52 protein-coding genes (1 of these 52 cut by a window edge) are annotated in these 56470 nt (G+C 70.7%); 25 read left to right on the top strand and 27 right to left on the bottom strand.

The genetic code is table 11. The features are described from left to right. The 7 genes in view from AB0J87_RS07205 to AB0J87_RS07175 are tightly spaced (at most 51 nt apart) and all read left to right on the top strand, a layout consistent with a single transcriptional unit that may run on beyond the window. A protein-coding gene (locus tag AB0J87_RS07205) for a DMT family transporter (RefSeq protein WP_363963032.1) crosses the window boundary here: on the top strand, positions 1-18 show its end. The gene continues 810 nt to the left of window position 1, outside the view; the window shows 18 of its 828 coding nt (coding positions 811-828); its start codon lies beyond the left edge, outside the window; the stop codon is at positions 16-18. A 16-nt stretch (positions 19-34) separates the two neighbouring features. Continuing rightward, positions 35-1252 (top strand): glycosyltransferase, encoded by a 1218-nt coding sequence (locus tag AB0J87_RS07200; RefSeq protein WP_363963031.1) that lies wholly within the window; start codon positions 35-37, stop codon positions 1250-1252. Beyond that, positions 1249-1920 carry a DUF998 domain-containing protein gene (locus AB0J87_RS07195; protein WP_363963029.1) on the top strand — a complete coding sequence of 224 codons (672 nt, stop codon included), beginning with the start codon at positions 1249-1251 and terminating at the stop codon, positions 1918-1920. The genes AB0J87_RS07200 and AB0J87_RS07195 overlap by 4 nt, the downstream gene beginning before the upstream one ends. Positions 1921-1971: 51 nt before the next feature. Beyond that, a complete protein-coding gene (locus AB0J87_RS07190; RefSeq protein WP_363963027.1) occupies positions 1972-2727 on the top strand; it encodes a cytochrome P450 in 756 nt (251 codons plus the stop codon). Continuing rightward, a complete protein-coding gene (locus AB0J87_RS07185; protein ID WP_363963025.1) occupies positions 2724-3470 on the top strand; it encodes an isocitrate lyase/phosphoenolpyruvate mutase family protein in 747 nt (248 codons plus the stop codon). The genes AB0J87_RS07190 and AB0J87_RS07185 overlap by 4 nt, the downstream gene beginning before the upstream one ends. Positions 3471-3477: 7 nt before the next feature. Next, the gene (locus tag AB0J87_RS07180) at positions 3478-6360 is read left to right on the top strand and encodes a BTAD domain-containing putative transcriptional regulator (protein ID WP_363963023.1); all 2883 of its coding nucleotides are present in this window, start codon (positions 3478-3480) and stop codon (positions 6358-6360) included. A gap of 35 nt (positions 6361-6395) precedes the next feature. Then, the gene (locus AB0J87_RS07175) at positions 6396-7904 is read left to right on the top strand and encodes a DHA2 family efflux MFS transporter permease subunit (RefSeq protein ID WP_363963021.1); all 1509 of its coding nucleotides are present in this window, start codon (positions 6396-6398) and stop codon (positions 7902-7904) included. 356 nt (positions 7905-8260) lie between these two features. On the opposite strand, the gene AB0J87_RS07170 is transcribed toward AB0J87_RS07175, so the two are convergent. Then, positions 8261-8671 (bottom strand): VOC family protein, encoded by a 411-nt coding sequence (locus tag AB0J87_RS07170; protein WP_363963019.1) that lies wholly within the window; start codon positions 8669-8671, stop codon positions 8261-8263. 448 nt (positions 8672-9119) lie between these two features. On the opposite strand from AB0J87_RS07170, the gene AB0J87_RS07165 reads away from it, so the two are divergent. Continuing rightward, positions 9120-9662: a flavoprotein gene (locus AB0J87_RS07165; protein ID WP_363963017.1), complete on the top strand. Its 543-nt coding sequence runs from the start codon at positions 9120-9122 to the stop codon at positions 9660-9662. Between the two features lie 435 nt (positions 9663-10097). Here AB0J87_RS07165 and AB0J87_RS07160 read toward each other — a convergent pair whose 3' ends face one another. The 8 genes from AB0J87_RS07160 to AB0J87_RS07125 all read right to left on the bottom strand — a co-directional run bounded on the left by AB0J87_RS07160 (position 10098) and on the right by AB0J87_RS07125 (position 18853). After that, positions 10098-11021: a serine hydrolase gene (locus tag AB0J87_RS07160; protein WP_363963015.1), complete on the bottom strand. Its 924-nt coding sequence runs from the start codon at positions 11019-11021 to the stop codon at positions 10098-10100. A gap of 151 nt (positions 11022-11172) precedes the next feature. Continuing rightward, positions 11173-12069, bottom strand: coding sequence for an alpha/beta hydrolase (locus tag AB0J87_RS07155; protein WP_363963013.1), 897 nt, complete (start codon positions 12067-12069; stop codon positions 11173-11175). Continuing rightward, positions 12066-13460: an FAD-dependent oxidoreductase gene (locus AB0J87_RS07150; RefSeq protein WP_363963011.1), complete on the bottom strand. Its 1395-nt coding sequence runs from the start codon at positions 13458-13460 to the stop codon at positions 12066-12068. Before AB0J87_RS07150 ends, AB0J87_RS07155 begins: the two co-directional genes overlap by 4 nt. Positions 13461-13495: 35 nt before the next feature. Then, positions 13496-14281 carry an ABC transporter permease gene (locus AB0J87_RS07145; RefSeq protein WP_350738949.1) on the bottom strand — a complete coding sequence of 262 codons (786 nt, stop codon included), beginning with the start codon at positions 14279-14281 and terminating at the stop codon, positions 13496-13498. Further along, the gene (locus AB0J87_RS07140; protein ID WP_363963009.1) at positions 14278-15129 is read right to left on the bottom strand and encodes an ABC transporter permease; all 852 of its coding nucleotides are present in this window, start codon (positions 15127-15129) and stop codon (positions 14278-14280) included. The genes AB0J87_RS07145 and AB0J87_RS07140 overlap by 4 nt, the downstream gene beginning before the upstream one ends. Positions 15130-15132: 3 nt before the next feature. Beyond that, a complete protein-coding gene (locus AB0J87_RS07135; protein WP_363963007.1) occupies positions 15133-16320 on the bottom strand; it encodes a spermidine/putrescine ABC transporter substrate-binding protein in 1188 nt (395 codons plus the stop codon). Between the two features lie 18 nt (positions 16321-16338). Next, the gene (locus AB0J87_RS07130) at positions 16339-17409 is read right to left on the bottom strand and encodes an ABC transporter ATP-binding protein (protein WP_363963005.1); all 1071 of its coding nucleotides are present in this window, start codon (positions 17407-17409) and stop codon (positions 16339-16341) included. Between the two features lie 13 nt (positions 17410-17422). Then, positions 17423-18853, bottom strand: a complete 1431-nt coding sequence (locus AB0J87_RS07125; protein WP_363963003.1) for a gamma-aminobutyraldehyde dehydrogenase — start codon at positions 18851-18853, stop codon at positions 17423-17425. 196 nt (positions 18854-19049) lie between these two features. On the opposite strand from AB0J87_RS07125, the gene AB0J87_RS07120 reads away from it, so the two are divergent. After that, entirely contained in the window at positions 19050-19541 is a 492-nt protein-coding gene (locus AB0J87_RS07120; protein ID WP_350738965.1) for an Lrp/AsnC family transcriptional regulator, read from the top strand. On the opposite strand, the gene AB0J87_RS07115 is transcribed toward AB0J87_RS07120, so the two are convergent. Together AB0J87_RS07115 and speB are read right to left on the bottom strand one after the other, a co-directional pair. Continuing rightward, entirely contained in the window at positions 19538-21034 is a 1497-nt protein-coding gene (locus tag AB0J87_RS07115) for a cytosine permease (protein WP_363963001.1), read from the bottom strand. The genes AB0J87_RS07120 and AB0J87_RS07115 overlap by 4 nt on opposite strands. Further along, positions 21031-21963 (bottom strand): agmatinase, encoded by a 933-nt coding sequence (gene speB / locus AB0J87_RS07110; protein WP_363963000.1) that lies wholly within the window; start codon positions 21961-21963, stop codon positions 21031-21033. Before speB ends, AB0J87_RS07115 begins: the two co-directional genes overlap by 4 nt. Positions 21964-22211: 248 nt before the next feature. Between speB and AB0J87_RS07105 the strand changes: the two genes are divergently transcribed. Both AB0J87_RS07105 and AB0J87_RS07100 read left to right on the top strand, forming a co-directional pair. Next, positions 22212-22349, top strand: a complete 138-nt coding sequence (locus AB0J87_RS07105; protein ID WP_350738974.1) for a hypothetical protein — start codon at positions 22212-22214, stop codon at positions 22347-22349. Then, positions 22337-23554: an HEXXH motif-containing putative peptide modification protein gene (locus tag AB0J87_RS07100; protein WP_363962998.1), complete on the top strand. Its 1218-nt coding sequence runs from the start codon at positions 22337-22339 to the stop codon at positions 23552-23554. The genes AB0J87_RS07105 and AB0J87_RS07100 overlap by 13 nt, the downstream gene beginning before the upstream one ends. A 4-nt stretch (positions 23555-23558) precedes the next feature. Here the strand turns inward: AB0J87_RS07100 and fxsT are convergent, their stop codons facing one another. Beyond that, entirely contained in the window at positions 23559-26120 is a 2562-nt protein-coding gene (fxsT, locus tag AB0J87_RS07095; protein ID WP_363962996.1) for an FxSxx-COOH system tetratricopeptide repeat protein, read from the bottom strand. Positions 26121-26424: 304 nt separating this feature from the next. Between fxsT and AB0J87_RS07090 the strand changes: the two genes are divergently transcribed. Beyond that, entirely contained in the window at positions 26425-27366 is a 942-nt protein-coding gene (locus tag AB0J87_RS07090; RefSeq protein ID WP_350738981.1) for an SIR2 family protein, read from the top strand. Continuing rightward, positions 27363-29168 (top strand): tetratricopeptide repeat protein, encoded by a 1806-nt coding sequence (locus AB0J87_RS07085; RefSeq protein ID WP_363962994.1) that lies wholly within the window; start codon positions 27363-27365, stop codon positions 29166-29168. The genes AB0J87_RS07090 and AB0J87_RS07085 overlap by 4 nt, the downstream gene beginning before the upstream one ends. A gap of 26 nt (positions 29169-29194) precedes the next feature. Here the strand turns inward: AB0J87_RS07085 and AB0J87_RS07080 are convergent, their stop codons facing one another. From AB0J87_RS07080 to AB0J87_RS07045, 8 genes are read right to left on the bottom strand one after another with little or no spacing between them, the layout of a single operon-like run. Next, on the bottom strand, positions 29195-31885 hold the full coding sequence (locus AB0J87_RS07080) for a glycoside hydrolase family 38 C-terminal domain-containing protein (RefSeq protein WP_363962992.1): 2691 nt from the start codon (positions 31883-31885) through the stop codon (positions 29195-29197). Continuing rightward, positions 31882-32961: a Gfo/Idh/MocA family oxidoreductase gene (locus AB0J87_RS07075; RefSeq protein ID WP_363962990.1), complete on the bottom strand. Its 1080-nt coding sequence runs from the start codon at positions 32959-32961 to the stop codon at positions 31882-31884. The genes AB0J87_RS07080 and AB0J87_RS07075 overlap by 4 nt, the downstream gene beginning before the upstream one ends. Continuing rightward, entirely contained in the window at positions 32958-33854 is an 897-nt protein-coding gene (locus tag AB0J87_RS07070; protein WP_363962988.1) for a TIM barrel protein, read from the bottom strand. The genes AB0J87_RS07075 and AB0J87_RS07070 overlap by 4 nt, the downstream gene beginning before the upstream one ends. Then, positions 33845-35023: a CehA/McbA family metallohydrolase gene (locus AB0J87_RS07065; RefSeq protein WP_363962986.1), complete on the bottom strand. Its 1179-nt coding sequence runs from the start codon at positions 35021-35023 to the stop codon at positions 33845-33847. Before AB0J87_RS07065 ends, AB0J87_RS07070 begins: the two co-directional genes overlap by 10 nt. Beyond that, on the bottom strand, positions 35020-36084 hold the full coding sequence (locus AB0J87_RS07060) for an ABC transporter ATP-binding protein (protein WP_350738999.1): 1065 nt from the start codon (positions 36082-36084) through the stop codon (positions 35020-35022). Before AB0J87_RS07060 ends, AB0J87_RS07065 begins: the two co-directional genes overlap by 4 nt. Beyond that, positions 36084-36902, bottom strand: a complete 819-nt coding sequence (locus tag AB0J87_RS07055; protein WP_355209965.1) for a carbohydrate ABC transporter permease — start codon at positions 36900-36902, stop codon at positions 36084-36086. The genes AB0J87_RS07060 and AB0J87_RS07055 overlap by 1 nt, the downstream gene beginning before the upstream one ends. Beyond that, a complete protein-coding gene (locus AB0J87_RS07050) occupies positions 36899-37825 on the bottom strand; it encodes a sugar ABC transporter permease (protein WP_363962983.1) in 927 nt (308 codons plus the stop codon). The genes AB0J87_RS07055 and AB0J87_RS07050 overlap by 4 nt, the downstream gene beginning before the upstream one ends. Further along, positions 37800-39194: an extracellular solute-binding protein gene (locus AB0J87_RS07045; protein WP_363962981.1), complete on the bottom strand. Its 1395-nt coding sequence runs from the start codon at positions 39192-39194 to the stop codon at positions 37800-37802. Before AB0J87_RS07045 ends, AB0J87_RS07050 begins: the two co-directional genes overlap by 26 nt. A gap of 265 nt (positions 39195-39459) precedes the next feature. Here AB0J87_RS07045 and iolC point away from each other — a divergent pair, with 265 nt between their 5' ends. From iolC to AB0J87_RS07020, 5 genes are all read left to right on the top strand, one after another. Further along, positions 39460-40398, top strand: a complete 939-nt coding sequence (iolC, locus tag AB0J87_RS07040; RefSeq protein WP_350739009.1) for a 5-dehydro-2-deoxygluconokinase — start codon at positions 39460-39462, stop codon at positions 40396-40398. After that, complete coding sequence (locus tag AB0J87_RS07035) at positions 40395-41300, top strand: deoxyribose-phosphate aldolase (RefSeq protein WP_363962979.1); 906 nt, start codon at positions 40395-40397, stop codon at positions 41298-41300. The genes iolC and AB0J87_RS07035 overlap by 4 nt, the downstream gene beginning before the upstream one ends. Beyond that, a complete protein-coding gene (gene iolB / locus AB0J87_RS07030; protein ID WP_363962977.1) occupies positions 41297-42136 on the top strand; it encodes a 5-deoxy-glucuronate isomerase in 840 nt (279 codons plus the stop codon). The genes AB0J87_RS07035 and iolB overlap by 4 nt, the downstream gene beginning before the upstream one ends. Before the next feature lie 5 nt (positions 42137-42141). Next, on the top strand, positions 42142-43977 hold the full coding sequence (iolD, locus tag AB0J87_RS07025) for a 3D-(3,5/4)-trihydroxycyclohexane-1,2-dione acylhydrolase (decyclizing) (RefSeq protein ID WP_363963115.1): 1836 nt from the start codon (positions 42142-42144) through the stop codon (positions 43975-43977). Between the two features lie 63 nt (positions 43978-44040). Further along, the gene (locus AB0J87_RS07020) at positions 44041-45081 is read left to right on the top strand and encodes an AI-2E family transporter (RefSeq protein WP_363962975.1); all 1041 of its coding nucleotides are present in this window, start codon (positions 44041-44043) and stop codon (positions 45079-45081) included. Here the strand turns inward: AB0J87_RS07020 and AB0J87_RS07015 are convergent. Further along, positions 45032-45628: a PadR family transcriptional regulator gene (locus AB0J87_RS07015; protein ID WP_363962974.1), complete on the bottom strand. Its 597-nt coding sequence runs from the start codon at positions 45626-45628 to the stop codon at positions 45032-45034. The genes AB0J87_RS07020 and AB0J87_RS07015 overlap by 50 nt on opposite strands. A gap of 65 nt (positions 45629-45693) precedes the next feature. On the opposite strand from AB0J87_RS07015, the gene AB0J87_RS07010 reads away from it, so the two are divergent. Then, on the top strand, positions 45694-46152 hold the full coding sequence (locus AB0J87_RS07010; RefSeq protein ID WP_363962972.1) for a hypothetical protein: 459 nt from the start codon (positions 45694-45696) through the stop codon (positions 46150-46152). Further along, complete coding sequence (locus AB0J87_RS07005) at positions 46149-47687, top strand: FAD-dependent monooxygenase (RefSeq protein ID WP_363962970.1); 1539 nt, start codon at positions 46149-46151, stop codon at positions 47685-47687. The genes AB0J87_RS07010 and AB0J87_RS07005 overlap by 4 nt, the downstream gene beginning before the upstream one ends. A gap of 40 nt (positions 47688-47727) precedes the next feature. Here AB0J87_RS07005 and AB0J87_RS07000 read toward each other — a convergent pair whose 3' ends face one another. Continuing rightward, positions 47728-48210: a GNAT family N-acetyltransferase gene (locus tag AB0J87_RS07000; RefSeq protein WP_363962968.1), complete on the bottom strand. Its 483-nt coding sequence runs from the start codon at positions 48208-48210 to the stop codon at positions 47728-47730. Positions 48211-48229: 19 nt separating this feature from the next. Between AB0J87_RS07000 and AB0J87_RS06995 the strand changes: the two genes are divergently transcribed. Beyond that, entirely contained in the window at positions 48230-48877 is a 648-nt protein-coding gene (locus tag AB0J87_RS06995) for an HAD family hydrolase (protein ID WP_363962966.1), read from the top strand. On the opposite strand, the gene AB0J87_RS06990 is transcribed toward AB0J87_RS06995, so the two are convergent. After that, positions 48874-49428 (bottom strand): DivIVA domain-containing protein, encoded by a 555-nt coding sequence (locus tag AB0J87_RS06990; RefSeq protein WP_350739033.1) that lies wholly within the window; start codon positions 49426-49428, stop codon positions 48874-48876. The two genes, AB0J87_RS06995 and AB0J87_RS06990, sit on opposite strands and share 4 nt — an antisense overlap. An 84-nt stretch (positions 49429-49512) precedes the next feature. On the opposite strand from AB0J87_RS06990, the gene AB0J87_RS06985 reads away from it, so the two are divergent. From AB0J87_RS06985 to AB0J87_RS06975, 3 genes are read left to right on the top strand one after another with little or no spacing between them, the layout of a single operon-like run. Next, complete coding sequence (locus tag AB0J87_RS06985; protein WP_363962964.1) at positions 49513-50244, top strand: ATP-binding cassette domain-containing protein; 732 nt, start codon at positions 49513-49515, stop codon at positions 50242-50244. Beyond that, positions 50241-50912, top strand: a complete 672-nt coding sequence (locus AB0J87_RS06980) for a hypothetical protein (protein ID WP_363962962.1) — start codon at positions 50241-50243, stop codon at positions 50910-50912. Before AB0J87_RS06985 ends, AB0J87_RS06980 begins: the two co-directional genes overlap by 4 nt. A 31-nt stretch (positions 50913-50943) precedes the next feature. Then, positions 50944-51657, top strand: a complete 714-nt coding sequence (locus tag AB0J87_RS06975; protein ID WP_363962960.1) for an SGNH/GDSL hydrolase family protein — start codon at positions 50944-50946, stop codon at positions 51655-51657. A 35-nt stretch (positions 51658-51692) separates the two neighbouring features. Here the strand turns inward: AB0J87_RS06975 and rlmN are convergent, their stop codons facing one another. Next, a complete protein-coding gene (rlmN, locus tag AB0J87_RS06970) occupies positions 51693-52793 on the bottom strand; it encodes a 23S rRNA (adenine(2503)-C(2))-methyltransferase RlmN (protein ID WP_363962958.1) in 1101 nt (366 codons plus the stop codon). A gap of 120 nt (positions 52794-52913) precedes the next feature. Here rlmN and AB0J87_RS06965 point away from each other — a divergent pair, with 120 nt between their 5' ends. Further along, complete coding sequence (locus AB0J87_RS06965) at positions 52914-53936, top strand: suppressor of fused domain protein (protein WP_363962956.1); 1023 nt, start codon at positions 52914-52916, stop codon at positions 53934-53936. Here AB0J87_RS06965 and AB0J87_RS06960 read toward each other — a convergent pair whose 3' ends face one another. From AB0J87_RS06960 to pyrH, 3 genes are all read right to left on the bottom strand, one after another. Then, a complete protein-coding gene (locus tag AB0J87_RS06960; RefSeq protein WP_363962954.1) occupies positions 53937-54776 on the bottom strand; it encodes a phosphatidate cytidylyltransferase in 840 nt (279 codons plus the stop codon). Positions 54777-55133: 357 nt separating this feature from the next. Beyond that, positions 55134-55691 carry a ribosome recycling factor gene (gene frr, locus AB0J87_RS06955; protein WP_192790776.1) on the bottom strand — a complete coding sequence of 186 codons (558 nt, stop codon included), beginning with the start codon at positions 55689-55691 and terminating at the stop codon, positions 55134-55136. Between the two features lie 43 nt (positions 55692-55734). After that, a complete protein-coding gene (pyrH, locus tag AB0J87_RS06950) occupies positions 55735-56433 on the bottom strand; it encodes a UMP kinase (protein WP_219912434.1) in 699 nt (232 codons plus the stop codon). Positions 56434-56470: the final 37 nt, after the last annotated feature.

The following is a 56470-nucleotide window of genomic DNA, read 5'->3' as shown; positions in this document are numbered from 1 at the left end:
ACTCATTCCCCTTTGTGAAACCGGAGTCACTTCCATGGCCATGCCCCTGCGTTCTCTCCCCCAGATCGCCGAGACCGCCCCCACCCCGGCCCCCGAGCGGCCGCGCCGGATCCTGATCTCGACCGACACCTACCCGCCGGACGTCAACGGCGCCGCCTACTTCACCCACCGCCTGGCCACCGGCCTGGCCGCGCGCGGCAACGAGGTGCACGTGGTCTGCCAGTCGGACGTGGGCCCGCCCACCGCCGACGTCGTGGATAACGTGATCGTGCACCGCCTGCGCTCCGCGCCGATACCGGTCCACCCCACGATGCGGTTCACGGTGCCGGCCCGGCTCGACCGGCTGATCGCCGGCATCCGTCCCGACGTGCTGCACGCCCAGGGCCACTTCGTGGTCGGCAGGGCCGCCATCGCCGCCGCCCGGCGCGCGGACGTCCCCATCGTGGCCACCAACCACTTCATGCCCGACAACCTCTTCCAGTTCTGCCACATCCCCGAGCGGCTGCGGATCAAGGCCGGCCGGCTCGCCTGGCGCGACTTCAGCCGGATCTTCAACCGCGCCGACCGCATCACCACGCCGACCCCGCTGGCCGCCAAGCTGCTGGCCGACCAGGGCTTCGGCCGCGAGGTGGAGGCGGTCTCCTGCGGGATCGACCTGACCAGGTTCCACCCGCGCGCCGAACCCAAGGCGTGGGCGCGCAAGCTGTTCGACCTGCCCGACAGGCCGACCATCCTGTTCGTCGGCCGCCTGGACGAGGAGAAGCGCCTGGACGAGATCGTCCGCGCGCTGCCGCTCGTGCTGAACCGGACCGACGCCCAGGCGGTGTTCGTCGGCCGCGGCAACCAGCGCGCGGAGCTGGAGCGGCTGGCCGCCCGCATCGGCGTCGGCGAGCGGGTCTCCTTCCTGGGCTTCGTGCCCGACGAGCTCATGCCCCAGACGTTCGCCGCCGCCGACGTGTTCGCCATGCCGGGCATCGCCGAGCTGCAGAGCATCGCCACGCTGGAGGCCATGGCCATGGGGCTGCCCGTGGTCGCCGCCGACGCGATGGCGCTGCCGCACCTGGTGGACGAGAACGGATACCTGTTCCAGCCGGGCGACGTGATCTCGCTGGCCAGGCACCTGACGAACATTCTCACCGACGACGACCTTCGGGCCCGGCTCGGCAAGACCAGCAGGGAGCTGGCGCTCACCCACGATGACCGGTCGTCGCTGGCCCGGTTCGAGCAGATCTACGATGAGGTGGCCCGATGACCCCAGTCCAAAGCGCCTGGGGCGCTGTCTCCGGCACGGTGGTGTCCGTGTGCGCTCTGGCGTACGCGCAGGTCGCCCTGCCGACGCAGCCGCTGCTCAGCGACTACGCGTTAGTCTCCGGCGGGCTCGTGCCCGTCCTCGTGGGGATGCTGGCACTGGCGGGGGCGTGCCTGTGTCTCGCGTACGGGCTGGCGGCGAGCGACCCGGCGCGCACCGCGGCCACCAGGGTGCTGCTGCTGGCGGGGGCGGCGGGGCTGATGATGAGCGCGATCTTCCCCACGGACCCCGGCAACTCGCAGGTCGGTTCGCTGACCGGCGAGATCCACCGGTGGGCGGCGGCCGTCGTGTTCACCTCGCTGCCGGTCGCCGGCTGGACCCTGGCCAGGGGCCGGGAGGCGGCGCCTCTGTGGAACGCGGTCCGGGCCCTGAGCGTGACCTCGGCGGCCATGCTAGCCTTCTACCTGGCGGCCCACCCGGCCTCGATCACCTCGCCGCTGATCGGCGGCGCCGGCTACTACGGCCCGCTGGAGCGGGGCGTGGTGCTGGCCGAGATGGCGCTGCTCATCGCCATGGCGCTGGTGTCGGTCGCGAAGCGGCCCGCCGTGCGCACCCAGGCCGTCCCGGCCGAGCCCGAACGCCCCGAGCGGACAGACCGCCTGGCGGCCTGATGCCCCCACCCTTCGACCCGCGACGAAATGACGCCGTTCTAGCGTGGAACCATGCTCATCACACGCCACTCAGCCGCTGAGGCGGTGCTCGCCGACCCGAGGTACGTGCCGCCTCCCGTACGACAGGACGCCGAGGAGGGCACGCTGGCCTGGCTCCGCGCCCAGGTGTCGAGGTTCAGCACCGGAGAGACGCACGCCGGGCGGCGCCGCCTGCTGGAGGAGCGGCTGGCCGCCCTTGACCCCGCCGAGCTGAGAACGGCGGCCAGGGCCATGACGCTGGAGCGGGGCGGCGACTGGCGGGGCGTCCCCACGGCCGTGCTCGGCGCCGCGCTGGGCGTGAAGGACACGGGCGCCGTGGCCGCCGCCGCGACCGGCTACCTGTCCGGCGAGGAGAGCCCGGAGGCCGACGCCTCCGTCGCCGAGCTGCTCGAACAGGCCACCATCCCCGAGATCACCCTGCTGCTCCAGGGGCACGCCGCCACGGAGGCGCTCATCGAGAACGCCCTCGGGCACGCCGGACCCGGCGCCGACCCCGAGGCGCTGCTGCACGAGACGCTCAGGCAGGACCCGCCGCTCAAGGCCACCCGCAGGCTCGACACGCGGACCGGCGACGAGGTGACCATCGACCTGGTGTCGGCCAACCGCGACCCTGACGTGTTCGCCGATCCCGACCGGTTCGACCTCTCGCGCGGCCGTGCCCCCCATCTGACCTTCGGCCACGGCGTGCGCCCCTGCCCCGGGCCCGCCCACGCGCTCGCGCTGGCCGCGGGCGTGCTCGAAGCCCTTCTCGACGTGAGCCGCTCATGAACTTCCACGACCTGCACCGCCCCGGCGACCCCCTGCTGCTGCCGAACGCCTGGGACTACGGCTCCGCGGCCCTCCTGGCCCGGGAGGGCTTCCCGGCGATCGGCACGACCAGCCTCGGCGTGGCCGCCGCGTACGGCAGACCGGACGCGGCCGGCGCCACCAGGGCGGAGACCATCGAGCTGGCCGAATCGATCAAGGACCTGGGCGTCATGGTCACCGTCGACATCGAGGGCGGCTTCAGCGACGACCCCGGCGAGGTGTCCGACCTGGTCGCGGGCCTCGCCGCGCTCGGAGTCGCGGGGATCAACCTGGAGGACGGCCGACCCGACGGCACGCTGCGCCCGATCGAGCTGCACCGGCGGATCATCGAGGCGGCCAAGGGCCACGGCGTGTTCGTCAACGCCCGTACGGACACGTACTGGCTGAAGACCGGCGACACGCGGGAACGGGTGGCCGCCTACGGCCACGCCGACGGGATCTTCGTGCCCGGCATGAGCGATCTGCGCGAGATCGCCGAGGTGGCCGCGAGCACGCCGCTCCCCCTCAACGTCCTCTACCAGCCGGACGGCCCCACGCTCCCCCAGCTCGCCGAGGCCGGCGTGGCCAGGGTGAGCACCGGGTCGCTGCTGTACCGGGCCGCGCTCCACGGGGCGCTCGCGGCGGTGTCCGCCGCCCAGGGCAGGCAGGCCCCTCCGCTGCCGACCTACGCGGAGATCGCCGCGCTGCTGCCGCAACCGCGATAATCGACGCATGCGCTTCCAGATCCTCGGGCCCACCAGCGCGCTGGACGAGGACGGCGAGCCGGTCGCGCTCGGCGGTCCCCGGGTGCGCGCGCTGCTGACGCTGCTCGCCCTGCACGCCGGCCGCATCGTCGGCGGCGAGCAGCTCGTGGACGGCATGTACGGCCCGAGACCGCCCGAGGGCGTGGCCAACGCGCTGCAGTCGCAGGTCTCCAGGCTGCGCCGGGCGCTGGGCAGGGACCTGGTGGAGTTCCATCCGGCGGGATACCGGCTGGTGGCCGACCCCCAGGACGTGGACGCGCGCAGGTTCGAGCTGCTGACGCAGCAGGGCAGGCAGGCCCTCGCCGGCGGTGATCCCGGCCGGGCGGCCACGCTCCTGCGCGAGGCGCTCGAGCTGTGGCGGGGCGCGCCGCTGTCCGACGCCCCGCACGCCGAGGCCGCCGCGGCGGCGCTGGCCGAGCTGCGGCTGGCCGCCACCGAGGACCGCGTGCAGGCCGACCTCGACCTGGGCCGGCATCGCGAGCTGGTCGCCGAGCTGAGCCAGCTCGCCGCCGCCCACCCGCTGCGCGAGCGGCTGCGCGCCCTGCTCATGCGTGCCCTCTACGGCAGCGGCCGGCAGGCCGAGGCGTTGACCGTCTACGACGAGGCCAGGAAGATCCTGGACGAGGAGCTCGGCGTCGAGCCGGGGGCCGAGCTGGCCGCCGCCCACCTGGCCGTGCTCAGGGCCGACCCGGCGCTCGGCGCCCCCGCTCCCGACACCGCCCCCGCGCCCCGGCGGCAGGGCCTGCGCGCCCAGCTCACCAGCTTCGTCGGCAGGGCCGAGGAGATCGAGCAGGTGGCCGCCAGGCTGCGGACCAACCGGCTCGTCACGCTGATCGGGCCCGGCGGCGCGGGCAAGACGCGGCTGGCGACCGAGGCGGCCGACCAGGAGCCCGGCGACGTGTGCTTCGTGGAGCTCGCGCCGGTCTCCGAGGACGCCGGCGTGCCGGGGGCCGTCCTGTCCGCCCTGGACATCCGCGACGCCCCGCCCACCCCCGACCGGCTCACCGTCGACCCGGCCACCCGGCTCGTCACCGCGCTGGCCGGCCGCAGGCTGCTCCTGGTCCTGGACAACTGCGAACACGTCGTCGCGGCCACCGCCGACCTGGCCGACCTGCTGCTGGCCTCCTGCCCCGAGCTGCGCGTGCTGGTGACCGGGCGCGAGGCGCTCGGCATCACCGGCGAGTCGATCCTGCCCGTGGCGCCGCTGCGGCTCCCGCCCCCCGAGACCGGCAGCCCCCTGGACTATCCGGCGGTCCGGCTGTTCGCCGACCGCGCCGCCGCCGTACGGCCTGGTTTCGCCGTCGACGCGGGCAACGCCGCGGCGGTCGTACGCATCTGCCGGGCGCTCGACGGGCTGCCGCTGGCCATCGAGCTGGCCGCGGCGCGGCTGCGCACCCTGCCGGTGGCCGACGTGGCGGCCCGGCTCGACGACCGGTTCAGGCTGCTGACCAGGGGCAGCCGTACGGCGCTGCCCCGGCACCAGACGCTGCACGCGGTCGTCGCGTGGAGCTGGGACCTGCTGGACGAGAGCGAGCAGCGGCTGGCCAGGCGGCTGAGCGTGTTCGTCGGCGGCGCACGGCCGGAGGCGGCCGAGCAGGTGTGCGGGTTGCCCGAGGACGTGCTCTTCTCGCTGGCGGAGAAGTCGCTGGTGGAGTTCGTGGGCGGCCGTTTCCGGATGCTGGAGACGATCAGGGCGTTCTGCGCGGAACGACTGGTGGAGTCGGGCGAGGCCGAGTCGATCTCCGAGGCGCACGCCCGCTACTGCCTCGACCTGGTCATGACGGCCGACCCGTTGCTGCGCACCGCTGAGCAACTGGAGTGGCTGGTCCGGCTCGACGAGGAGAGCGACGAGCTCGACGCGGCGATCCGCTGGGCGACCGCGTCCGGGCAGCCGGAGCTGGGGTTGCGGCTGCTGGCCAACTGCGGCTGCTACTGGTGGATGCGCGGCAACCGCATCACCAGCGCCCATCTGGCCGCCGACCTCATGGCCGCGCTCGGCTTCCGGCATCCGCCGGGCATGGAGGAGGAGTACGTCATGTGCGTGCTCATCAGGGCCTGGACCGGCGGCATCGACGAGGAGCTGCGCGCGCGGCTCGCGGAGGCGCGGCAGCTGCTGCCGACGTACAACCTGCCGATGCGGGTGGAGTTCCTCTCGATGCTGCTCTCGGCCTACACAGGGCCGCCCGGCGAGTACGACGAGGTCTACACCGCGCTCACCAGCCGCGCCGACGAGCTCCAGCCCTGGCAGGAGGCGCTGTCCTACGGCGGTGTGGCGTTCCTGCTGCAGTCGGTCGGCCGGGCCGCCGAGGCGCTGGTCAACTTCGAACGGAGCCTGGCCGCGTTCAAGGCCATCGGGGAGCGGTGGGGCATGGTGATGACGCTGTCCGGCCTCGGCGCTCTCTACCAGGAGAAGGGCGACTTCACGACCGCGATCGCGCTGGCCGACGAGGCGCTGGCGGTGGCCACCGAGCTGGGCGCCGAGACGGAGATCGCCGAGGCCCTGTGCCGGCGGGGCGACGCCCGGCTCAACCAGGCCGACGCGACGGGCGCGCGGGCCGACTACCTGCGCGCCGCCGAGATGTCGCGCAGGAACGGCTCGACGGAGACGATGGCGTGGGCGCGCCTCGGGCTGGGCCAGGTCGCGCTGTTCCAGGGCGACCTGGATGAGGCCCGCGCGCTGCTCGTCCAGGCTCGTGACGAGGTGCCGAACGACTGGTACACCGCGGAGGAGACCCGCGCCCGCATCACCGCCGCCCTCGACGAGGTGCACGCCCGCTCAACCGGGCCTGCCAGCGGGACGGTCAGCCAGCCGCCGGACGGGCCTGCCAGCGGGGCGGTCAGCGAGCGGTAGGCAGGCCGTCAGCCGCGCTCCCGACAGTAGGCGGCATGAAGAACAAATGGTCCTGCCTGGCCATCGCCTGCCTGGCCACCCTGCTGCTCTCGCTCGACCTCACGGTCCTGCACCTGGCCCTGCCCAGGCTGGTGACCGACCTCGGCGCGAACTCCACCCAGTTGCTCTGGATCGGCGACATGTACGGCTTCGCGCTGGCCGGCCTCCTCGTCACCATGGGCAACCTCGGCGACCGCATCGGCCGCAAGCGCCTGCTGCTGATCGGCGCGGCCGCGTTCGGCGCCGCCTCGGTGGTGACGGCGTACGCGCCCAACCCCGAGCTGCTGATCGCGGCCAGGGCCCTGCTCGGCGTGGCCGGAGCGACGATCATGCCGTCCACCCTGTCGATCGTCCGGAACGTGTTCACCGACCCGGGCGAGCGCACCGCGGCCATCGGCATCTGGAGCGGGATGAGCGCCGCCGGGTTCGCCATCGGCCCGGTCGTGGGCGGTCTCCTGCTCGACCACTTCTGGTGGGGCTCGGTCTTCCTGATCAACGTACCGATCATGTTGCTGGTGCTGGTCGGCGGGATCCTGGTGCTGCCCGAATCGCGCAACCCGCACGCGGGCCGGCCCGACCTGATCAGCGTCGTCCTCTCGTTCGCCGGCGTGGTGACGGCCGTCTACGCGGTCAAGGAGGCGGCGCACAAGGGCCTGGAGCACGCCGACGTGCTGATGGCGGGCGCGGCCGGGGTCCTGCTGCTGGGCCTGTTCGTGTGGCGCCAGACGCGGCTGCCCGAGCCGCTGATCGACGTCCGGCTCTTCAGGCGGCGGGCGTTCAGCGCGTCCATCGTCACGAACCTGCTGGCGATCTTCACGATGTCGGCCATGATGCTGATGTTCGGCTGGTACCTGCAGCTCGTCCTGGGCTGGTCGCCGCTCCAGGCGGGCCTCGCGCAACTGCCGGGCGGCCTGAGCGGCGCGGTGGGCGGCATCATGGCCGCCAAGCTGATCCACCGCATCGGCAGGAACGGCGTGGTCGCCCTGGGCCTGGCCATGAACGCCGGCGCGTTCCTCTACTACAGCACGCTCGGCCCCTCCCTGAACTACTTCGCCCTGCTCCCCGTCATGATCATCGGTGGCCTGGGGGTCGGCTTCACCTTCACCGTCAACAACGACAACGTCCTCGCCACGGCCCCCAGGGAACGCGCGGGAGCGGCCGCCGCCGTCTCGGAAACGGCCTTCGAACTGGGCGGCGCGCTGGGCATCGCCATCCTCGGCACGGTCCTGAACACCGCCTACCAAACCAACCTCCACCTCCCCACGGGCCTCCCCTCCGCCGACGCCGCACGAGAGTCGATCGCAGGCGCGGTAAGCACGGCCACGGCCTTGCCGCCGGAGCAGGCGGGTCAGCTCATGCGAGCAGCACAGACGGCCTTCATCGAGGGTCTGCACGTGACCGCCCTGGTCACTGCTGCCCTCCTGGCCGTTGTGGCCTTGTTGGCCCTGATCGGGCTGCGCGGCGTACCGAAGGTCATCCCGGAAGAAGTCCTGACCCACGCATGACCCCGGAAACCAGCATGGTCCTCACAATGGGGGGCGCTACGCCCGATATTGGCTCGGGCAGCGCCCCCCACCGACCCCCCAACTGCTCGGTCCTCGCGATGGGGCGCGCTACGCGCGATGGAGCGCTCGGGCAGCGCCCTGTGGGGGCAAGCCCCCACACCCCCAGGCGGGGACATGCCGATCCCCGCACCCCTCGGACGCTATCCCGGTTACCGCTCCTTCGTCGTTGACCTGCTGGCGCTCCGGCAGAAACGATCAGCGACGATTTCGGCTCGCTCGGAATCCGGCTGGACGCTGTAGGGCTCGCCAGGCCGACTAGTACCGGAAGGTCCAAAGCCGCGACATGACGTGAGCGGCTATCGAGGGCGGGTTCCCACTTGCTGAGAGACCCGCAGCAGGTAGCCGTCCGGGTCCTGCACCGCGAACTGGCGCACGCCCACGGCGTCGACGCTGCGCTCGTACCAGCGCTCTTCCAACGGCAGCCACATCTCATAGCCGGCAGCAAGCAGCGCGGTGTGAATCCGGTCTACGTCGTCCACGTCAACAGTGAGGTTGATCCCGCGCCCGTAGGGGTGGTCCAGCTCCGCGCGCGGGAAGAGACGGTCCCTGCTCAACGGCTGCTCCAACATCAGGTCCGCCCCGTCACGTTCGAGGTAGGCGAATCGCTCCTGGGGCCGCTCGTAGCGAATCTCGAAGCCCAGCAGACGGTAGAAGGCCAAGCTGGCCTGAATGTCGGAGCAGATCAATTCAGGAACAAGTCGAGACATCCCGTCACTCTGGCAGTTCCCGGCCCCTCCAGCCAAACCTGCGCCTATTCGACCGCCGTTCCTTCGGACTCAGTTAGCCTCGAACAGGCCTCCTGGGCGCCGGCCGAGTGCCGAGACGTGGCGCTGAGCGCCGTCCACATCGCGCCGCACTCCACCGTCCCGCTTCTCGCCGACCCGGCGCGGGCCGGTGCGGAGCACCGTAAGCCAGGCGGACCATTGGTGCCGACCCCGCCTGGCGCGGGCCCCGAAGACCGCAGCGGGCACACGGCCGAACCTCGTCCATGTCCTTGCTGCCCAGGCAACTTCGGTAGGGGCGAGACGGCAACTGCCTCCCGCTCCTGCCTGGGGAAATGGCAACATCATTCCCGCTGGTCGGCTCACATGCCCTGCACGAAGTCACAGGTCGGTCACCGAGAGCGGGCATCGGCCTCTCATTAGGATCGCGAGCATGGAACCCCACGAGGGCACGCGCGGTGTTCTCTATGTGATCGCCTGTGCCGCACCTGCCGCCGCCGATCTCCATCACCTGGTCCCCATGGCTCGGACAGCCGGGTGGCAGGTGCATGTGGTCACCACACCGATGGGCGAACGCTTTGTCGACGTCTCCGAGCTGGAGCGTCTGACCGGTGACCTGGTCGGCAGCACGTACCGCATGCCGGAGGACCCCAAGGGTCTCCCTCCCGCCAACGCCGTGATCGTGGCTCCGGCGACGTTCAACACGATCAATAAGTGGGCGAACGGCATCGCCGACACCTTCGCGGTCGGGCTGCTGTGCGAGGTGATGGGGTTCGGCGTCCCGATCCTTGCCGTGCCGCTGCTGAAGGACGCTCTCGCCCGGCACCTCGCGTTTCAGCGGAGCCTGGACACGCTTCGGGAGATGGGCGTGCGGGTCCTGTTCGATCCCGCCCCTCCGCAGTCCCGCATGCCATCCTGGGAACGAATCATGCAGGAGCTGCACGCCGTGGTCGGGGAGCGACAGACGCAGGGGTGATGGCGCCCACAGGGAGATCGGCCGGCGGATCGCTCGCACAGCCGCTCTTCCACCGCACCCGAAAGTTGCCCCATTGCGCGTCCCGACCACGGTGTCAACGGGGCCCGATCCAGCAGGCCCACCTGGTGATCGGGCGCAAGTTCGGCGTTGTCCCGTCGGGCAACGACAGCCCCGCGGCACGCCGGTCCGGGGTGGGCATCAGTCGGCCCACCGCGTAGCCGGTCAACGGGTGGGGGCGTCTGGCGAGCGGGGGGTTCGGGGTGGGCTCCAGCAGGCCGGACCGGTAACCGGGTCACGGGTGGGCGATGGCGCCGAAGGCGCGGGGGGTTGCGCCGCCAGGCGCCCGAACAAGAAACGCCTGAGCCCCTCGGCGCGAAGCGCCTCCCCGAGAAGACCTTTTGCCCGGTGAGGGTGACGGCGGTAGGGCGCGGATGATCAGGCGATGGGGTTGCCGATGCAGGGGCGGGTGATGGTCGGGGCGAGGGAGTCGAGGCGGTTGCGGATGAGGCGGGCCACGCCCTCGATGGTCTGGGTGCCCGCGTCCGGGCCCGGCTGGTGGTCGGTCTGGACCGACAGCAGCAGGTCGCGGCCCGGGCCCGAGATGCGGCCGTAGCTCGTCATGGCCCACGTGCCGGAGATGAACGGGCGTGGCGTCCAGCCGTTCTTCAGGGCCACCCGGTCTCCCGGGCGGGCGGCGGCGCTGACGCCCCATGACTGGTCCTTCTGGACGCGGGACATCAGGCCGAGCACCAGCCGGCGGTCGGCCGCGGTCAGGTCGCCCTCTCGGCCCTTCCTGCCTCTGACCAGGAGTTTCAGGAGGCGGATACGGTCGGCGGGGCTGGTGAGGGTGCCGCCCCAGAAAATGGCGGGTCCCGGTGTAGTCTCCGTCAGGCCCACGCTCTGGTAGAAGGCGCTCATCGCGGAGGAGGCGCCGACGCGGGACCACAGGGCGTCCGCGGCGAGATTGTCGCTCTCCGTGATCATGAGGACGGCGAGGTCGCGTTCCTCCTCGTTCAGGTCGCCGGTGCGCTGGTGCAGGAGTGCGGTCAGGATGTCCACCTTGGCGCCGCTGGCGGTGATGATGTCGTTCTCGTGCTCTCCCTGCCCGAAGTGGATCCCGGTGACCAGGTCCAGGGCGCCGTAGACGATGCGGCCCGGGCGCGTGCCGATATAGGCGGAGATGTCGCGTACGAGCTGGATGCGGGCCGCGACCCCGGCGCGCGGGGCCGCGATCCTCAGCATGCAGCGGGCCACCTTCGGCGGGGGCTTGGCCGCCGCGGGGATGACGGCTGCCTGGTCGGCGCCGCATCCCGCGGTCAGGAGCAGCATCGGCCAGGCAAGCATCCACCTCGTACGCACGCGTCCACCTCCGAAGGATCGTCGGGGGTCGCAAGCGAGGATGCCATGCGGTGCGGATCAGGCCATTGTGCTCGGTGGGTCGCTGGTCAAGTCTTCACATGATCTTGCCGATCCGGGTGGTGGTCGGCGAGGAAGGCGGCGGTGGTGGTGGTCAGAGGTGCTCAGTGAGGAAGGCGGCGGTGGCGTCCACGGCCTCCGTGACGTACGGTTCGCGGTCGTACAGGTCGATGTGCTGCTTGGCGTCCACCCAGACGAGCTGTTTCGGCTGGTCGAGGCGCCGGAACGCCTCCTCGGCCCCCTCCGGAGAGCAGAACCGGTCGACGACCCCGTGCACGATCAGCGCCGGCTTGGGCGACAGGAAGTCGGCTCCCATCATGTTGTCCATCGTGACCAGCTCCCGCACGCTCGCCCTGGTCACCGAGTTGGACCAGTGCGGCGAGGCGCCCCGTGAGGTGCCGTAGTACGCGTACGGCTCGTCGCCCGGCATGGCGGCCTCCCCCTCCTCCGGGGGCGAGGAGGAGACGACCGGCATGTACTCCACGGCGCCGCCCTGGTCCTGGCGTTCGAGGACGTCCGTGAAGCCCGCCAGCGCCGCCTGGTAGTCCATGCCGGAGCGCATGCTGTACGGGTTGTTGTACGCGCCCGCGATACCGACAAATATCCGGACTCGGGGGTCGAAGGCGGCGAACTTGAGCGCGTAGCCACCCCCCAGACACACCCCCACCGCCCCGATCCGATCCCGGTCCACCTCGGCCCGCGACCGCAGGAACGACACCGCCCCCCGCAGGTCCCGCAGCTTGCCCTGCGGATCCTCGTCCAGGCGGGGAAGCCCTTCGGACTCCCCCCAGTTCCGGTGGTCGAAGGACAGCGTCACGTACCCCCGCTCGGCCAGCCGCTCCGCGTACAAGCCTGTGACCTGGGAGCGCACCCCGGTGAACGGCCCCGTGAACACCAGAGCGGGCCGCGGCCCCGCGCCGCCGGGGACCCGCAGGTCCCCGGCGAGTGTGAGGCCGTCGACCACGAACTCGATTCGCGTGGTCAGGATCACGAGTCGAACCCCAGCCCCATCCGGTCGAGCGCGCGCAGCCACAGGTTGCGCTTGCCCTGGTGCTGGTCGGCCTGCGCGATCGACCACCGGGTGAACTGGATGACCCCGGACCGCACCGGCTCCGGCGGGAACGGCATCGGCTTCTCCTTGACCATCCGCAGCTCGGTCCGCTCGGTGGACTCGCCCGACAGCAGGTCGAGCATGACGTTCGCGCCGAAGCGGGTGGCGCCCACGCCCATCCCGGTGTAACCGGTGGCGTAGGCCAGCCGCCCGCCGTGCGCCTGGCCGTAGAAGGCGCTGAACCGGCTGCAGGTGTCGATCACCCCGCCCCACCGGTGGGTGAACCGTACCCCGTCGAGCTGGGGGAACGTGTCGTAGAAGTGCTCGGCGAGCTTGACGAACGTCTCGTCGCGCTGCTCGTACTCGGGTTTGACCAGACCCCCGTTGTAGTAGACGGCGTCGTAGCCGCCCCACAGGATCCGGTTGTCGTCGGTCAGCCGGTAGTAGTGGAACTGGTTGCCCGAATCGCCCACGCCCTGCCGGTTGCGCCAGCCCACCTCGGCGAGCTGGTCGTCCGTCAGGGGCTCGGTCATCAGCGCGTAGTCGTACACGGGGACCACGAAGTGCTTGAGCCGCCGCAGCAGCGGCGGGAACACCCCGGTCCCCAGCGCCACCTGCCGCGCCGCGACCGCACCGTACGGCGTGCGCAGCGTGATCGTCGTGCCGTCGTCGCGCAGCGAGCGGACCGGGGTGCGTTCGTGGACGCGCACCCCCAGCCGTAGGCACGCCTCCCGCAGCCCCCATGCCAGCCGCGCCGGGTCGAGCATGGCGCACCCGCTGCGCTCCCAGAGCCCGCCCAGGTAGGTCGGCGAGTTCACCTCGGCGCGCACCTGATCCTGGTCGAGCGGCACGTAGTCGAGCCCCAGCTCGGAGATCAGCTCCAGGTGCTCCCGCAGCCCGTCGAGCTGCCACGGCTCGGTGGCCACGTGCAGCTCCCCGGTGCGCTCGAAGGAGCAGTCGACGCCGTAGCGCTCCAGGGTCCGCTCGATCTCGTCGAGGTTGGCCACTCCCATGCGCTCCAGGCGCCCGATCTCGTCCGGCCACCGTTCCAGGCCGTTGGCCAGGCCGTGGGTGAGGGTCGCCATGCAGAACCCGCCGTTGCGGCCGGTGGCGGCCCAGCCGATCCTGCGTCCTTCGAGCAGGACCACGTCCAGGGACGGATCGCGTTCCTTGGCCATCAGGGCCGTCCACAGCCCTGAGAAGCCTCCGCCGACGACGACCAGGTCGGCGCTCGTTGTCTGGTCGAGCCGCGGTCGCGGCTCGGGTCTGGCCGGGCTGTCCAGCCAGTACGGCTTGCGCTCCGCGTCAGCAAGCGCCTTCAGCGGATCCACAAATCCCACTTCCCTACGAAGTTCGTGGAGGATATTTAGGTACGGCGCCGTGCCGCCACCGCGTTTCCGATCGCGATCAGCACCCCGATGCCGAAGATCAGCGTACCCATGACGTTGACCTGCGGTGGGATCCCGGTCTTGACCGCACCGACGATCCACAGGGGGAAGGTGACGGTCGAGCCGTTGACGAAGCTGGTGACCACGTAGTCGTCGATGGACAGAGCGAACGACAACATCGCGCCCGCCATCACGCCCGGCATGATCGACGGCAGCGTGACCTGCCTGAACGTCCCCCAGGCCGTCGCCCCCAGATCCCTGGCCGCTTCCTCCAGCGACGGGTCCAGCGTGACGATCCGCGCGCGTACCGTCACCACCACGAAGGACAGCGAGAACAGCACGTGGGAGACGATGATCGTGTTCGCGTCGCGCGGCACGTTCCCCGAGACGAACAGCGACAGCAGCGACGCGCCCATGACCAGCTCGGGTGTGGAGATGGCGGCGAAGACCAGGAAGTTCGTGACCCCCTTGCCGCGGAAGCGGTGCCGTCCGATCGCCAGCCCCAGCATGGTGCCGATCACGACCGTGATGATCGTGCTGACCGCGGCGATCACCAGCGAGTTGCGCAGCGCCACGGTCAGGTCGGAGATGTCGAACAGCTCGGCGTACCAGCGGAGCGTGAAGCCCTGCCAGGAGGTGTTCGACTTGCTCTTCTTGTCGTTGAAGCCGAAGAGGATCATCACGGCGATCGGCGAGGACAGCCAGAGGATGATGATCCAGGTGTAGATGTGGAGAAGCCGGTCGCCGAGCCTGATCCCTCTCATCGGGCCGCCGCCTCGAGCACGTTCTCCGTCCCGAGCGCCCTGGCGTAGATGAAGATGCCTACCAGCAGCACCGCCATCAGCGTGAACGACAGGGCCGAGGCGGTCGGGTAGTTGAGGTTCGTCAGGTACTCGGTCTGGATGATGTTGCCGATCATCGTGTTGGCCGTGCCGCCGAGGATCTGCGCGTTGATCGGGTCGGCCGTGGCGGGCACGAAGGTCATCAGCACCCCCGCGAACACCCCCGGCAGCGACAGCGGCAGCACCACCCGCCGGAAGGCCGCGGTCCGCGTGGCGTACAGGTCCTGGGCCGCCTCGATCACCCGCGGGTCCACCCGCTCCAGCGACACGTAGATCGGCAGGATCATGAACGGCAGGAAGTTGTACGTCAGCCCGCCCACCACCGCGACCGTCGTGGCCAGCACGTGGAAGTCCTCGGGCAGCAGCCCCCAGCCCTTCAGCGTGCCGAACAGGATGCCGTTGTCCGACAGCAGGAAGTTCCACGAGATCGTCCGCAGCACGAACGACACGAAGAACGGCAGCAGCAGCAGGAACAGGTACACGGACTTGCGCGTGCCGCCCTTGAACGCGATCCAGTACGCCACCGGGTACCCGATCACCAGCATGGCCACGCTGGCCAGGCCGCCGTAGAGCAGCGAGCGCACCAGCTGGGTGCTGTACCGGCCGAGCGCGTCGCTGTAGTTGGAGAAGCTGAACGTCATGGCGAAGCCGTCGATGGCGTTGCCGGTCTGCAGGGAGACCGAGGCCATCGCGGCCATGGGGACGACCAGGAAGATCGCCAGCCACATCCAGCTCGGCAGCGCCAGCAGGTAGGGGGTGAGCCGCCTCATGCGCTACGCCTGGGTGATGGACTGGAAGATCGGGTTGAAGACCTGCTCCTGCTGGGTGGTCAGCGGGGTGTAGTTGTGCAGCTTGGCGTAGTCGGCCTCGGTGGGGAACATGAGCGGGCTGCCGATCATCTCTTCGAGGGACTTCTTGTCCTTGCCCTTGGCCGCCTTGGCCTTCTCCCTCAGCAGGTCCTGCACGGCCGGGACCGGCGTGACGTACTGGATGAACTCGTCCAGCTCGGCGGCCACGGCCGGCTGGTAGAGGTAGTCCATGAGCATGAGCGCGTCCACCGGGTTGGCCGCGTTCTTGGGGATGAGCATGTTGTCGGTCCAGATCGTGCCGCCCTCCTCGGGCACCACGAACTTGACGGGCTCGCCGGCGAGCTGGCGCTGGAAGACGTCGCCCGACCAGGCCATGCTGAGCCAGACGTCGCCCTTGGACACAGCGTCAATGTAGCTTTGATCGTAATATTTCCGGACAATTCCGGCGTCGCGCTGCGCCTTGAGCTTCTCCCCGGCCTTCTTCCAGTCGGCCTCGGTCGACTTCTCCGGCGCGATGCCCAGCGCGAACATGCCGAAGTTCGCGATCTCCTGGGCGTCGGCCATCATGCCGACCCGGCCCTTGTACTTGGGGTCGAACAGCGACTCGATGCTGGTGATGTCCTCGTTCACGTACTTGGTGTTGTACGCGATCCCGGTCACCCCCGACGTGTACGGCACCGTGTACTTGTTGCCGGGGTCGTAGGCCCGCTCCTTGTACTTCTGGCCGGCGTTGGCCTCGAAGTTCGGGAGCTGGGAGTGGTCGAGCGGCGTCACGTAGCCCAGCTCGATCATGTGCTGGAGCTGGACGCCGTTGGTCATGACGACGATGTCGTAGCCGAGCGACTGCCCCGCGCGCAGCACGGGGTCGGCCTTGCCGAAGAACTCGGCGTTCTCCTGGATGACCTCTTTGTACTCGTACGAGATGCCGGTGGCCTGCTTGAACTTCTCCAGCGGGGCCTTGTCCTCGGGCATGTACTCGGGCCAGTTGGCGAAGACGACCTTGCCGTGCTTGGTCTGCTTGGCCCAGAAATCCTTGACCGCGTCGGCCTTCGGCGGAGCGGCCTTCTGTCCTTGAACGCCGCACGCGGCCAGCGCGAGCCCTGCGGCGGAGAACCCGGCGACCCGGAAGAAATCGCGACGGGAACGGAGCATGGGGTGGTTCATGAGCTGCTATCGACTTCCAATCACATATGAGTGCTGCGCCTGCCACGACAGCCACACGGAGTCCCCCCGCTCCGCGGTGGCCGAAGCGTCAAGCGCGTTCTGCTGGAACACCGTGACCTCGGCCCCGTCGGCGAGAGTCACCGTGTAGCTGTTGTAGGTCCCCAGGTAGACCACCTCGGCGACGGTGCCGCGCACGGCGCTCAGGCCCTGGCCGGGCTCCACCGTGTCGATGGTGATCTTCTCGGGCCGCACGGTCACCGTCACGTCGCCGTCGTGCCCGGGCACCAGCACCCGGCCGCCGCCGATCTTCAGCTCGCCGCCGCTCGCGGTGCCCGTGAGCAGGTTGGAGGTGCCGATGAAGCCGGCCACGAACGCGGTCGCGGGCCGCTCGTAGATCTCCCGCGGCCCGGCGAGCTGCTCGACCAGGCCGTCGTTCATGACGGCGATCCGGTCGCTCATGGTCAGCGCCTCGTTCTGGTCGTGGGTCACGTACACGAACGTGATGCCGACCTCGCGCTGGATGCGCTTGAGCTCGATCTGCATGGCCTGGCGCAGCTTGAGGTCGAGGGCGCCGAGCGGTTCGTCGAGCAGGAGCGCCCGCGGCCGGTTGACCAGCGCGCGGGCCAGCGCCACGCGCTGCTGCTGGCCGCCGGACATCTCGCGCGGGCGGCGCTTCTCCCTGCCGGTGAGGTCGACGATCTCCAGCATCTCGCCGACCCGCCGCTTGATCTCCTCCTGCGGCGTCTTGCGCTGCTTCAGCCCGAAGGCCACGTTGTCCCAGACGCTCATGTGCGGGAAGAGGGCGTAGGACTGGAAGACCATGTTGATGTCGCGTTTGTTGGGCGGGACGTCCGTGACGTCCTTGCCGTGCAGCCGCACCAGCCCCTTCGAGGGCGGTTCGAACCCCGCGATCATTCTCATGGTCGTGGTCTTGCCGCACCCGGACGGGCCGAGGAGGGAGAAGAACTCCCCCTCGGCGATGCCCAGGGTGATGCCTTTGACCGCCTGGACGACCTCGCCATGCGAGAGGTACTCCTTGACGACGTCCTCAAGCTCTATCGCATTCAGCTCAGTCATCCCAGCCGCTGTCCTATTCGCCGATGTAGTGCATGACGTGCTTGACCCGGGTGTAGTCGTGCAGGCCGAACACCGACAGGTCCTTGCCGTACCCGGAGTGCTTGAAGCCGCCGTGCGGCATCTCCGAGACGAACGGGATGTGGGTGTTGACCCAGACCACGCCGAAGTCGAGCCGGTTGGACATCCGCATGGCCCGGCCGTGGTCGGAGGTCCAGACCGAACCGCTCAGGCCGTACTTCACGTCGTTGGCCTTGGCCAGCGCGTCGGCCTCGTCGGCGAACGTCTGGACGGTGATCACGGGGCCGAAGACCTCGTTCTGCACCATCTCGTCGTCCTGCTTGAGACCGTCGACGATCGTCGGCGCGAAGAAGTAGCCCTTCTCGCCGACCCGGTGGCCGCCGGTGAGGACCTTGGCGTGCGCCGGGACCCGGTCGATGAAACCCTGGACCCTGGAGAGCTGGTTCTCGTTGTTGAGCGGCCCGTAGAGCGCGTCCTCGTTGCCCAGGTCGCCGGTCACGGTGGCGGCGGCGGCCTCGGCGAGCGCGGCCACGAACTCGTCGTGCACGCTCTCGTGCACCAGCACCCGGCAGGCGGCGGTGCAGTCCTGGCCGGCGTTGTAGAGGCCGGCGGTGGCGATGTCGGAGGCGGCCTTGCGCAGGTCCTTGACGTCCTCGAACACCACGACCGGGGCCTTGCCGCCGAGCTCCAGGTGCACGCGCTTGAGGTCTTCGGCGGCGCTCTTGGCCACCGACATGCCCGCGCCGACCGAGCCGGTGATGGCGACCATGGAGGCGGTGGGGTGGCTCACCACGAGGGCGCCGGTCTCGCGGTCGCCGGTGACGACGTTGAAGACGCCCGCGGGCAGCACCGAGCCGAGGATCTCGGCCAGCTTGAGCGTGGAGGCCGGGGTGGTGTCGGACGGCTTGAGCACGACCGTGTTGCCGGCCGCCAGGGCCGGGGCGATCTTCCAGACCGCCATCATCATCGGGTAGTTCCACGGCGTGACCTGGCCGATCACGCCGATCGGCTCGTGCCGGATGACGCTGGTGTGCTCGGCGAGGAACTCGCCGGCCGTGGGACCCTCCAGGGTGCGCGCCGCGCCCGCGAAGAAGCGGAAGTGGTCGGCGGCCACCGGGGTCTCGTCCTCGGCCATCCGGGCCCGCGGCTTGCCGGTGTTGAGGCACTCCGCCTCGTTGATCTCGTCGGCCCGCGCGTCGATCGCGTCGGCGACCTTGAGCAGGAGGTTGGCCCGCTCAGCCGGCGTGCTCCTGCCCCACGACTCGAACGCGGCGGCAGCGGCGTCGAAGGCGGCATCGACGTCCTCCGGGCCGGAGACAGGGGCCTGCAGGTAGGCCTCGCCTGTGCACGGGTCGATGATGTCGGAGAACTTGCCGCTCTTGGCGTCCACGAACTCACCATTGATGAAGTTCTGTAGACGGATCATGCGCCCTCCAAGTGGGTGGCTGAGATGCCGCGACTCTTACAGAGCAGGTGCATCTCGACAAGGGATTTCGTGGTGAAGATACCAAATTGCTACGAATTCGCTTGACAGGCCGCCAGGAACTGACAACATGTCGCACCAGGACGGCAACTCAGCGGGAACGCACCCGTAACGCCGGACCAGTAGGAGGATTCCGTCGATGACGACGCCGCCCCGCGTACGCCGCAACAACGCCAATGCCGGGCCGGTGGTGCTCGACGATCTGTCCAAGCAGATCATCGAGCAGCTCCAGTCCGACGGGCGCATGCCGTACGCGGCGATCGGGAAAGCGGTGGGCCTGTCGGAGGCCGCCGTGCGTCAGCGCGTCCAGCGGCTGCAGGACGCGGGCGTCATGCAGATCGTCGCGGTCACCGACCCGCTGACGCTCGGATTCCCGCGGCAGGCCATGATCGGCATCAACTGCGAGGGCGACCTGGAGGCCGTGGCCGACGAGCTGGCGGCCATCGACGAGATCGACTACGTGGTCCTCACGGCAGGCTCCTTCGACGTGATCGTCGAGGTGGTCTGCGAGGGAGACGGTCACCTGCTGGAGATCCTCAGCAAGATCCGCGCCATCCCCGCCGTGCGGGCCACGGAGTCGTTCGTCTATCTCAAGCTGCGTAAGCAGACCTACTCCTGGGGCACTCGCTAGCCCACCGTCTCCACGATGGGCAGGATCGGCGTGTCGGCCGTGCGCACCAGGCGCGGGCCCTCGGGACCGTACACCTCGCGGGGCTCCGGGAACGCCGTCAGCAGCGCCAGATAGAGCACGCCCGCGACGGCCAGGCCCACCGGCAGCGAGATGTCCACTCCCCCGGCCAGGTTACCCAGCGGGCCGACGAACTGGCCCGGCAGGTTCACGAACAGCAGCGCGAGGCCCGCGGAGACGAGCCAGGCGGACAGCCCGCGCCAGTTCCAGCCGTGCGCGAACCAGTAGCGGCCGCCGCGCTGGCGCCGGTTGAAGACCTGGAGCGCCTCGGGGTCGTACCAGCCTCTGCGGGTCACGTAGCCGAGCATCATGATCACCATCCACGGCGCCGTGCACGTGATGATCAGCGTGGCGAACGTGGAGATGCTCTGGGTGAGGTTCGCGGCGAAGCGGCCGATGAAGATGAACACGATCGACAGCGTGCCGATGAACACCGTCGCCTGCACCCGGGAGAAGCGGGTGAAGACGCTGGAGAAGTCGAGCCCGGTGCCGTAGAGGGAGGTCGTGCCGGTGGACATGCCGCCGATCAGGGCGATCAGGCAGACCGGTACGAAGTACCAGCCGGGCGAGACGGCCAGCAGCCCGCCGACGTAGTTGGGGGCGGCCGGGTCCATGTAGTCGGCGGCCTTGGTCGCGATGATCGAGGCGGTGATCAGGCCGAACAGGAACGGCAGGATGGTGGCGAGCTGCGCCAGGAAGGCCGCGGCCATCACCCGGGACTTCGGCGTCGTGGCCGGGATGTACCTGGACCAGTCGCCCAGGAAGGCGCCGAACGACACGGGGTTCGACAACACGATCAGCGCCGCGCCGATGAACGACGGCCAGAACAGCGGGTCGCCGGCCGGGAGCGTACCGGGATAGGACGGGTCGAAGTCCCCGGCGAAGGCGAACGCCCCCAGGACGAACAGCAGCGACGCCGCCGCGACCGCGATCTTGTTGACGAACAGCATGAAGCGGAAGCCGTACACGCAGACGATCAGCACGAGGACGGCGAAAAGCGCGTACGCGACGCCGTACGACAGGTCGGTGTCGGGCAGCCCGGCCAGCAGGTGCGCGCCGCCGACCAGCGCGTCCCCCGACGACCACACCGAGATCGAGAAGAACGCGATCGCGGTCAGCAGCGACAGGAACGAGCCCACGACCCGGCCGTGCACGCCCAGGTGGGCGGAGGAGGAGACCGCGTTGTTGGTGCCGTTGAGGGGCCCGAACAGCGACAGCGGCGCCAGGATCAGCGCGCCGACCACGAGCCCGAGCACGGTCGCGGCCAGCCCCTGCCAGAACGACAGGCCGAACAGGATGGGGAAGGCGCCGAGCACGCAGGTGGCGAAGGTGTTCGCGCCTCCGAACGCCAGCCGGAACAGGTCGATCGGGCGCGCGTCGCGGTCCGCGTCGGGGATGCGCTCGACCCCGTACGTCTCGATCTCGGTGAGGCTCATGCTTGCTCCTGCAACGCCAGCAGACTGACGAGGTCGTAGGCCACGTGGGAGGCGGCGACCGAGGTGATCTCCGCATGGTCGTACGCCGGGGCCACCTCGACGACGTCGGCCCCGACCAGGTTGTGGCCGGCCAGGCCGCGCAGGATCTCCAGCAGTTCCCGGCTGGTGAGCCCGCCCGCCTCCGGGGTCCCCGTGCCCGGGGCGTGGGCCGGGTCCAGCACGTCGATGTCGACGGACACGTACAGGGGCCGGTCGCCGATGCGCTGCCGCAGCACGTCGATCACCTCGTCGAGGCCGCGCCGCAGCACGTCGGCCGCCGTCAGGATGCCGAACCCGAGCCGCCGGTCGTCCTCGAGGTCCTTCTTGCCGTACAGCGGGCCCCTGATCCCGACGTGGCTGACGGCCTCGGTGTCCAGCAGGCCCTCCTCCACCGCCCGCCGGAACGGGGTGCCGTGCGTGTACTCGGCGCCGAAATAGGTGTCCCAGGTGTCGAGGTGGGCGTCGAAGTGCAGCAGCGCCACCGGGCCGTGCTTCCTGGCCACGGACCGCAGCAGCGGCAGCGCGATCGTGTGGTCGCCGCCGATCGCGACGAGCTTGGCGTCGATCGAGTCCGCCGCGCCCTCGATGCTCTCGATGGCCGCCCCGATGTCGAACGGGTTGGCCGCGATGTCACCGGCGTCGACCACCTGCACCCGCTCGAACGGCGAGACGTCCAGCGCCGGGTGGTACGGCCGCAGCAACCGGGAGGCCTCCCTGACAGCGGCCGGGCCGAACCTGGCGCCGGGCCGGTAGGACACGCCGGTGTCGAACGGCACGCCCACGACCGCCACGTCGGCCCGCTCGACCTGGTCGAGCCTGGGCAGGCGGGCGAAGGTGGCGAGCCCGGCGAAACGCGGGACCTGAGAGGAGTCGACAGGGCCAAGGTTCATGCGGCCCAGTGTTCGTCATGCCTCTGACCTGCGGCAATTGTAGAACCAACGAAGTCACACGGTGTGTGTTGTGGGTGGCCACAAGCAGGTCGTCACCCGGGTTTGGCACCGGCCGAAAACCGAGCCGTATTCACCGGCATTTCATTCGGGCAAAGCGCCGTCGTATGATCTCGGCAGCAGCCTAGGAGGGACTCTCTATGGGGGAACCGGCTCACGCGGTTGGCACCGGGCTTGCGGAGCTGACTGACATGACGCTGCTCCAACTGACCGAACTCGACGACGCCACCCTCGACGGGCTGGTGAGCAAGATCCTCGGGCGAAGGGGGCCGTGGGATCGGCTGTGGCAGGAGGATGCCAACAACGGTGCCGTCCCGTGCGATGGCTGAACGAGTGTTCGGCCGCTGAGACGTACGAGATCTGCCACCGCCTGGTCGACGACGACCTCACCTCCGAGCTGCTGACCCGGCTCCGGGAGATCCAGCTCCACAGGAATCAGCTGCTCGTGGAGGCCGTGCGGCGGCAGGTGCGCGGGACGGACGCCGATGCCGCGTTCCGCGCGCTGGCCGAGCTGCAGGAGAGCGATCCGCGGCTCATGGCGGAGCTGCTGGTGCTCCCCCAGGTGGGCTGCTGGGCGGTCGACTGCCTGCGGCGGCTGCGCGACGGCGAGGATCCGGACCTCGGCTATCTCGTCTCCTTCAGCGCCGGCGCGGCGCTGCGGGCCGGGCGGCGGCCGCCGCTGCGCCCCGGCGCGTTCGTCCCGGGGCTCGGCACGTTCGCGGAGTCCGGTCTCGTCCCGATCCCGTCCCTGCACGCGCAGGCGGACGGGCTGGGGCTGGCGGTCAGGCTCGACGCGGTCGACCCGTACCTGGCGGGCTTCGGCCGGCGAGGCGAGGCGGACCCGGTGTGGTGGCAGCGCGAGCTCGGCCGCGCCTGGCAGGTGCTCTGCGAACGGCATCACCACGCCGCCGGGACGATCGCGGCGGTCTTCACCACGCTGGTGCCGCTGGAGGGCCGGGATCGAGCGCGGCCCGCCAGCGCGACGTCCGGCTGGGCGTACGGGGCGATAGCGCTCTCGCCGCCGCCCGACCCGGTCGCGTTCGCGGAGAGCCTGGTCCACGAGGTGTGGCACCTGGTGCTCGGCGCGGTCGAGGACATGGTCGAGCTGACCGGCCCCGACGACGGACGCCGCTGGTACGCGCCCTGGCGCTCCGACCCGCGACCGCTCGGCGCGCTGCTGCAGGGCTGCTTCGCGAACTTCGCGATCACCGCGTTCTGGCGTGCCGAACGCCACGCGAGCCCGCCCGTCGAACGCCACGCGAGCCCGGCCGACGAACGCCACGCGAGCCCGGCCCTCGAGCGGGCGGAGGCGGAGTTCGCCTACCGCCGGGCCATCACGTTCGAGGCGCTGACCCGCGCGAGCGGCTCGGAGGGCCTGACCGGGCCGGGCGAGGTGCTGGTGAACGGGCTGCTGGGCCGGCTCGGCGAGTGGCTGCACGAGCCGGTGCCCGCCTCGGCCGAGCGGCGGGCGGCCGAGCTCCGGGATGGGCACCGTGCGCGCTGGCTGAGCGCCAATCCCGGGTTTTCGATCTAGACCGTCAGTCGTTCATGGGCTCGATGCCCAGGTTGACCCGGCCGTACTGGGCGGCCAGCCGGGCGTGCGGGTGGTCAGGCATGATCGAGCGCTGGTAGCCGTCGAGCATCTTCTCCCGCAGGCTCTGGGCGCCGTCCTTGTCTCCGTCGGCGTTGCGGTCGAGGGACAGGTTGGCCATGGCGGCCAGGGTGTTGGGGTGGTCGGGGCCCCGCGTCGTGACGTTGCGCTCGAGCACGGTCTCGCCCAGCCTCCGGGCCTGCCCCACCTCGCCCAGCGCGGCCAGGTCGCTGGCCAGGTTGTGCATGGCGATGAGGGTGTTGGGGTGGGTGTCGCCCAGGAGGGCCTTCATCCCCTCGGCCGCCCGCTCGCTCAGCCCGCGGGCGCCGCCCGGATTGTTCCTGACCCGCAGCACGATGGCCAGGTTGTTGTAGGCCGCCAGCGTGTTGGGGTGGTCGGGGCCGGCCACCTTCTCCAGGCTCAGCACCGTCTCCTCGCCCAGCCGCTGGGCGCCGGCCAGGTCTTCGGTGAGCCGGTAGTCGTTGATGAGGTTGGTGGCCGACTGCAGCGTCTGGCGGTGCTCCTGGCCGAGGGTCGACTTGTGCCGCTCCCAGGCCTTCACGCCCTGGACGAAGGCGTCCTCGTAGAGGCCGACCCGGTTGAGTGCCACGCTGAAGTCGATGGCGACCAGGAGCCGGAACTGGTTCCATGGCTGGTTCTTGCGGTCGATGGCGTTGCTGATCCGCCGGATCAGGTCGAGGGACTCCTCGTAGCGCCCCAGCCCGCGCAGGTCGCGGGAACGGCCGAACTGCGAGCTCAGCGTCGCGTGCTCGACCGGGCCGAAGATGCGCTGCCGCTCGGCCAGCGTCTCGTCGTCGTAGCGCAGGGCCTCCTGGAAGCGGCCCAGGCAGCGCAGGCTCACCGCCACATTGCTGCGGATCCGTAGCGTGTCGGGGTGGTCGGGGCGCAGCTGCTGCTCGAAGAGCGGCAGCAGCCTCAGGTCGTTGTCCAGCGCGTCGGCGTAGCGGCCGAGCAGCCGCAGCCCGACGTCGTGCACGCGGGCGCAGCTCAGGTAGACGGCGTCCAGCTCGCCGAAGTTGTCGCGCAGCCGCTGGAGGGTGTCGGCGTGCAGGCGCAGGCTCTCCTCCCACTGGCCGGCGGTGCGCAGCGCGTTGCCGACCTGGACCGCCAGGGCCAGGGTCTGCTTGTCGTCCTGGCCGAACCGCTGCCGCCACAGCTCCAGCGTCGGCAGGCCGATCCGCAGGCTCTCCTGGTGGCCGCCGCGGCGGTAGAGCTGCTCGACCTGGTTGATGATCAGCTTGCGGACCAGGCGGTCGGCGGACTCGACCGCCCGCGAGGGCACCAGGTGCTGCAGGGACCGCTGGTAGATCTGCTCGCTGTCCTCGCGGTCGACCGCCCCGGGATCGGAGGCGGCCAGCAGGAGGTGGGCGGCCTCCTGGAAGCGGGCCGCGGCCTCCGGGTCCTCGCGCACCATGCGGTCCCTGGTCACGGCCTGCACAACGCGGTGCAGCTGCACGACGTTGCGCACGCCGTCGAGCTTGAGCATGGAGTAGCGGCCCAGCTCCCTGGCCGCCCTGCGGAACTCGGTCACGCCGCTCAGCACCCGGTCGAGCGGCGGAGGCAGCTTGGAGGCCACGGCGGGCTGCACGAGCAGCTCCTCGGCGATCGGCTCGGCGGAGAGGCTGGCCAGCAGCTTGAACAGCGCGTCGGCCTCCGGCGAGATCTTGCTGCGCGAGACGCTCCACGTCGTGGCCACGGTCTGCGGGTATTTGATGTCGACCGAGCTGGCCAGCAGCGCGTGCGCGTTGTCGCGGAACAACTCCAGGTATTCGGAGATGCTGGTGCCGGTCTCGTTCAGATACGCGGCGGCGTGCTCGGCGGCCAGCGGGAGGTTTCCGAGCTGATTGGCCAGCTCCTTCGCGTCGGCCTCGGCTTCCACGGAGCCGGACCTACCCGGGTCGGCCAGGGCGGTCACCCGCCTATGAAAGAACTTGACCGTTTCGTCGGGAAGGAACTCCCCTACCTCGATCCCGTCGAGGTCCATCGCCCGCCGCCAGTGGCGGTCGCGCGTGGTGATGATGACGTGGCCGCCGCCGCTGGGCAGGTAGTGCTGCACCGCGTTGGCGCTCTCGACGTTGTCGTAGATCAGCAGCCATCGCTCGTAGAGCTCGCGATTGGCGAGGGCGGACAGGACCAGCCTGGCGGAGTAGTCGCGATCGTCGGGGCGGAAGCCGTCGAGGGACATCTTGCGGCCCAGCCCGATCAGCGAGTTGACGATGGTCTCCTCCTGCTCGGCCCTGATCCACCAGACGAGGTCGTAGTCCTCCGCGTGGCGATGCGCGTATTCGGCGGCGATCTCGGTCTTGCCGATGCCGCCCATGCCGTAGACCGGCTGGGGCGGCTGGCCGACCAGCGCGGTCGAGTGCTGCGCGAGCCGGCTGTGGAGCTCGGCGAGCTCACGCTCACGACCGGTGAAACAGCGGTTGCGGAACGGGATCTCCCGCCCCCAGAGGGTGGGGCGGCGCTCCTGCCGCGCGACGTCCTCCATCACGATCACCGCCACTGGTCGCTATTCGGCTTTCGCCACCGATCCTAATGCGATATCTGCCCGCCGCAGGTCGCGTCCGCACCCAGCGGAAAGAGCATTTCCCCCTGAAGCGGACCGCACTTAATGGCGGTTTACTTCGTCACCTAAAGCGCTCTTTGCCGGGATTACTAACATATATTGAGCTATGTCGGAGATGACGCCGCGCCACCATGCGGCCATTCTCGGCTATTGACTGCGGCGGCCCTTTCATGGACCCTCTGAAGGGTTCCGCACCTCGCCGCCATGACCCGGAAGGCGGTGACGCGTGCACGCCGGTGGCATCGACCGCGACAACGAGGCCGCCTGGGATCTGCTGATCGGGGATCTCAACAATGGTGACTGCATCCCCTTTCTCGGCGCGGGAGCCAGCGCGGAGCGGCTCCCGCTCGGTGGTCAGCTCGCCGCGAAATGGGCCGGCAAGATCAACTACCCGTACGCGGATTCCGACAACCTGGCACGCGTGATGCAATACGCGACCACGATGGTCTATCGTGACGCAACCAGGACGAAACGCGAATTCTTGAGGGCCGAGTTCGCCAACGCGACCCCGCCCGACCGGACGGATCAATTCCCGGTGCACGCCGTGCTGGCCCGCTACCCTCTCCCCCTGTACATCACCACGAACTACGACGACTTCATGTTCCTGGCACTGCAGCAGGCGAGGAAACAGCCCATTTGGGACTTGTGTCCGTGGTATGCGATGTCTTCCGACGACTGGACCGGGAGTCCTTTTCGTGAACCAGCCTTCACCCCGTGCGTGGAGCGGCCACTCGTGTTCCATCTGCACGGCCACCACAAGGAGCCGCACTCGATCGTGCTCATCGAGGACGACTACCTCGACTTCCTGGTCAGGCTGGCCCAGGACGGCAGGCACACCAACGCGTCGTCCGCTGCCCTCCGCGGCGGACACCCGATGACGCTGCTGCCCTTCCCGGTCCGCACCGCGCTGCGGACGAAGGCGCTGCTGTTCATCGGCTACGGCCTGCGCGACTGGACGTTCCACGTCATGTTCCGGACCCTGCTGCACGGCCTGCCCGGCACCATGCGCAGGGAGCACACGAGCATCCAGCTCAACCCGGACGACCATTCCGCCGAGGAGCGCCAATACCTCGCGCGCTACTTCCAGGCCCAGAGCATCCGCATCCTGTGGGAGACCCCGCGCTCGCTCAACGACAAGCTTGCCGCCGGACTCCGGGGGACGCCATGACCAGCAATCCCGAGCCGTACGTCGGCCCGCGCCCCTTCCGCCGCACCGAGTCCGCCCTGTTCCACGGCAGGTCGGAGGAGGCCCGTCACCTGCGGGACGCCTGGCTGTCCGAGCGGGTGGTGGTGCTCCACGGCCCCGCCGCCGTCGGCAAGACGTCCCTGCTGCACGCCGGGGTCCTCCCGCTGCTCGACGACGAGCCGCGCACGCTGACGCTGCCCGTCGGACGGCTGATCCACCAGCCCACCTGGCCCCTCGCGCACGCGTCCGGGCCGGGCGGCTACCGCTTCACCCTGATCAGCAGCTGGACCCCCGCCCGCCAGACCCCCGACCCCGGGCAGACGGTCGGCTCGGCGCTGGAGAGCATCCTCGCCGGCGCCGCACCGCACCGGGTGCTGGCCGCGATCGACCACATGGAAGAGCTGTTCACGGCCTTCCCCGCCCGGCTGCCCGAGCGCGACCGCCTCATCGGCGAGCTGGCCCAGGCCCTGCGGGACCTGCCGCTCAACCTGCTGCTCCTGGTGCGCGACGACCAGCTCGCCACGCTGAGCGGCTACGAAGGGCTGCTGAGCCCCCAGCCGTTCGCCTATGTGCGCCTCGACGGCCTGGGGCAGGCGTCCGCGGTGGCCGCGGTGACGAGACCGGCCTCGCACAGCGGCCACCGCTACGCGCCCGGCGTGGCGGAGCGGCTGGTCGAGCGGCTGCGCAAGACGACCTACACCGACCGGCTGGGCGAGAGCGTCGAGATCGTCAGCGAGCGGGTCTCGCCCTTCGAGCTGCAGATCGCGTGCGCGGCGCTCTGGTCCGGCCTGGGCGACTACGACGACACGATCACCGCGGAGCTGCTCGCCCAGCTCGGCGACCTCGCCGGCATCCTCGCCGCCTACTTCGACCGCGCGGTCCGCGACGTGAGCCTGGAGACCGGCGTGTCCGAGCCGGAGCTGCGCGCCTGGATCGAGACGACCTTCATCACCGAGCGGGGCACGCGCGGCACCGCCTACCGAGGCCTGACGCAGACCGCCGACATGCCCAACGCCGTGGTGGACGCCCTGGTGGCCAGGCACATCCTCACGGAGGAGCAGCGCGCCAGGAGCCTGTGGTACCAGCTCGGCCAGGAACGCCTGGTCGAGGCCATCCGCACCGCCCACCACGTCACGCCTGCCCGCGACCGGCCGCAGGAGCACACGCCCGCCGACTTCCGCGCCGCCGCCGAGGCCGCGCTCGGTGAGGGCAACTTCATCTCGGCCCGCCGCTTCGCCGACGTGGCGGCCAGCCGCTCCTTGGAGCAGGGCGACGAGCGGCAGTTCGCCAACCTGCTGGCGTTCAAGGCGGAGGTGGCCAGGGTCGAGGGCGACCTGGAGGCCGCCAGGGAGACGCTGACCGCGGCGCGCTCGCAGTTCGAGAGCCAGCAGGACGCCCTGGCCACCGTACGGGTCCTGACGGCGCTCGCCGAGGTCTGCCTGTCGATGGGCAGCCCGGACGAGGCGGTGGACCTGGGCCGGCAGGCGGTGGCCAGGATGCCGGGAGACGTCCCGGCCCGCACGCTCCTGGCCCACGCGCTCTGGCGGGCCGGCTCGCCCGCGGACGCGGAAGCCGCCTACAACGACGCTCTCGACCTGGACCGCAACGCCGCCCGGGCACTCCACGGCCGGGGCCAGGTCCGGATCGCGCTCCGCGACTTCCGCGGCGCGCTGGCGGACCTGGACCGGGCGCTGGCGCTCGGCCTGCCCCGGTCCGAGGAGGACCTGGCCAGGGAGGCGCGCGAGCAGGCGCTGAGGCGGCTCGTCGGCTATCCGGAGAGCTGAACCGAGGCGCGGCAGGCGCTGGGCGGCTATCCGGAGAGCTGAACCGTCGCGATCTCCCACGGCTTCAGCGCCAGGCGGAGCACGCCGTCCGCGACCGGGAGCCGGTCGCCGGGGCGGCCGCGCAGGTCGGCGTGGCGGGCCTCGGTGAAGGGGCCCTCGATGACGGCCTCCGTGGCGGCCGGCGTGAGGGCCACGACCCTGAGCTCCTGCCGGTCGTCACGCATCCGCAACGAGGTCATCACCACGCCGTCGCCCGTCACCGACAGCCCGGACGCGGGATCGGGCAGCGCCGAAGCGCGTTCGCCCTGGCCCGGGACCACCAGCAGGTCGTGGCGGAAGGTCTCGGCCTGCGGCACGACCTCCTGCCAGGACTCCGCGTACGGCATCAGCGCCAGGCTCACCGAGCGGATCCCGCCTGACTGGGCGGCCGGGGTCGGCAACTGCGGCCCGGCCGGCTCGGGGCGCAGGGCGTTGCGGTTGCGGGACAGGTAGGCGACCGAACGCAGGAGCGTCAGGGCCAGCTCGCCGTCCGCCACCTCGTACTCCGTCACGTGCTCCAGCAGCGCCGCCACGCCTCCGGCCGCCACCCACGAGGAGGCGGGGAAGGTGGGCAGCGGGGTCTCGCCGCAGCCGCCCTCCGAGGTGAGCCCGCGGGTGACGACCGCGAACTGGCCCTCGGCGTGCGACTCCGTCGCCGGAGCGGGCAGCGGCACGTGCAGCCGAACCCGATGGTCCGCGCACCGGTTGTCGAACTCGACGCGCAGGCGTGCGTACGGCTCGCCGGCCCGCAGCTCGACGCGGGTGGTGACGACGATCTCCTCGGTCCGCGGGGCCCGCGAGGGAGCGGGCAGCTCGGGCGCGCCGTCGATCCCGTCCCCCGATGCCGGCCACCGGTACGTACGCCGTACGTCCACCGCCGCCACCAGCGGACCCGAGCAGATCAGCTCCGTCTCAACGGACGACGGCTCGGACACGAGCAGGTCGTCGGCCGGAGGCGCGTGGTTGTAGGTGTCGCCGACGTCGCCGCCGTCCACGATGCGCCCGGCTCCCGTGACCGTCCTGCCGTCCGCGCTCACCAGCGTCAGCGTGCCGTCGCCGGCGATCGTGACCCGGAGCAGGCCGTTGTCCAGCACCTCCTCGTCGCCGCGCACCGGTGTAGGAGCCGGCCGGCCCTCGCCGGCGGGCGACCCGTGCACCTGCTCGCGGGGCACCGGCCGGATGCTCGTGTGGCCCAGCGGCGGGACCTCCACCAGAGCGGCGACCGTGCGCCTGGGCTCGGCGAGGATGCGCACCCGCCGCACGCCGCCGGTCGCCGCGCGCAGGTCGTCCAGGTCGATCACGGCCGACGTCTCCCGCGCCACCGTGAACGTCAGCGTCTCGCCCTCCACCGACCAGGCCGTGATGTGCTGCCCGTACAGCTCGGTGCCGTGGACGAAGGTCAGCGCCGTGGCGGCGTCCATCTCCTCGTCCAGCAGCAGCGTGGGCGCGTACTCCAGCGGCTGCACCGGCACCGGCGCGCCCGAGGGGTCCACCAGCGGGTCGGTGCCGGCCACGTCCACGACCACGACGCCCCTGCGCGCGGCGGGGGTCGGGTTGACGAGGAGCACCCCGTCGGAGGGCACCGATGCGGCCAGCCGGGCGGTCACCATGTCGCGTACGGCCTGGCCGAGGTGCTCGGCCTCGGCGATGCGCGCGGCCACCTGCTGGGCGGTGTCGTCCACGCCGCAGCCGGTCACCGAGTCGTGGCCGCTGGCGTCGACCAGCCGCCACCACGCCATGTCGAGGAAGCGGCCCGGCCACTCGGCGCCCCAGAGGGTGGCCAGCGGCTCGGCGTAGCGCTCGACCATCCGCTCGGCGCGGCCCATGGCCTGCTTGACGTGGGCCCGGACCGAGATGACGCCGGGCAGGATGTTGGCGCGGGCGTGGGAGCGCAGCTCGCCTTCGACGCGCGGCAGCCCGTCCACCTCACCGGAATATTTCCCGATATATCCGGACAGGGTGTCCATCCGGGCGCCGATCGCCGCCACCATCTCCGGCAGCCCGCGCACCGGCGCCGAGTGGTCCGTGCCGTACATGGCGAGCAGCGCGCCGTCGGGCCCGTGCCACTCCCGCATGGTCGTGACGAACGCGGCCGCCCGCTCGGCCAGCCCGGCCGAGTCCGAGAACAGGTGCGCCCCGTTCCCGTAGCCGCCCGCGGGCAGGTACTGGGTGCGCAGCGCCGTCCCGTCCGGCGCGACCCAGGCGAAGGCGTCCGTGGTCACCGAGGACGGCACCCCGCGGTAGACGCACGCGTGCAGCAGCCCGGCCTTGCGCAGGATCTGCGGCATCTGCGCCGTGTGCCCGAACATGTCGGGCAGGTACCCCACCGGCATCGCCCCGCCGAGCTTGTCCGCCCGGCTCATGCCCAGTTCGAGGTTGCGCACGATGTTCTCGCCCGAGCACAGGAACTCGTCGAGCAGGATCTGCCACGGCCCCACCGCCAGCCGCCCCGACTCGACGAGCGCGGCGATGCGGTCGCGGTTCTCGGGCCGCACCTCCAGATAGTCGTCCACGCAGGCCAGCTGCCCGTCGAGGGTGAAGTGGTAGGCGGGCTCGCGCTCCATGGTGTCGAGCACCTCGTCGAGCAGCGCCACCAGCCGCAGCCGGAAGCGCTGGAACGGCTCGTACCACTCCCGGTCCCAGTGCGTGTGCGGTACGACGACGATCTCAGTACTCACGCGGCCTCCCCTCCGATGGGCAGATCATGCTGTACGGCGTAACGAGCGGCGATCCGCTGGGCGGTCACGATGTCCTCCAGCCCGCCGCCCGCGTCGGTGAGGGGCGGCTTGCCATCGTTCACGAAAGCATGAAAGGCGGCCAGCTGTACTTCGAACGCCTCGGTCACGTCGCGGTATTCGGTGCGGCTCTCGGCGCCGGAGACCACGGTGAGCGTGGTGGGCGCGTTCATCAGGTAGGGCGAGGGGAAGACCAGCTCCAGCGAGCCCTTGTCGTGGTGGATGGCCACGGTCTCGCGGTAGGCCGGGTAGTCCTCCAGGTAGTGCCAGCGGATCGAGAACCGCCCCCGGACGGGCAGGGGCCCGGTGATCTCGATGGACCCCGGCGCGGGCCCCCACGCCTCAACGTACGAAATTTCCGCAGGCGACCCAGTAAAGCGCCTCAAGAGCGACAAATCGTGGCATATCGAGCCCAAGGCCACCCCGTACAGCGCCCGTACCTGCTCCGGCGCCGACTCCCCCAGTGCCCGCGAGACCAGGTCGCGCTCGGCGGCCCGCAACGAGTCGAGCAGCCCCGGATCCACGTCCCGCGCCTGCGTCAGGTTCGCGAACGCCAGCTGCGACTCCCCGCTCGGATGCAGCACGGTCACCTCGACCGACCTGATCGCCTCCGGTCCGCCCAGCTCGGCCAGCAGTTCCTCGGCCCGGCGCACGGCCGGGTCGTACTGCTTCATGTAGCCCACCATCAGCCGCCCCTCGGGGAGGCCGGCCACCTCGGCCCTGGTCAGCGCGAGCGGCTTCTCGCACAGCACGGCGTACCCGCCGGCCAGCGCCCGGCCGACCGTCTCCCCGTGCGAGCCCGAGGCGAGGACGAGCACGGCCTCGAAGCCCCCGGCCGAGAGCAGCTCAGCCACCGACGTGAAACGCCCGGCGGCGCCCAGCCGGTCACCCACCGCGTCGGCGAGCGTCCGCGACAGGTCGCAGACCGCGACCACCTCGAACAGGTCGCGCCGCCTCGACAGCAACGGCACGTAGACCGCCTGCGTGACGGCGCCGCATCCCACCAGCGCGATTCTCACAGTCCCAAGTCCTCCAGCCTGCGGCGGTTGGCCGCCTGGTCGGCGATGTTCTGGGCGACGGTGCGGCGTCCGGGCAGGGTGTCCTGCTCGATGACGACCCAGCCCGCGTAGTCGATCTCGTCCAGGACGCGCACCACGGCGGGCAGGTCCAGCTCGCCCTCACCGAGCGGGGCGAACCCGCCGCGCCCCATGAGCTCGCGCAGGTCCACGCCGTCGGCCAGGGCCTGGGCGAGGATCTTCGTGTCGCCGTCCTTGATGTGCACGTGCCCGACCCGGCCCGACCAGTCGCGCAGCGCGCTCACCGGCTCGCCCCCGGCCAGCAGCAGGTGGCCGGTGTCCAGGCAGAGCTGTACGTCGGTCAGCTCCAGCAGCCGCTCGACGTCGTCGGGGGTCTCGACGTAGGTGCCGAGGTGGTGGTGGAACACGGGCTCCAGCCCGCGCTCGCGGCACCGGTCGACCGCCCTCTGCACCCGGGCCGCGTAGCCCGCCCACTCGGAGGCCGCCAATCCTGGAACGCTCCCACCCGGGCGCGCGAATCGCTCCGGCGACCCCGAGCAGGCCAGCGTGGGCCGCGGCCCGAACCCCTCGGGCGCCGGCGGCGCGGCGGCGAACACGTCGAGCGCGGCCTCCAGCGCGGGCAGCCCGGCCTCGTACGCCGCCGCGTCGTTGTAGGGCAGGTCCACCCAGCCGCCCGCGAGCAGCAGCCCGTTCCCGGCCAGCCGGTCGGCGAGCCCGGATCCGGTGCCCAGGTAGCCGATCGGCCCGGAGTCGATGCCCTCGTACCCGGCCTCGGACAGCGCCCGGACCATCTCGTCGGCGCTCAACGGTGGCGGCTCGGTGGCCAGCTCGAACACGCCGAAGCTCACGGGCGCGTTGGCGACTTTCACTCGCACAGTGCGATCACCTCGTTCTCGTAAGTTTCCAGGCGGTGGCGTCCGTCAAGGGCCCGCAGCAGGACGCGCTCCCCGCGTACGACCTGCCGGGTGCCGTCGGGGCGTACCAGGACCAGGCCGTCGGCGTCCAGGGCGAGCAGTTCGTCGCCCAGCCTGAGCAGCAGCGGCCCGTCGGGGCCGGTGGAGACGGCGGTGCGCCCGGCGCGCACGCCGTCCAGCACCGTGCTCGTGTCCTCGGCCAGCACCCATGTCGTCGGTCCGCCGGGCAGGCCATCGGAGCCGTGGCGGTGGAAGTCGCTGCCGCCGATCGCGATCACGTCGTCGCGCCAGGCGTCCGCCCAGGCCAGCGGCGCGCCCCAGCGGCGGTCCCACCAGCCGGAGCTCCAGACCTCGGCGATCCGCGGCCGCCGGGTGATGGGCAGCAGCCAGGCGCAGTCGCCGCCGAGCGGGTGGTTGATCGAGATCAGCCCGCCCGCGCGCTCGGCGTGCTCCACCCAGGAGTCGGCGGGCTGCCGGAAGTCCACCCAGCCGACCTCCCCGAACACGTTCGCGTGGCCCCGGTCGGTGGTGACCTCCTGACCCGGGATGAGCGTGATCCCACGGTCGGTCTTGCCCAGCCAGGGGTGGTGGCTGACGGTGTTGTGGTCGGTGACGGCCAGGAAGTCGAGGCCGCGCCCGTGGGCCAGCTCGGCCAGTTCGGCGATGGTCAGGCTGCCGTCGCTGTGCAGGGTGTGGGCGTGGAAGTCGCCCGCGAACCACCGCAGGCCGTCGACGGAGGGCACGTCCCGGCGGGGCGGGCGCTCCCCGTGCGGCGGCTCCTCGGCCACCGGCTCGGCGGGGGCGACGGCCGAGGTGGTGATCTCCAGCGAGTAGTCGAGGCCCTGCGGCGGGATGCGGTGCAGCCGCAGCCACACGTGCCACGTGCCCGCCTCAGGCTCACCCGGCAGGTAGCCGGGCGTCGCCCAGTCCGGGGTGATCGTGTACTCGTCGCGCGCGCCGCCCGACCAGCCGCGGAAGCCGCCGGGAGCGCCGCAGCCGAGGTCGATGACGCCCTGCGACCGGTCGTACGCCAGCCGCACGGTCACGGCGGCGGTCCCCGCGGGCACCTCGAAGGGCACCTCGCGCAGGATCCGCTCCAGCCGGTCGTCCAGACTCCAATGGCCTCTCAAACCAACTCCCCGTCCCGGTAGACGAGGGCGCGGTCGCGCCGGGGCGTCGCGTAGCCGTCGTCGCCGATCTCGGGCTCGCTCCCCTCGGGCACGACGGCCTGCACGGTCACGTCGTTGACGTCGAGGGTCACCAGGTGGGACGCGCCGAGGTTCTCCACGATGGCCACCTTGCCGCCCAGCGCGCCCCCGCCGGGCTCGGGCGAGTAGGCCAGGTATTCGGGTCGCACGCCGTACACGATCTTCTCCCCGTCGGAGAGCCGTCCCTCGGCCGAGGCCGGGACCGCCACCTTGCACCCTGCCACTTCCAGCGTGTCACCTCGTACGACGCCGTCGAGCAGGTTCATGGGTGTCGAGCCGATGAATCCGGCCACGAACGTGTTCGCGGGCCGCTGGAAGACCTCGGCCGGCGTGCCGATCTGCCGGATGTGCCCGGCTTCCATGACGGCCATCCGGTCGGCCATGGCCAGGGCCTCCGCCTGGTCGTGGGTGACGAAGACGGTGGTGACGCCGAGCTCGCGCTGGAGCTTCTTCAGGAACGTACGCGCCTCCAGCCGCAGCCGGGCGTCCAGGTTGGACAGCGGCTCGTCGAACAGGAACGCCTGCGCCTGCGTGGCCATCACCCTGGCCAGCGCCACCCGCTGCTGCTGCCCGCCCGAGAGCTGGCCCGGCCGCCGGTCCATGAGCTGTTCGAGCCCGAGCCGCGCCCCCACCTCGGCGGCCTTGTCGCGGCGGGCGCCCTTGGCGACCTTCTTGATGCGCAGCGGGTAGGCGATGTTGTCCGTGACGTCCATGTGCGGGAAGAGCGCGTAGTCCTGGAAGACCATGGCGACGTCCCGGCCGCCGGGCTGCACGCCCGTCACGTCCCGGTCGCCGATGACCACGGCCCCGCCGGTGGCGGTCTCCAGGCCGGCGATCGTGCGCAGCAGCGTGGTCTTGCCGCAGCCGGAGGGGCCGAGCAGGGCGAAGAACTCGCCGTCGGGGATGACCAGATCGAGCGAGTCGAGCGCCTTCACCCCGCCGGGATAGACCTTGGTCAGCCCGCGTAGTTCGATTCCGGCCATTAACGCTTGATCCCTCCGTGGAAGCGGAAGCCGTACTTCTTGCTGACGAACAGGTACATGAGCACCACGGGAATCGAGTACAGCAGGCCGAACGTGGACAACATGCTGAGGTTGGCCTGGCCGCCCTCGGTGTAGAGGGTGTACGTGATCACCGCCGCCGGATACTGCTCGACATCCCTCAGCAGCAGATACGGCATCAGGAAATTTCCCCACACGTTGGCCACGGCCCAGACCGCGACCGTCGCCAGACCAGGACGTACGAGCGGCACCACCACGTGCCGCACGATCTGCAGCGGCGTGGCCCCGAACACCCGCGCCGACTCCTCGTACGACTTCGGCGTCGAGTCCATGAAGTCCTTGAGCATGAAGATCGCCGCCGGCAGCAGCCCGCCGGTCAGGATGAGGATCAGCCCGAGCTGCGAGTCGATGAGGTTGAGCTCCACCGCGAGCTGGAACAGCGGCACCATGGCCGCCGTCCCCGTGATGATCGACGACAGCAGCAGCAACGCGTAGAGCAGCGCGTCCCGGCCGGGCAGCCGCACCCGGCTCAGCGCGTACGCGGCCAGCCCGGCCATGATCACCACCAGGACGGCCGTGCCGACCGACAGCAGCACGGAGTTGTAGAGGGACGGCAGCGCGTACGGATGCTCGACGACCGCCTTGAAGTTCTCCAAGGTGAAGTCGGGCACCGTGACCTGGTACGTCGGGTTAGACGTGAAGGGCGCCGTCACCAGCCACAGCAGCGGGATCGTGAAGAAGGCCAGCAGCACCGCGATCAGCGTGTAGAAGCCGATCCGGCCCAGCACGAAACGCGTCATTTCTTGCTCCGGAGCAGCCGCAGGTAGAACACCGCCACGACCAGGTTGATGAGCAGGATGATCGTGGAGACCGCGGCGCCGTGGCCCAGCTCGCCGCTCTGCAGCGCGACCTTGTACACGTGCACGGCCAGCACCTCGGACCTGCCGTCGGGGCCGCCCGCGGTGAGCAGGAAGGGGGTGAAGTCGTTGAAGGTCCACAGGCTGATGAGCAGCAGGTTCGTCAGGATGTGGCCTCTGATGTGCGGGAACACCACGTCCCTGAGCTGCTGCCAGCCGGAGGCCCCGGCCAGGCGGGCGCTCTCCAGGTGCGACGGGGGCACGTTCCCGAGCGCGGCGCCGTACAACATCATCGAGAACGCCGTGCCGCGCCAGATGTTGAACACGATGATCGACAGCATGGGGTGGTCGAGCAGCCAGGCGAAGCCCTGGATGCCGAGCAGCGCGTTCAGCGTGCCCGCGTCGCGGTCGAGCAGCGCCACCCACAGGAACGACACGATCGCACTGGGCAGGATCCAGGCCAGGATGACCAGGCCCTCGACCACCCGCTTCACCGGCCCGCGCCGGTCGCGCAGCAGCCAGGCGATCGTGAAGCCGAGCCCGACCTGCCCGATGACGGCCGAGCCCGCCACGAACTCGACCGTCAGCCAGGTGGAGCTCCAGAACTCCGGGTTGGAGACCGCGTCGATGAGGTTGGCCGGCCCGACGAACTGGGGCGCCGCCGCGGCGGCGCCGGTCAGGCGGTAGTTCGTGAGGCCGAGATAGAGCACCCAGAGCGCGGGGAAGACGAGGAAGACCGCGACGAGCAGCAGGGCGGGGGCCACGAAGGCCCCTGCCCGCAGCCTGCCCAGGCCCGCCGCGTCCGAGCTGTAGCGGCCCGGCGCGGCGGCCTCGGTGGCCTCAGGAGGCGATGTTGCCAGGGCCACCGACGATTCCTTCGAGCTTCTTCTGGTAGTCGGCCGCCGCCTGGTCGGGCGCCGTGCCACCCACCACCGCGGCCGTGGCCTCCTGCAGCGCCACCGACACCTGCGGGTAGACGGCCACCGGCGGCCGGTAGGCCGTCAGCGGCAGCACCTTCTCCGAGATGTACGTCAGCAGCGGCTCACCGGCGAGGATCTCCTTGTTGACGTCGGTGCGCGGCGTGATGCGGACGTTGCCGTCCTTGGTCTCCTCCTTCAGCCCCTCCGGCGAGAGCGTGAAGGTCGCCAGCTCGAAGGCCTCCTTCGGGTGCTTGCTGTTGGGGTTCACCGTACGCAGCGCGCCGCCCGACATGCTGACGAAGTCCTGGCCGCGGATGCCCTTGCCGGGCTCCATCGCGGGGATCATGGCATAGCCGACGACCTGGTCGCGGTCGGCCATCTTGGCCACGCCGGTCGCGGGGTTGACGACGCCGCGCCAGAAGTAGTCGCCTTCCATCAGGATGCCGATCTTGCCCGCGGCGAACTGCTGGAACGACTTGTCGCGGCCCTTGGCCTCCTGCTGGAGCTTGGGGTCGCCGAGGCCGCCGCCGTAGATCTTCTGGTAGAGGCCGAGCGCGTCCTTCAGCGGCTGGGAGGCGCCCGCCCACTTGCCGTCCTTCTGCACCTCGCCGCCCGCGCCCGCGAGCAGCGGCAGCACGCCCTGCATGGAGGTGGCCTCGCCCATCGCCGTGCCGGCGTTGATCTGGATCGGCACGGGCACGCCGGAGGACTTCAGCTTCGTCCCGGCGTCGAGGACCTCCTGCCAGCTCTTCGGCTGCCAGTCGGCCGGCAGCCCGGCCTTCTGGAAGAGCGTCTTGTTGAAGTAGAGCACCCGGCCGTCGGTGCCGACGGGCAGCGCGTACTTCTTGCCGTTGAACGTGGCCAGGCCCTGGACGGCCTCGGGGATCTGCGACCAGCCGTCCCAGCTGTCGGCGTCCGCGCCGACCAGGTCCGCCAGCGGCTTGAGGTAACCCGCCTCGGCGAACTCTCCGGCCCAGATGCCGTCGATGTCGATCACGTCGGCGCCCTTGCCTGACTTGAGGTCCAGGGAGAGCTTGGTCTTGTACTGCTCGTCGTCGACGCCGCTGGGGACGAACTTGACCTTGACGTTCTTGCCCTTCGCCTTCTGCGCCGCCTCGAACTTGGGGATCACCCAGTTCGCGATGAAGTTGGCGCCGGCGGCGTTCTTCCCGCCCGCGATGGCGTTCTGGGTGATCGTCAGCTCGATGGCGTCACCGCCTCCGCCGCCACCGGACGACTGGCCGCAGGCTGCGAGCCCCAGCCCGGCCACGGTGACGACCGCGACCACACCTATCGACCGTTTCCGCAATGCCATCCAAACCCTCCGACAGGTCCGTAAGGAGGTAACGCCCTGGGCCAATATGTCATGACATCCATATGACGTAAAGGCCTGGCCAAATTTGCGGAGAGTGCCCACACGCTGTGTCTTTGCTCAGCGGGCCGGGAGCCAACCGTCCGAACAGGCGTGTTGTGAGTCGCCCGGGGGTTTGAGCTGAGGGACATTAGGTTACATAGCGGACATCCGAATGTCATGACAATATGCCATAGTGTCGAAGGTAAGCTCCATTCCTGGAGGTGCTTTGTACGACCTGATCACGTTCGGGCGCTCCGGCGTCGACGTCTACCCGCTGCAGACCGGTGTCGGCCTGGCCGACGTCGAATCCTTCGGCAAGTTCCTCGGCGGCAGCCCCACCAACGTCGCCGTCGCCGCGGCGCGCCACGGGCTGCGCTCCGCCGTGATCACCGGCGTGGGAGCGGACCCCTTCGGAGAGTTCGTCCGTAGAGCGATCCGCGGGTTCGGCGTGGACGACGCCTTCGTGAGCACCGTCGAGGGCCCGCCGACTCCCGTGACGTTCTGCGAGATCTTCCCGCCCGACCACTTCCCGATCTACTTCTACCGCGGCGAGCACCCGCCTGACCTGCAGATCTCCCCATCCCATCTCGACCTCGGGGCCATCGCGGAGACGAGCCTGTTCTGGTTCTCGCTGACCGGGCTGAGCCAGGAGCCGAGCGCCGCCGCCCACGCCGCCGCGCTGTCGGCGCGCACGTCGGGCTGGACCGTGTTCGACCTCGACTGGCGGCCGTCGCTGTGGAAGTCGCGGGAGGCGGCCCACGAGGCCGCGCGGCGGACGCTCCCGTACGCGAACGTCGCGGTCGGCAACCTCGACGAGGTGGAGAACGCGGTCGGCGTGCGCGACCCGGAGGCCGCCGCGCAGGCGCTCCTGGACGCCGGGGTGAAGGTCGCGATCGTGAAAATGGGCCCTGAGGGGGTTCTCGCGCGTACCTCCGAGGAGAGCGTGGTGGCGGAACCGGTGGAGGTGAAGGTGGTCAACGGCATCGGAGCGGGTGACGCGTTCGGCGGGGCGATCTGCCTCGGGCTGCTGCGCGGCTGGCCGCTGGAGCGGACGGTGCGCTTCGCCAACGCGGCGGGTGCGTTCGTGGCCGCCCGGCTGGCCTGCGCCGACGCCATGCCGTCCACGGCCGAGGTGGAAGACCTGCTGAACGGAGCGGGCTCTTGAGCGACCTCACCCTGCCCAGGACCTCCGGCTACGAGCGGCTCACCCAGATCCGGGCCACCCGGCCGGAGGAGATCGCCGAGGCCGCGGCCCGGCGGCAGCGGCGCGGCCTGCCCGGCGAGGGCGAGCGACTGCTGATCATCGCCGCCGACCACACGGCCCGCGGCGCCCTGGGCGTACGCGACCGGCCGCTGGCCATGGCCAGCCGCGCCGGCCTGCTCGACCGCCTCCAGGTGGCGCTCTCCCGCCCCGGCGTGGACGGCATCCTCGCCTCCCCCGACGTCATGGAGGACCTGCTCCTGCTCGGCGCCCTGGAGGGCAAGCTGGCCTTCGGCTCCATGAACCGGGGCGGCCTGCTGGGCTCGGTCTTCGAGGTGGACGACCGTTTCACCGGCTTCGACGCGGCCTCGATCGACGAGATGCGCCTGGACGGCGGCAAGATGCTGCTCCGCATCGACCCAGCCGACCCCGCCACGGTGGCCACCCTGGAGTCCTGCGCCCGGGCCGTCACCGACCTGGCCCGCCACCGCCTGCCGGCCATGGTGGAGCCCTTCTGGGCGCTGCGCTCCGAGTCCGGGGCGCTGCGCAACGACCTGTCCCCCGAGGCCGTGATCCGCGCGATCAGCATCGCCCAGGCGCTCGGCACCACCTCCGCCTACACCTGGCTCAAGATCCCGGCGGTGGCGGAGATGGAGCGCGTGATGGCCGCCACCACGCTGCCCGCGCTGCTGCTCGGCGGCGACCCGCCGGACATCGACGCCGCCTACGCCGACTGGGACCGCGCCCTGAGCCTTCCCGGCGTACGCGGCCTCGTCGTGGGCCGAGCCCTGCTCTACCCTCCGGATGACGACGTGGCGAAAGCGGTGGACAACGCCGCGGCACTGGTACGGGAGACCCGCGCATGACATACGTTCCGTTCGGCAAGGCCGCGAACGGCCCCTGGTCCGTCGAGATCACCCCGTCCCTGGCGGGCTGGACGTACTCGGGCCTGCGCATCGTGGACCTGGCGGACACACCGGTCTCGTTCGACACCGGCGACGAGGAGACGCTGGTCCTCCCGCTGTCGGGATCCTGCACGGTCACCACCTCCGCCGCGACGTTCGAGCTGACGGGACGGCCTTCGGTCTTCAGCGGGCCGAGCGACTTCGCCTACGTGCCGATCGGCTCCCACGTCACCCTCCGGGGCACCGGGCGCATCGCCCTGCCCTCCGCCCTCGCCACCCGCGCCCTCGCGCCCCGCTACGTGCCCGCCGACCAGGTCTCGGTCGAGATCCGCGGCGCGGGCCAGGCCACCCGCCAGGTGAACAACTTCTGCGCCCCCGGCGCCTTCGACTGCGACAAGCTCATGGCCGTGGAGGTCATCACCCCGGGCGGCAACTGGTCGTCGTACCCGCCGCACAAACACGACACCGACAACCCCGGCGAGGCGGTCCTGGAGGAGATCTACTACTTCGAGGTGGCCGGCCAGGGCAACGCCTACCAGCGCGTCTACTCCTCCGAACGCGGCCACATCGACACCCTGGCCGAGGTCTCCTCGGGCGACGTCGTCCTCGTCCCGTACGGCTACCACGGCCCCGCCATGGCCGCCCCCGGCTACGACCTCTACTACCTGAACGTCCTGGCGGGCCCGGCGGAGGAACGCTCGATGGCCTTCTGCGACGACCCCCGCCACGCGTGGATCCGCTCCTCCTGGGAAAGCCAGCCCACAGACCCGAGACTGCCGTTCGGGAGGACTTCATGACCAATATGACCGTCGCCCAGGCCGTCGTGCGCTTCCTGGCCCAGCAGTGGAGCGAGCGCGACGGCGTGGAACGCAGGTTCTTCGGCGGCTGCGCCGGCATCTTCGGCCACGGCAACGTGGCCGGGCTCGGCCAGGCGCTGGCCACCTCCACCGAGGACCTCCCCTACCATCTGAGCCGCAACGAGCAGGCCATGGTCCACACGGCCGCCGCCTACGCCCGGGCCAGCAACCGCCTGGCCACCCTGGCCTGCACCACCTCCATCGGCCCCGGCGCGACCAACATGATCACGGGCGCGGCGGGCGCGACGATCAACCGGCTGCCGGTGCTGCTGCTGCCCGGCGACATCTTCTCCACCCGCGTGGCGGGCCCGGTGCTGCAGGAGCTGGAGGACCAGCGCTCGTACGACATCTCGGTCAACGACTGCTTCAAGCCGGTCTCCCGCTACTGGGACCGGATCAACCGCCCCGAGCAGCTCCCGTCGGCGCTGCTGGCCGCCATGCGCGTGCTCACCGACCCGGCCGAGACCGGCGCGGTGACGCTGGCGCTGCCGCAGGACGTGCAGGCGGAGGCCCACGACTGGCCGGAGGAGCTGTTCGCGCGCCGCGTCTGGCACGTCCCCAGGCCGCGCCCCGAGCGGGCCGCCGTGTTCCGGGCGGCCCAGCTGGCCAAGTCGGCCGTGCGCCCGCTGATCGTCGCGGGCGGCGGGACGATCTACAGCGAGGCCACGGAGCAACTGCGGATCTTCGCCGAGACGTACGGCATCCCGGTCGCCGAGACGCAGGCCGGCAAGGGCGCGCTCCCGTACGGGCACCCGCTCGCCGTGGGCGCGATCGGCGCCACCGGCACCACGGCCGCCAACGCGCTGGCCCGCGAGGCCGACCTGATCATCGGCGTGGGCACCCGCTACAGCGACTTCACCACCGCCTCCCGGACGATCTTCGCTCCCGACGCCCGCTTCCTCAACCTCAACATCACCGCCTTCGACGCCGCCAAGCTGTCCGGCCTGCAACTGGTCGGCGACGCCCGCGACGGGCTGGCGGACCTGGTCGAGGCGTTCGCGGGCTGGAGGGGCGCGCCGGAGGACTACCGCGCGCGGGCCGCCGAGCTGACCAGGGAGTGGGACGCGGCGGTGGACCGGGCCTACTCGCTGGAGGGCTCCCCGCTGCCCCAGTCCGCGGTGATCGGCGCGGTCAACGCCGCGGCGGCCGAGGACGGCGTGGTGGTGTGCGCGGCCGGTTCGATGCCCGGCGACCTGCACAAGCTCTGGCGGCCGAGCGGGCCCGGCAACTACCACGTCGAGTACGGCTACTCCTGCATGGGCTACGAGATCGCCGGCGGGCTGGGCGTCAAGATGGCGGTGCCGGAGCGCGAGGTGTTCGTCCTGGTGGGCGATGGCTCGTACCTGATGATGGCCCAGGAGCTGATCACGGCGATCTCCGAGGGGATCAAGCTGGTGGTCGTCCTGGTGGACAACTCCGGGTTCGCCTCCATCGGCCGCCTGTCGGAGAGCGTGGGCGCGGAGCGGCTCGGCACCTCGTACCGGCATCGCGACGGCGGGCCGCTGCCCGTCGACCTGGCCGCCAACGCGGCCAGCCTCGGCGCCACGGTGCTGCGCCCCGAGTCGGTCGCCGACCTGCGCAAGGCGCTCGAGGAGGCCCGCTCGGGTTCCAGGACCACGGTGATCTACGTACGCACCGACCCGATGGCGGACGACGCCCCCTCCTCCGAGGCGTGGTGGGACGTGCCGGTCGCGGAGGTCGGCGGCACGACCGGCGCGGCGCGGGAGACGTACGAGGAGAACAAGCGTTCCCAGCGCCTCCACCTGACGCCGCCCGCCTGACCAGGGTTGCCCCCCATCCCCTCGGGGAAGGCCTCTGACCAGGCACGATAGGGGGGGCAGGGGATGGGGCCGTGGCGGCTGCTCGGTTGGGTCGCGCTGATCGCTGTGGTCGGCTTCTGCCTCAACCAGATCGCCACGGTGGTCATCTCGGTCGTCGTCGGCGTGTTCATCACGGCGCTGCTGCTGCCCCCGGCCCGCTGGCTCAGGTCACGCGGGGTGAGCCGCGCCCTGGCCACCGCGATCGTCTTCGTCGGCGGGATCGTGCTGGCCGGAGGGCTGATCGCGCTGCTGGTGCCGCCCACCATCGACAGCGTCGCGCAACTGCGGGTCAGCCTCACCAGGGTGCTCGACAGCCTGTACGACCTGACCTCCAGGTTCGGGGTCGACCCGCGTAAGCTCGCCGCGCAGGCCAAGGAGTACCTGACCGCCCAGGGCCGCCAGATCGCCACGGGCGCGCTGGCCGGGGTCAGGACCGCGGGCGAGATCGTGGTGGGGGCGGTGGTGGCGTTCGTCCTGTCGGTGTACTTCGTGCACGGCGGCGACCGGCTCTTCCACTGGCTCGTGGAGCTCGCGCCCGTTTCGGCCAGGGCCCGCATCACCGAGACCGGCGTCCTGATCTTCTCCGTGATCGGCCGCTACATCCGCGGGATCGCGATCGTGGGTGCGGTGGACGGGTTCTTCATCGGCCTCGCGCTGTGGATCCTGGGCGTGCCCATCGCGCTGCCGCTGGCGGTGCTGACGTTCGTGGGGGCGTTCCTGCCGATCGTGGGGGCGTTCACGGCGGGGCTGCTGGCCGCGGTGGTGGCGCTCGTGGCCAAGGGCTGGCTGGTGGCGCTGATCGTGGTCGGGGTGACCGTGGCGATACAGCAGATCGAGGGGCACGTGCTGGCGCCGCAGGTCTACGGCAAGGCTCTCGACCTGCCCGGGGTGATCATCCTGGTGGCGATCGCGGTGGGCGGCCTGCTCTGGGGGATCATCGGCGCGTTCCTGGCCGCCCCGGTGACCGCGGTCATCGTGGCCCTGCTGCACAGGCCGCGGGCCGAGCCCGCCCCGGTCACTCTCGCTCCGCCGCGACCTCCTCCAGCGACTCCCGCGACCAGGTGAGCCGCCCGGCCCGCAGGTCGTCGATGACCGCGCGCAGCCACCGGGTCTCCGCGGCCGTCACCTCGCGCAGGTATTCGATCTCCAGCATGGTGATGCGCGGCAGGTCGGCATCGTCGGCCAGGCTCGCCTCCAGCCCGGCCAGCGTTTCGGCGACCGCCCGCTCGCGCCGCTCGAGCGCCGCCGCCAGGTCCTCCGGGGCGAGCATGAGCGCGTTCGCCAGCGCGGCCGGGAACTGCGGGAACTCCTGCCTGGGCGTGGCCAGCATCTCGTCCAGCCACTTGAGCAGCGCCGTCTCGCCCTCGGCGGTGAGCTCGTAGACCGTGCGCTCGGGGTACTGCTGGTCGCGCTCGGTCTCCCGGACGCTGATCAGGCCGGCCTCCAGCAGCCGGTCGATGGTCCGGTAGAGGCCGGCCCGCTGGCCCACGTTGACCACCAGGTCCTTGCCCCACTGCTTGAGCATGCGCTGGATCCCGTACGGATGCAGCGGCTGGTGACGCAGCAGGGCCAGCACGGTCAGGGCGAGCGGCGAGCCACGATCGAGAGCCATGGGCCAATACTAGCCTCAAAATTACTAGTTGACGTGAAACTAGTTTCACTGCAACTATCAACCTCATGAGCGACATCGAACGCATCCACACCGACCACGCCGTCACCCGGCGCCTGGGCAACTGGACCACCGCGGGCCGCTTCGAGATCCGCACCCGCTACGGCCAGACCACCGTCGACCTGCGCTCCCCCGGCCTGCCCGCCGAGATCGAGCTGCGGCTCGACCTCGACCGCGGCGTGGTCAAGCTGCTGGTCCCCGAGGACGCCACCGTCGAGCACCAGGACCTGCGCTGGAGCGGCAGGGGCCAGGTCAAGGACCACCAGGCGCCCGCGGAGAGCTCCGCGCGGCGCATCCGCCTGGTTGGCAGGGCCGCCGGCAGCGAGATCCGCGTCCGCCGCGGCGGCGTCGCGATCATCACCGCGATGTTGTCCCCCGAGTACGCACGCGACGTCCGCCAGGCCCACCGGAACGGCACCCACCCGACCGTCGACGACCCCGCACGCACCCTGGAGAAGGCGTCATGAAGCAGACCCCCGTCCTGATCGTCGGCGGCGGCTACGCCGGCCTCGCCTCGGCCCTCTTCCTCTCCCATCAGGGCGTGCCCTGCCTGCTGGTCGACCGCCACCCCGGCGTGTCGCTCCTGGGCCGGGCCCGGGGGATCAACCCGCGCACCCTCGAGATCTACCGGCCGCTCGGCCTGGACGAACCCGTGAAGGAGGCGGGCCGGCCCTTCGACGAGGAGGCCGGCGTGGCCCGCTGCGCGACGCTGGCGGGCGAGTGGCAGTGGCTGTTCGGCGACGAGTCCCCGCGGGCGCTGCCCGAGCTGACCGCGGGCGAGCTCTGCATGGCCGACCAGAGCACGGTCGAGCCCATCCTGATCGAGGCCGCCCGCGCCAAGGGCGCGGAGCTGTGGTTCGACACGCAGTGCCGGTCGATCGAGCCCGACGCCGACGGCGTGACGGCCGTGGTGGAGGACCGCGCCACCGGCGAGCGGCACACGATCAGGGCCCGGTACGTGATCGGCGCCGACGGCTACGGCGGGGCCACCAGGGAGCGGCTCGGCATCGCCCGCACCGGCCTCGGCCCCCTGCGGCACTTCGTGACCTACGTCATCAAGGCGGACCTGTCGGAGATCATCACCAAGCGGGCCCTGTTCTGGATCGTCGGCGAGCCCGGCGGCGCCGCCTCGGCGGCGTTCGTCTCCCACGCGCTGCCCGACCACTGGGGCCTGTCCCTGCTCTACGACCCGGACAAGGAGTCGCCCGACGACTTCACCGACGAGCGCTGCGTCGCTGCGGCCAAGGCGGTCATCGGCCGCGACGTACCGGTCGAGATCGTCAGCAAGGCGTCCTGGACGGAGGCGGTCGGCGTGGCCGACAGCTACCGCTCCGGCCGGGTCTTCCTCGTCGGTGACGCCGCGCACGTGTGGCCGCCCGCCCAGGGACTGGGGGCCAACTCGGCCGTCCAGGACGCGCACAACCTGGCCTGGAAGCTCGCCGCCGTGCTCGCGGGGCGGGCCTCGGACGCGCTGCTCGACACGTACGAGGCCGAGCGCCGCCCGGTGGCGCTGGAGCTGGCCGACGTGACCGTGCGCAGCCAGGCCGCCAGGTTCGGCTCCGGCCCGGAGGACGACCTGGTGGACCCGGTCACGTGCGTCCTCGGGCAGCGGTACGCGTCCACGGCGATGGCCGGGACCCCGCCCGAGTCGGTGTTCGGCGACGGGGTCTCACGACACGCCCTTCCCGGCACCCGGGCCCCGCACCTCTGGCTCTCCCTCGACGGGCGGCGGATCGGCGTCCACGACCTGTTCCACGACTCGTTCGTGCTGCTGTGCGGGCCCGGCGGGGAGGAGTGGGCGCGGGTGGCGGTCGAGGGCGTCCGGGTGTACCGGGTGGGGTCGGAGCTGGTCGACGTCGAGGGGCACTGGGAGTCGCGGTACGGCTGCGACGCCGTCCTGGTGCGCCCGGACGGCTACGTGGCCTGGCGCTCGGACGATTCGGCGAGCGAGGACGACCCGGCGGCCCGCCTGACAGCCACCCTCCGCCAGATCCTCCACTGACCCCGCCGACCCTCACCGGCCCGCGCGGGGAGCGGGAGGGTCAGAGGAGCAGCTCCAGCTCCAGCTCGTGCCGGATCGGGATGCCGTCGGCCTCGGCGGGAATGCCCGGCTTGAGGTCCCGTGCCCGGTCCACGCCGTTGCGGCGCAGGGCGATCAGGTCGAACCCGTACCGCTGGTAGAACCGCAGGGCGTGCGTGTTGTCGTTGGTGGTGACCAGCCAGAGCCTGGCCGCCCCGGCCTCGGCCGCGACGGCGCGCACCGCGTCCAGCAGCGCCGCCCCCACTCCCCTGCCGGGCACCACCGCGTCGATCGTGATGATCTCCACGGAGTCGCCACGCCGGGCGTACGTGATGATCCCGGCCGGCTCGCCCTCGATCTCGGCGATGAAGCCCGGCTGCGCGGCCGCGTCGACCAGCTCGCCGCGGCCCAGGGCCACCACGGTCGAGCCGCCCCAGCTCTCGGTCAGCACCCGGGTCACGTACGCGAGATCTTGCGGCTCGATGGGACGCACGGATATCGCCATGTCCCTCATTATGAGATCTATGCGATGGGTAACGTTCGACTGCTTCGGAACACTTGTCGACTGGCGGCACGGCATCCGCACCAGCGCCGAGCTGATCGCGCCGGGTCAGGGGGCGCGGCTGCTGGAGGCGTACAACCGGCACGAGCACGTCGTGCAGGCCGAGTCCCCGGCACTCCGCTACCGCCACGTGATGGCCGAGGCGCTCCGCAGGGCCTGCGCCGACGAGAAGGTGGAGCTGAACGAGGACGACGCCCAGGTGCTGGGCACGACGATCCCGTACTGGCCGGTGTTCCCCGAGGTGGGCGCCGAACTGTCGGCGCTGCGCGGCGCGGGCTGGCGCCTGGCGCTACTCACCAACTGCGACCGCGACCTCATCGCCGGGACGCGGCGGCGGCTGCCCGTGGCGTTCGACGCGGTGCTGACGTCGGAGGACGTGGGCGCGTACAAGCCCGCCGACGCGCACTTCGAGACGTTCAGGCGCTCGTACGAGCCCACTCAATGGGTGCACGTGGCGCAGAGCTACTTCCACGACATGGTCCTCGCCCACCGCCTCGGCATCCCGCGCGTGTGGATCAACCGCCAGGGCGAGCGGCCCGCCGACGAGAAGATCATCCAGCAGCGGCTGCCCGACCTCGGCGGGCTGCTCTCCGTGGTCGAGAACGCCTAACGGCGCTGCTCCAGCACGTCCGCGATGCCGGCCAGGAAGGAGTCCACGTCCGCGATGAGGTAGCCGGACCGGAACAGCACCGTCGAGAACTTCGCCGCCCGCACCTCCTTGGCCGTCACCGGGAAGTCGGTCGTCCCGCGCAGGGTGGCCACGATGCGGTCCAGGAAGGCGTCGATCTCGTCCTCGTTGTAGCCGGTGCCCATGCGACCCGGGCGGAAGGCCACCCGTTCGACGCGGGCCGCCTGGGTCTCGAACCACTCCTCGCGCAGCATCTCGCCGGTCGGCTCGGCCATGGCGAGGCGTACCGGCCGCTTGGCCTGGGTCTCCAGCGCCACCACGAACGCCTCCAGGGCGAAGTCGACCGCGGTCTCGACATATCCGCCACGCTTAGCTCGGAACGTGGCCCGTCGCACGTCGTCCGCGCTGACGGGCTCCACGGTGGGCATGCCCCTGCCCAGGGTCGACTCGATCCGCCCGATCAGGGCGTCGACTTCGGCGGGGTCATAGCCTGAACGCATACCCATGACGCGTGGAAAGCGATTCAAGCCCACTCCTCTTGAGAACGTGCTGGGGGCGTCTCCATTGTGGGGCTCTTTATGCTAGCGATGCGACCCGACATATAGCGTTACGAGACCATGCGTCTGTCCAAGGTCTCCTTCCGCTACCGAAGACGTGATCCTTTCGTCATCGAAGACGTCGACACCCAGCTCGCCCCCGGCGATGTGATCGAGCTGACCGGCGTGAACGGGGCAGGCAAGTCGACTCTGCTCCGCCTCCTCGCGGGCCTCACCCGGCCCACGACCGGCACGATCGCCGGGCGTCCCGAGGTGGTCGGCTTCGCTCCCGACCGCTTCCCGACCGCCCAGCCGTTCACGGTCACGGCCTATCTGCGCCACATGTCCCGGGTACGCGGGGGCGCCCGCTGGGAGCCGTGGGCCGAGCGCCTGAACATGGGCCACCTCCTCACCGTCGCCCTGGGCGAGCTGTCGAAGGGCAGCGCGCACAAGGTCGGCCTGGTCCAGGCGCTGATGTCGGAGCCCGGGCTGCTGATCCTGGACGAGCCGTTCGCCGGGCTCGACGTGGACACCCGTGAAGCGCTCCCTTCGATCGCCGGCGAGGTGGCGGGCCGCGGCGGCATGGTCATCGTCAGCGACCACCAGGGCGGCCTGCGCTCGCTGCCCGGGATACGCCATTGGTCGCTGGTGGACGGCCGCCTCAAGGAGAGCACGACGGCGCCCGGCCTCGAACCGGTCGAGGACAGGGGGACGGTCGTGGCCGTCACGGTGCCCGCGTCCGAAGTCCACCACTTCCTCGCCAGGATGCGCGGCGAGGGTTACCTGGCCCGCGAGATCGAGGAGTCCGGATGATCGCCCTGGCCACGTTCCGGCTGGCCGCCTACATCCGTTCGCACCGCATGTTCCAGGCGCTCCTTCTGGCCTTCGCCATGCTGGCGATCCTCTACGGCAGCCGGGCGCCGCGCGGCGGCGAGGCCTCGGCCCTCACGGACGGCGCCGTACTGATCATCCCCATCCTGGCCTGGGCGACCAGGAGCCTCCTCGACACCGAGCCCGACCGGCAGCGCGAGCTGTCCGCGATCCAGGTGGGCGGGCGGGGCAAGGAGGTGGCGGCGGGGTTGATGGCGGCGTTCGTGACATGTGTGGCGTTCGCGGCGCTCGGCATGGGCGCGGCGCTCCTGCTCGGCGTGAGCCAGGCTCCATCGCGCGGCGTGCTGGCCGCCGCTCTCGTCCTGAACGCCCTGGCCGCGCTCACCGGCACCGCGCTGGGCGCCCTCACCAGCCGCGCGGTCATCAGCTCCCCCGCGCTTTCGATCATGGGGCTGCTGCTGGGGTTCCTGGCGATGCTGCTGCTCAGCTCCTCTCCCCTGCACTGGCTCACCGTCCCGCTCATCGCCTGGATGAAGGCGGCGAACGGGGGTCACCTCCTCGACCAGCTCCCCGAACTCGGCGCCATCACCCTGGTGTGGTGCCTGATCGGCCTGGGGACGTACGTGTGGCTCCGGCGTAGGGTAGGTTAGTGAGCACTTACTCACCCTAGAGGAGACGACGATGAAAATGATCTGCCTGGGTGACAGCATCACCCGCGCACAGGTGAGCGCCGACTACGTGGCCATGCTCCGCTCCCGGCTGCCCGAGGCGACCGTGATCAACGCCGGGGTCAACTACGAGCCGTCGTCGGAGACGGTCAAGCGGCTCGACGACGTCGTGAGCCAGGATCCCGACGTGGTGACCGTACTGATCGGCACGAACGACGCGAACTCCACGCTCAGCGGGACGCTCGCCAAGACCCTGCGCAAGCGCTGGAAACTCTCCGCGGACCCCACTCCGGAGGCCTACGCCGCAAACCTCACCACCATCGCCCGCCGCCTCCAGGACGAGACGATGGCCCGGGTGGCGATGCTCTCCCTGCCCGTCATCGGCGAGGAGCTCGACTCGGTCTCGGTGCGGCGGGCCGCCGAGTACAGCGAGATCGTCCGGCGGGTCGCGGCGGCCGAGGGTGTCACGTACCTGCCGCTCAACGAGCGGATGACGGCTTACCTGGAGGAGCGGGGCCGGGCTCCCGGCATCCGCTACCAGGCGGAGGGGCGGCTGGCGCAGACCGCCGCGATGCAGCACTTCCTGCTCGGCCGCAGCCTGGACGCCATCTCCAAGGGCCGAGGCCTCCAGCTCACCACGGACAACATCCACCTGAACAGCAGGGGCGCCGCCATGATCGCCGACCTGATCGAAGGCTTCGCCGCCCGCTCGATCGCACCCCACTAGCCCCGTTCCGCCCGGGGGAGCTCTTGGCGGGTGGGTTATTCGGCGGCCGCGAGCTGGCCGCAGGCGCCGTCGATCTCGCGGCCGCGCGTGTCGCGTACCGTCACGGGCACGCCGTGGAACTCCAGCCGCCGCACGAACGCCCGCTCGTCCTCAGGCCGGGAAGCCGTCCACTTCGATCCCGGGGTCGGGTTGAGCGGGATCAGGTTGACGTGCACGAGCTTGTTCCGGACCAGCTTGCCGAGCAGGTCGGCCCGCCACTCCTGGTCGTTGATGTCCTTGATCAGCGCGTACTCGATCGAGACCCGCCGCTTGGTCTTCGCCGCGTACGCCCACGCCGCGTCGAGGACCTCGGACACCTTCCACCGCGTGTTGATCGGCACCAGCGTGTCACGCAGCTCGTCGTCGGGCGCGTGCAGCGACAGCGCCAGCGTGACGGGCAGCCCCTCGTCGGCGAGCTTGCCGATCGCGGGCACCAGCCCGACGGTGGAGACGGTGACGCCCCGGGCCGAGATGCCCAGCCCGTGCGGCGCGGGCTCCACCAGCCGCCGCACCGCCCCGATGACCTGCTTGTAGTTGGCCAGCGGCTCTCCCATGCCCATGAACACGACGTTGTTCACCCGGCCGGGCCCGCCGGGCACCTCGCCGGCCGCCAGCGCCCGGGCGCCGGCGACGACCTGCTCGACGATCTCGGCGGTGGACATGTTGCGGGTGAGGCCGGCCTGGCCGGTGGCGCAGAAGGGGCAGTTCATGCCGCAGCCGGCCTGCGAGGACACGCACATCGTGACCCGGTCGGGATAGCGCATGAGCACCGACTCGACCAGCGCCCCGTCGAACAGCCGCCACAGCGTCTTACGCGTGGTGCCCCGGTCGGTGGTCATCTCCCTGACCGAGGTCAGCAGGTCGGGCAGGAGCGCGGCCAGCTTCTCGCGGGAGGCCGCCGGCAGGTCGGTCATCGCGCCGACGTCGGTGGTGAGCCGCTCGAAGTAGTGGCGCGAGAGCTGGTCGGCGCGGAACGCCTTCTCGCCCAGCTCGGTGACCGCGGCCCGCCGGTCGGCCATCGACAGGTCGGCCAGGTGCCGTGCGGGCTTGGCCCGCCGGGGCGCGACGAAGGTGAGCTGGCCTGGGGGCTGGGACACGTTCCTGCCTTTGCTTTGAGTGGCTGTCAATCAGGGTAATGAACGTTCGGATCGGAGGTGGCATTCCTGGTTACGGTACGGCTCGCATCGTGGCTGCCACCGGATCTACAGTCATCACGTATGGCGATTTTTCGGTCGGCATCTGGCGAGGGTGGCGCCGAGGTCGTTCTCGCCGCCGGTAACCCGTACGGCAGCCGGACGCTCGTGGTCGAGCGTGACGAGGACTCCTCGGTAGCTTACCTGTGCTCGCCCGACGGCACGGTGCACGGCGCCGTCTGGCTGGCCAACCATCGCCCCGCCCCGGCGGTGGTCGACCTGGCCCGCATCAACGCCGGCCTGCCGCCGCTGATGCCCAGGGCCAACACCCTCCACCCGGACGGCCGCAGGCCGCTCGGGCAGCTCACCGCGCTGTGGTTCGAGGAGGGGGACGGGGTCGCCCTGTACGAGGACGAGGAGCTGCTGGCGGTCATCCCCGGCTGGGCCGACATGAGCAGGGGCATGCCCGGCTACGCCCGCGACGCGGTGGGCGAGTCGCCGTTCGCGTGGGCGCTGTCTGAGGCTCTCGAAGGGCTGCAGCCCCGCCTCTCCAACGCCAGGTCCTACTGGGGCTGGCGGCACAGCGAGGGGTCGTGGCCGTCGTTCCAGCAGTTCGTGATGGGGCATCTGGACGGGGCGCTCGGTCCCGCGGGACGCTATTGGGACGCCAGCGGCGAGCGGCTGCCGACCGTCGGCATCACCGAACGGCCGCCGCATCAGGGCCGCGCCTACACCGTGCTGTCCACGGTGGGGATGAGCTGCCAGCGCATGCCCACGGTCGAGCAGTGGATCGACAAGCCGGGCGCGTACGCCAGGATCGAGCTGGCCGTGGCCACCCGCGAGGACCCGCGCGACGCGGCGCTGCTGCTGGTGTGGCTGTCGCAGTATCCGTGGCACTCGGTCACGTGGCTCGGCCACGGGCACACGGCGAAGTGGTATCACGAGCCTTCGACGTTCCCGTTGGGGCCGCGGTATTCGGGGGTCCTGATGCTGGCCAACGCACCCCACATGCCAGACATGTCAGGATTCGCGTTCGGGGGTGAGGCCGTACGGTGGCTCTGGCTCTCACCGGTCACCACCGAGACGCTGGAGGCGCAGCAGCGGTAGCTAGAAGAACAGCGTCATCAGCAGCCAGACCGGCACCAGCGTCGTCACCAGCGAGTCGAGCCGGTCCATCAGACCGCCGTGGCCGGGCAGGATCGTGCCCAGGTCCTTGATGCCGAGATCCCGCTTGATCATCGACTCGATCAGGTCGCCCACGGTGGCCAGCACCGCCGCCAGCGCGCCGATCAGCGCGCCCTGCCAGATGGCGCCGTGCATGAGCCAGACCACCAGCCACGCCCCGACGGCCGTGCACGCGATCACCGACCCGGCGAGCCCCTCCCAGGTCTTCTTCGGGCTGATCGCCGTCATCTTGTGCCGGCCGAACAGCACGCCCGCGAAGTAGCCGCCGATGTCGCTGGCCACGGTCACCGCGATGAAGATCAGCACCCGGTGGTCGCCGTCGTGGAGCCGCAGCATCATGGGCACGAACGCCGCGAGCATGGCGGGATAGAACAGCGTGAGCACCGAGGCCGACGCGTCCCGTACGTAACCGTCGGTCCCGTCGCTGAACATGCGCCAGACCAGGAGCACCAACGCGAACACCGCGAACGTGGCCAGCAGCCACGTCGGCCCGCCCCAGTACGCGCCCGCATGCATCGCCACCAGGCCCGCGAGCACCGGCACGGCGGGCACCTTGATCCCACGCGTGGCGAAGGCCTTGATCAGCTCCATCGCGCCGACGCTCACGGCAGCGGCGACCACCGGGAGGAACAGCTCCTTGATCGTGTAGATCGTGCCGATGACCAGCGCGCCCAGCACCACACCGACCGCGATCGCGGCGGGCAGGTTCCTTCCGGTACGGCCGCCGCCGCTCGAGCTGGTGTCAGCCGTACGTTCTTCCACAGAGTTTCTCCAAGAGCCACGGCCCCCGCCACTCGGGGCGAGGGCCGTTCAAGACCCGCTACCTGCGGCGGCCAGCCCAACGCGACCACCGCAGGCCCAAGCCGCTACCCACGACGACCGCCGCAGGCACGAACCTCTTACCCACGACAACCCGCCGCAGGCACGAACCCCTTACCCACGACAACCCGCCGCAGGCACGAACCGCCGCCTACGACGACCCGCGGAAGTGCGAACCACCGCCCGCGACGACCCGCCGTAGGCGCGAACCGCCGCCTGCGGCGGCCGGCCCAACGCGACCACCGTAGGCCTGCTGCCTGCGGCGGCCCATCGTACGCGGTCCGCCGTGCGGCGTGCCGCTCAGACTTCGAGCAGCTCGGCTTCCTTGTGCTTGAGCAGCTCGTCGATCTTCGCGACGTGCTTCTGGGTGAGGTCGTCGAGCTCCTTCTCGGCCCGCCTGACCTCGTCCTCCCCCGCCTCGCCGTCCTTGATCATCTTGTCGAGGACTTCCTTGGCGGAGCGGCGGATGTTGCGCACCGACACCTTGGCATGCTCGCCCTTGTTCCTGGCGACCTTGATGTACTCCTTGCGCCGCTCCTCGGAGAGCTCCGGGAACGTCACGCGGATCACCTGGCCGTCGTCGGTGGGGTTGACACCGAGGTCGGAGTCGCGGATGGCCTTCTCGATGGCGCCCATCGAACTCTTGTCGAAAGGCTGGATGAGCACCATGCGCGCCTCCGGCACATGGAACGACGCCAGCTGCTGGATCGGCGTCGGCGTGCCGTAGTACTCGGCGTTGATCTTGTTGAACATCGAGGGGGTGACGCGGCCCGTACGGATGGTCGCGAAGTCCTCCTTCGCGACCGAGACGGCCTTGTCCATTTTTTCCTCGGCTTCGAGGAGGGTTTCGTCGATCACAGCGGCTCCCTGTCTTCTAGCTGGCGGTGTCGGGCTCGCTCCCTCATTTGCCTGCGGGACTCACCAGCGTGCCGATTTTCTCACCGCGTACCGCTCGCAGGATGTTGCCCTCGCCCATGAGGTCGAAGACCACGATCGGCAGGTCGTTGTCCTTGCACAGGCTGATCGCGGTGGCGTCCATGACAGCGAGGTCGCGGAGCAGCACCTCGCCGTAATCAAGGTGGTCGAACCTGACCGCATCCGGATTTTTGCGTGGATCGGAGTCGTAGATCCCGTCCACCTGCGTTCCCTTGAGCAGCGCCTCCGCGCCGATCTCCAGGGCCCTCTGGGACGCCGCGGTGTCGGTGGAGAAGTACGGCGAGCCGAGCCCCGCGCCGAAGATGACCACGCGCCCCTTCTCGAGGTGCCTGATCGCGCGGCGCGGCAGGAACGGCTCGGCTACCTGCTGCATGGTGATGGCGGTCTGGACGCGCGTCTCGACGCCCCGCCGCTCGAGGAAGTCCTGTAGGGCCAGGCAGTTGATGACCGTGCCGAGCATGCCCATGTAGTCGGCTCTGGCGCGGTCGATGCCTCCTTGCGACAGGGTGGCGCCGCGGAACATGTTGCCGCCGCCGACCACGACCGCGACCTGTACGCCTTCCTTGACGGCCTCGGCGATCGAATCGGCCAGATGATCGACGATCACCGGATCGATGCCCAGCGGCTCGCTACCGGCGAACGCCTCTCCTGACAACTTCAGCATCACCCGCTTCCATCTGAGCGGGTTGTGCGGATTTTGA

Origin of the sequence: Nonomuraea sp. NPDC049625 (assembly GCF_040675285.1) — a bacterium.
Classification (GTDB): Bacteria; Actinomycetota; Actinomycetes; order Streptosporangiales; family Streptosporangiaceae; genus Nonomuraea; species Nonomuraea angiospora_A.
The sequence above is the reverse complement of the archived record's forward strand: the minus strand, read 5'-3'. Positions and strand labels throughout refer to the sequence as shown.

Bases quoted from the DNA above. Each gene is read 5' to 3' on its own strand.
- AB0J87_RS07085 (WP_363962994.1), top strand. From the start codon at position 27,363: ATGACCAGCAATCCCGAGCCGTACGTCGGCCCGCGCCCCTTCCGCCGC.
- AB0J87_RS07135 (WP_363963007.1), bottom strand. From the start codon at position 16,320: ATGCTCCGTTCCCGTCGCGATTTCTTCCGGGTCGCCGGGTTCTCCGCC.
- AB0J87_RS07185 (WP_363963025.1), top strand. From the start codon at position 2,724: ATGAACTTCCACGACCTGCACCGCCCCGGCGACCCCCTGCTGCTGCCG.
- AB0J87_RS06965 (WP_363962956.1), top strand. From the start codon at position 52,914: ATGGCGATTTTTCGGTCGGCATCTGGCGAGGGTGGCGCCGAGGTCGTT.
- iolD (WP_363963115.1), top strand. From the start codon at position 42,142: ATGACCGTCGCCCAGGCCGTCGTGCGCTTCCTGGCCCAGCAGTGGAGC.
- speB (WP_363963000.1), bottom strand. From the start codon at position 21,963: ATGAACCTTGGCCCTGTCGACTCCTCTCAGGTCCCGCGTTTCGCCGGG.
- AB0J87_RS07115 (WP_363963001.1), bottom strand. From the start codon at position 21,034: ATGAGCCTCACCGAGATCGAGACGTACGGGGTCGAGCGCATCCCCGAC.
- AB0J87_RS07010 (WP_363962972.1), top strand. From the start codon at position 45,694: ATGAGCGACATCGAACGCATCCACACCGACCACGCCGTCACCCGGCGC.
- AB0J87_RS07020 (WP_363962975.1), top strand. From the start codon at position 44,041: ATGGGGCCGTGGCGGCTGCTCGGTTGGGTCGCGCTGATCGCTGTGGTC.
- AB0J87_RS06995 (WP_363962966.1), top strand. From the start codon at position 48,230: ATGCGATGGGTAACGTTCGACTGCTTCGGAACACTTGTCGACTGGCGG.
- AB0J87_RS07170 (WP_363963019.1), bottom strand. From the start codon at position 8,671: ATGTCTCGACTTGTTCCTGAATTGATCTGCTCCGACATTCAGGCCAGC.
- AB0J87_RS07045 (WP_363962981.1), bottom strand. From the start codon at position 39,194: ATGGCATTGCGGAAACGGTCGATAGGTGTGGTCGCGGTCGTCACCGTG.
- AB0J87_RS06975 (WP_363962960.1), top strand. From the start codon at position 50,944: ATGAAAATGATCTGCCTGGGTGACAGCATCACCCGCGCACAGGTGAGC.
- iolB (WP_363962977.1), top strand. From the start codon at position 41,297: ATGACATACGTTCCGTTCGGCAAGGCCGCGAACGGCCCCTGGTCCGTC.
- AB0J87_RS07140 (WP_363963009.1), bottom strand. From the start codon at position 15,129: ATGAGGCGGCTCACCCCCTACCTGCTGGCGCTGCCGAGCTGGATGTGG.
- AB0J87_RS07055 (WP_355209965.1), bottom strand. From the start codon at position 36,902: ATGACGCGTTTCGTGCTGGGCCGGATCGGCTTCTACACGCTGATCGCG.
- AB0J87_RS07165 (WP_363963017.1), top strand. From the start codon at position 9,120: ATGGAACCCCACGAGGGCACGCGCGGTGTTCTCTATGTGATCGCCTGT.
- AB0J87_RS06985 (WP_363962964.1), top strand. From the start codon at position 49,513: ATGCGTCTGTCCAAGGTCTCCTTCCGCTACCGAAGACGTGATCCTTTC.
- AB0J87_RS07105 (WP_350738974.1), top strand. From the start codon at position 22,212: ATGACGCTGCTCCAACTGACCGAACTCGACGACGCCACCCTCGACGGG.
- AB0J87_RS07200 (WP_363963031.1), top strand. From the start codon at position 35: ATGGCCATGCCCCTGCGTTCTCTCCCCCAGATCGCCGAGACCGCCCCC.
- AB0J87_RS06980 (WP_363962962.1), top strand. From the start codon at position 50,241: ATGATCGCCCTGGCCACGTTCCGGCTGGCCGCCTACATCCGTTCGCAC.
- AB0J87_RS07145 (WP_350738949.1), bottom strand. From the start codon at position 14,281: ATGAGAGGGATCAGGCTCGGCGACCGGCTTCTCCACATCTACACCTGG.
- AB0J87_RS07060 (WP_350738999.1), bottom strand. From the start codon at position 36,084: ATGGCCGGAATCGAACTACGCGGGCTGACCAAGGTCTATCCCGGCGGG.
- AB0J87_RS07005 (WP_363962970.1), top strand. From the start codon at position 46,149: ATGAAGCAGACCCCCGTCCTGATCGTCGGCGGCGGCTACGCCGGCCTC.
- AB0J87_RS07125 (WP_363963003.1), bottom strand. From the start codon at position 18,853: ATGATCCGTCTACAGAACTTCATCAATGGTGAGTTCGTGGACGCCAAG.
- AB0J87_RS07015 (WP_363962974.1), bottom strand. From the start codon at position 45,628: ATGGCTCTCGATCGTGGCTCGCCGCTCGCCCTGACCGTGCTGGCCCTG.
- AB0J87_RS07190 (WP_363963027.1), top strand. From the start codon at position 1,972: ATGCTCATCACACGCCACTCAGCCGCTGAGGCGGTGCTCGCCGACCCG.
- AB0J87_RS07120 (WP_350738965.1), top strand. From the start codon at position 19,050: ATGACGACGCCGCCCCGCGTACGCCGCAACAACGCCAATGCCGGGCCG.
- AB0J87_RS07000 (WP_363962968.1), bottom strand. From the start codon at position 48,210: ATGGCGATATCCGTGCGTCCCATCGAGCCGCAAGATCTCGCGTACGTG.
- AB0J87_RS07175 (WP_363963021.1), top strand. From the start codon at position 6,396: ATGAAGAACAAATGGTCCTGCCTGGCCATCGCCTGCCTGGCCACCCTG.
- fxsT (WP_363962996.1), bottom strand. From the start codon at position 26,120: ATGGAGGACGTCGCGCGGCAGGAGCGCCGCCCCACCCTCTGGGGGCGG.
- AB0J87_RS07180 (WP_363963023.1), top strand. From the start codon at position 3,478: ATGCGCTTCCAGATCCTCGGGCCCACCAGCGCGCTGGACGAGGACGGC.
- pyrH (WP_219912434.1), bottom strand. From the start codon at position 56,433: ATGCTGAAGTTGTCAGGAGAGGCGTTCGCCGGTAGCGAGCCGCTGGGC.
- AB0J87_RS07130 (WP_363963005.1), bottom strand. From the start codon at position 17,409: ATGACTGAGCTGAATGCGATAGAGCTTGAGGACGTCGTCAAGGAGTAC.
- AB0J87_RS07195 (WP_363963029.1), top strand. From the start codon at position 1,249: ATGACCCCAGTCCAAAGCGCCTGGGGCGCTGTCTCCGGCACGGTGGTG.